The following is a 57245-nucleotide window of genomic DNA, read 5'->3' as shown; positions in this document are numbered from 1 at the left end:
GCCCTCGCCGGTGCGCATTTCCGCGATCTTGCCGCCGTGCAGGACCATGCCGCCGATCAGCTGGACGTCGAAATGGCGCATGCCGAACACGCGCACCGAGGCTTCGCGGCAGACCGCGAAGGCTTCCGGCAACAGCTTGTCCAGCGACTCACCCTTGGCGATGCGGCCCTTGAACTCGTCGGTCTTCGCCTTCAGCGCCTCGTCGGAGAGCGCCTGCATCTGCGGCTCCAGCGCGTTGATCTTCCTGACGTTGGCGCCGTACTGCTTGAGCAGGCGCTCGTTGCGGCTGCCGAAAATGCTGGTGAGCAAACTGTTGAACATGGGGTGTCCCTGGCGGGATGCGCGCCGGCGGCGCGGCATCGGGAAAGCAACGGAATACCCGGAAGCGGGCAGGACTGCCCGTTCGGGAATCGGCTAGTTTAGCTGGAGGCGGCCGGCGGCGTGCGCAAGCCCCTTGCCCGATGTCAGCCGCGGCCGGGGCCGTGGCGCGCCAGCGCGTTGTTGTGGCCCAGGAACTTGCGGGGATTGACCACCACGCCGTCCTGCCACAGTTCGAAGTGCACGTGCGCGCCGGTGGAGCGGCCGCTGGAACCGGCCTTGGCGATCTCCTGCCCCGCGCGCACCAGGTCGCCGACCTGGCGGACCAGGCGGGAATTGTGCGCATAGCGGGTGACGTAGCCGTTGCCGTGGTCGATTTCGACCGTGTTGCCGTAGCCGCTGCGGGTGCCGGCATAGCTGACCACGCCGTCAGCCACCGCCAGCACCGGGTCGCCGATGCTGGCCTGGAAGTCGATGCCCTTGTGGAACTGGCTGCCGCCGCCGAACGGGTCGGCGCGGCCGCCGAAGCCCGAAGTCACGAAGCTGCCGGCGATCGGCTCGCGCGAGGGCGTGGTGCTGCGGTCCAGCGCGCGGTTGAACAGCAGGGTTTCCAGCACCGACAGCTGGGTGCCCGCAAGCCGGTACTCCCCTTCCAGCGCCGCGAGGCGTGCGCGCAGCTCGGCCGGCGGCATGTCGCGGGTGATCCCGCCGCCGCCTTGCCCGACCGGCTTCTCGAAGTCGAATTCGCCGTCCTGCAGCTGGCCGGCGCGGGTCAGGCGGGTCCCCAGCGCGTTCAGGCGGTTCGCCTGCGCCTGCAGTTCGGCCAGCCGCGCGGCCAGCGCGTTGACATCGCGTTGCGCGTCGCGGCGTACCCTGTCCAACTCCGCCCGGCGTTCGGCATCCGCCGTCTGCAGCGCCTCCACCTGGGCCATCCCGATGGCGCTGCGCGCGGCTGCCCCGCACAGCATGCCAGCACCGAGCAACAGCGCCAGCGCCGCCCACGGCCTGCGGCGCGCCCACCGGCGCAACTGCTGGGCCTGCGCGATGGCGCGCTGGCGGGTATCGTGTAGGTTGCTGATTTCGATCATCCGTATGCCTGGTTCTCGATCCAACCCCGACGGGGGCCGTGCCGCCGCCAGCCCGCGCGCGGCGCTGGACGCGCTGCTCGCCGGTTCGGCCGGTGGCACCCTGCGCCGGGCCCAGTGGCTCGACGCGATGGACCGGTTGCTGCGGCCCCACCTGCCGGCGGGGCTGGGGGCGCATGCGCGCCTGGCCAACGTCCGCGGGGACAAGCTGGTGTTCGTCGTCGACTCGCCGGTATGGCATGCCAGGTTGCGGCTTGCCGCGCCCGCGCTGATCGACGCCGCCCGCTCCATCGGGCTCGAAGTGAACGACGTGGGTGTCAGGACGACCACCGCACCGCTGCGGCCGCTACCGCCGGCCGCCGCACGCCATGCTCCGATGTCGGCCGCCGCCCGTGCAGGACTGGAGGCGGCCTTGGCGATGCTGCGGCCGGAGGCGTCGGAACATGCCGCGGACGACCGCAAGGCAGGGACGAGGCGGGCACCGAGGCCCCCCGCCGAACCAGCCGAGGGCGCATCCTAGCCGCGCCGGCCCCCGGTTTTGTTAAGAAATCGATGTTGGAGCGGCGGATTCCGTGATCATGGTCACGGTTTCTGCCCAGGATCAGACCGCCGGCAATGCGATCCCGTAACCCAGCTGGGGAGCCTGGCCCGCCTCCGCGAAGCTGACTTCTTCCCACGCTTCGGCATCCGCCAGCAGCGCGCGCACCAGCTTGTTGTTCAGCGCATGCCCGGACTTGTAGCCCTCGTAGGCGCCGAGGATGGCGTGGCCGGCCAGGTACAGGTCGCCGATCGCGTCCAGGATCTTGTGGCGGACGAATTCGTCCGCGTAGCGCAGGCCGTCCTCGTTCAGGACGCGGAAATCGTCGAGGACGATGGCGTTGTCCATCGAGCCGCCGAGACCGAGGTTGCGGTCGCGCATGTACTCGAGGTCGCGCATGAAGCCGAAGGTACGGGCGCGGCTGACTTCCTTGATATAGGCGCTGGTGGAGAAGTCCACCTCCACCCGAGACAGCGTGTCGGGGATCGCGGGATGGTCGAACTTCACCGTGAAACCCAGACGGAAGCCGTCGTGCGGGTCGAAACGCGCGATCTTGTCGCCATCGCGCACTTCCACCGACTTGAGGATGCGGATCAGCCGCTTGGCCGCGTGCTGTTCGACGATGCCGGCCGACTCCAGCAGGAACACGAACGGTCCGGCGGAGCCGTCCATGATCGGCACTTCCGGCGCGCTCAGCTCGACATAGGCGTTGTCGATGCCCAGGCCGGCCAGCGCCGACATCAGGTGTTCGACCGTCTGCACCTTGGCGCCGTCGCGGCTCAGCCCGGTGCACAGGGTGGTTTCGGTGACCAGCGCCGCGGCGGCAGGCATCTCCACCACCGGCTCCAGGTCGATGCGGCGGAACACGATGCCGGTATCGACCGGCGCCGGCCGCAGGGTCAGGAAGACCTTCTCCCCGCCATGCAGACCCACGCCGGTGGCGCGGATCACGTTCTTGAGGGTGCGTTGGCGGAGCATCGGTTCAGATTATCACGGGACTTGCTGAATCAATCCGGAAAAAGCCACGGCCCCATCCCGACAACGACGGCAGCGCCGGTCGGGGAAAGAGGCCAGCCGGCTTGCGCCGGCCGGCCGGAAGGCGCGCCGGGCGGACGACCCGGGACGCGATTCGACAGGGGTACCACGCCCCTGCTGCCGCGGCTGCGGCGACAGGGGGCGGAAAAGGGTCGCGCCGGACAACGCAGGCCCTTTCCATCCTCCCGTCCCCACGAGGGAAACGGGAGGCGCTGCAGCGTCAGCCGGGCGTTCCGCAGCGGATCGCCGGCACGCTGGCCTCAGTCGGCCTGGCGGCGCAGGAACGCCGGGATGTCGAGGTAGTCGTCCTTCGGCAGCTCGGCGGCGACCGGGGCGGCCTCGGCGGCGTTGCGGCGCAGGCTGCCGGCGAAACCGACCGGTGCGCCCGGGGTGAAGCCGTCGGCGATCGCGTCGATCGGCAGCCCGGTGGTGCCGTCGCGCTTGACCTGGGTGCGCACCAGCTCCACCGGCGGGCGGCGCGGCGGTTCCTGCGCGGTCTCGAAGCGGACGTCGCGACGGTCGTTGCCGGGCGACTGGCGCAGGCCCACGGTGGCGCGGCTGAGGCCGGTGGCCACCACGGTGACGCGCACTTCGTCCTGCATGTCCGGATCGAGCACGGTGCCGATGACCACGGTGGCGTCCTCGGCGGCGAACTGCTCCACCGTGCGGCCGACTTCGTCGAACTCGGCCATGGTGAAGTCCGGGCCGGCGGTGATGTTGACCAGGATGCCGTTGGCGCCGGACAGGTTGACGTCGTCCAGCAGCGGGTTCTGGATGGCGGCCTCGGCCGCGGCCTGCGCGCGGTCGTCGCCGCGGGCGCTGCCGCTGCCCATCATCGCAAGGCCCATCTCGCTCATGACGGTGCGGACGTCGGCGAAGTCGACGTTGATCAGGCCCGGGCGCACGATCAGATCGGCGATGCCCTGCACCGCGCCCAGCAGCACGTCGTTGGCGGCGCGGAAGGCCTGGATCATGGTGGCGTTGCGGCCCAGCACGGTGATCAGCTTCTCGTTCGGGATGGTGATCAGCGAATCGCAGTGCTGGCTCAACTCCTCGATGCCCTTGGCGGCCACCTGCATGCGGCGACGGCCCTCGAACGGGAAGGGTTTGGTGACCACGGCTACGGTCAGGATGCCCATCTCCTTGGCCAGCTGCGCCACCACCGGCGCGGCGCCGGTGCCGGTGCCGCCGCCCATGCCGGCGGTGATGAACACCATGTCGGCGCCCTGCAGGGCCTCGATGATCGCCTCGCGGTCCTCCAGCGCGGCCTGGCGGCCGACTTCCGGATTGGCGCCGGCGCCCAGGCCCTTGGTGACGTTTCCGCCGAGGGTGAGCTGCTGCGACGCGCCGCAGTTCTTGATCGCCTGCGAGTCGGTGTTGGCGGTGATGAACTCCACGCCCTCGACGCTGCTGTTGACCATGTGCGCGACCGCGTTGCCGCCGCCGCCGCCGACGCCGAAGACCTTGATGACCGCGTTGGGTGCCACCTGCTGGATCAGTTCGAAATGTGCCATGTCCGTGTCCTGTCGTTGTGGCCGGGATCGGAGGGGTGGAACCCCGCCCTCGCCGGCTTGTTATTGGGTTGTGTCCTGCGCTTGCCGCCCTACCGCCCTACCGCCTTGCCTGCCTTTCCCTTCCTGTCCCTGCCTGTCCCTGCCTGCCCGCCTGTTGCTGCCGCTGCCGCTCAGAACGCGCCGCGGAACCACTTCACCGCCTTGCCCAGCACGCCGCCGACCTTGCTGCTGGGCAGCGTCGGCCGCTTCGGGTGTTCCATCTGCGCGCCCATCAGCAGCAGGCCCACGCCGGTGGCATGCACCGGGTTGCCCACCACCTCGCCGAGCCCGGTGACGTGCTGCGGGATGCCGATCCGCACCGGCATCTGCAGCATTTCCTCGGCCAGCTCGACCACGCCTTCCATCTTCGAGGCGCCGCCGGTCAGCACCATGCCGGCGCGGACCCGCTGCTCGAAGCCCGAGCGGCGCAGTTCCGCCTGCACCATCTCGAAGATCTCCTCGTAGCGCGCCTGCACCGCCTGCGCCAGCGCGTGCCGCGGCAGCCGCCGCGGCGGGCGGTCGCCGACGCTTTCCACCTGGATGCTCTCCTCGGCGCGCGCCAGCTGCGCCAGCGCGCAGGCGTACTTCACCTTGATGTCCTCGGCGTGCGGCGTGGGCGTGCGCAGCATGTGCGCGATGTCCTCGGTGACCTTGTCGCCGGCCACCGGCAGGTTGGCGGTGTGGCAAATCGCGCCCTGCATGAACACCGCGATGTCGGTGGTGCCGGCGCCCATGTCCACCAGCACCACGCCCAGCTCGCGCTCGTCCGGGGTCAGCACCGCGGTGCTGGACGCCAGCGAGGACAGCACCAGCTCGTCCACCTGCAGGCCGCAACGCTGCACGCACTTGCTGATGTTCTGCGCCGCCGACTGCGCACAGGTGACCAGGTGCGCATGCACCTCCAGCCGCACGCCGGTCATGCCGACCGGGTTGCGGATGCCTTCCTGCGAGTCGTCCAGCACGTATTCGCGCGGGATCGCGTGGAGGATGCGCTGGTCGGCCGGGATCGCCACCGCCTTGGCGGCTTCCAGCACACGGTCGAGGTCGCCGTAGGTGACCTCGCCATCGCGGATCGGCACGATGCCGGGGGAGTTCTTGCACTGCACGTGGTTGCCGGAGATCGATGCGTACACGCTGCTGACCTCGCAACCGGCCATCAGCTCGGCTTCCTCCACCGCGCGCTGGATCGACTGCACGGTGGAATCGATGTCCACCACGACGCCGCGGCGCAGCCCGCGCGATTCGTGCGAGCCGATGCCGATCACCTCGATGGGTTCGCCCGGGGCGTATTCGCCGACCAGCGCGGTGACCTTGGAGGTGCCGATATCGAGGCCGACGATCAGGGACTTGTCGCCTTTGCGGTTCATGTATTGCTGCCGTGGTTCGTGGAATTCGGTTCGGCCTTCGCCCAGGTCAGGGCGAAGCCGTTGGTGTAGCGGAGATCGGCGCGCACCAGCCGGCGCTGCGGGTTCTGCGCGGCCAGCTGCGGCAACATCGGCGCGAACCGCGCCAGCCGCGCGCCCGGGTCGTTGCGGCCCAGCACCACGCGGGTGCCGTCGCGCAGGGTGATCGACCAGCTGCCGCGGCGGTCCAGCGCCACGCCCAGCACGCCGCCAGCGTCGGCCAGCTGCTCGCGCGCCTGGTTGTACAGCGCCACCACCTCGGGGACCCGGCCTTCCGGGCCGTCCAGCAGCGGCAGCCCGGCCGGCGCCTGCAGCTTGCCGACCGGGAACAGGCGGCCATGCTCGGACAGCAGCTGCTGCTCGCCCCAGCGCGCGAACGGGCGATGCTCGACGATGCGCACCTCCAGCACGTCCGGCCAGTGCTTGCGCACCTCCGCGCGCTCCACCCACGGCAGCGCGTCCACGGTGCGCTGGATCGCGCCCAGGTCCACCGCGAAGAAGCCGCGCCGCGCATGCGGCAGCACCGCCGCCTGCAGCTGCGCGCGGTCGACGCGCGCCAGTGCGCCCTGCACGCGCAGGGTGCGCAGCGGCCAGTGCTCGCCGCCCATCCAGCCCTCGACCACGGCCACCACCGGCAGCGCCAGCAGCGCCAGCGCAAGCAGCCAGGCCAGCGAGCGCAGGACGGGCTTCACAGCGTCTGCTCCAGGATCCGCCAGCACAGTTCCTCGAACGACACGCCCAGCTGGCGCGCCGCCTTCGGCACCAGCGAGTGGCTGGTCATGCCCGGCGCGGTGTTCACTTCCAGCAGCAGCAGCCGGCCGCTGGCGCGGTCGCGCATCACGTCGATGCGGCCCCAGCCGCTGCAGCCGGCGGCGCGGAACGCATCCAGCGCCAGCGTGCGGATCGCGTCCTCTTCCGGCCCTTCCAGGCCGGGGCACAGGTACTGGGTGTCCTCGGCGATGTACTTGGCGTTGTAGTCGTACCACTCGCCCTTGGGCACGATCCGGATCGAGGGCAGTGCGACCTCGCCCAGCACGCCGACGGTGAGCTCGTCGCCGACCACCATCTGCTCCATCAGCATTTCGCCGCCGTAGCCGCGCGCGACCTCGACCGCGGCGTCGATGTCGGCTTCGGCCAGCACCCGCGCCACGCCCACGCTGCTGCCTTCGCTGGACGGCTTCACGAACACCGGCAAGCCCAGTTCCAGCGCGGCCGCGCGCAGGTCGGCGCCGGGCGCCAAGCGGACGAACTGCGGCGTCGGCAGGCCGGCGCTGATCCACACCTGCTTGGTGCGGATCTTGTCCATGGTCAGCGCGCTGCCCAGCACGCCGGAGCCGGTGCAGGGCACCTCGAAGCCCTGCAGCAGGCCCTGCAGCACGCCGTTCTCGCCGTCGCCGCCGTGCAGGATGTTGAACACGCGGTCGAACCTGCCGTGCACCAGCGCATCGACCAATGCCGGGATGCCGTCCACCGCGTGGGCGTCGACGCCGCGCGACTGTAGCGCTTCCAGCACGTTGCGACCGGAATCCAGCGAGACTTCGCGCTCGCTGCTGCTGCCGCCCATCAGCACGGCGACGCGGCCGAACGCGGATGGGTCGGTGCAACGCAACGGGGCGAATGCAGGGGCACTCATGCGGATTCTCCCTGCGCAGGTTGCGGCTGCAGGCCATCGCGGGCGATCTGCTGCGCGGCGGCGCCGATGTCGCCGGCGCCCATCAACAGCAGCAGGTCGCCATCGCGCAGCACGCCGGGCAGCACGCCAGCCAGTTCGGCAGCGCCGCCCACGACCACCGGCTCGACCCGGCCGCGGGTGCGGATCGAGCGCGCCAGCGCGCTGGCGTCGGCGCCGGCAATCGGCGCTTCGCCGGCCGGGTACACCTCGGTCAGCAGCAGCGCGTCCACGCCGGACAGCACCGCCGCGAACTCGTCGAACAGGTCGCGGGTGCGGGTATAGCGGTGCGGCTGGAACGCCACCACCAGCCGCTTTTCCGGCCAGCCGCCGCGGGCCGCCGCGAACACCGCGGCAAGCTCCTTCGGGTGGTGGCCGTAGTCGTCCACCAGCGCCACTTCGCCACCGCCTTCCAGCTGCAGCGTGGCCAGCTGGTTGAAGCGGCGGCCGATGCCTTGGAAGCCTTCCAGCGCCTTGGCGATCGCCGCGTTCGGCACGCCCAGCTGCCAGCCGATGGCGGCGGCGGCCAGCGCGTTCTGCACGTTGTGGCGGCCCGGCAAGGCCAGCGTGCAGGCGGTGCGGCTGCCGTCCGGCAGGCACAGGGTGAACTGCATGCGCGCGCCGTGTTGGCGCACGTCGGCGGCGCGCACGTCGGCCTCCGGCGCGAAGCCGTAGGTGACCACGTGGCGCGGCGTCCTGCGCGCCAGCTGCGCCACTTCCTCGTCGTCGATGCACAGCACCGCCAGCCCGTAGAACGGCAGCCGGTGCAGGAATTCGGAGAACGCCTGCTTGACCCGCTCGAAATCGCCGCCGTAGTTCTCCAGGTGGTCGGCGTCGATGTTGGTGATGACCGCGACCACCGGGTTCAGGCGCAGGAAGCTGCCGTCGCTCTCGTCGGCTTCGGCCACCAGCCAGTCGCCGCCGCCCAGGCCGGCGTTGGCGCCGGCGGCCAGCAGCTTGCCGCCGATCACGAAGGTCGGGTCCAGCCCGCCTTCGGCCAGCACGCTGGCGGTCAGCGAGGTGGTGGTGGTCTTGCCGTGGGTGCCGGCCACCGCCACCCCGCGCTTGAAGCGCATCAGCTCGGCCAGCATCTCCGCGCGCGGCACCACCGGGATGCGCTGCGCGCGCGCCTCCAGCAGCTCGGGGTTGTCCTCGCGGATGGCGCTGGACACCACCACGCAGTCGGCCTCGAGCACGTTGGCGGAGGCGTGGCCGCGATGGATGGCGATGCCCAGCGACGCCAGCCTCCTGGTCACCGCGTTGTCGGCGTTGTCGGAACCGCTGACCTGGTAGCCCAGCGTGCGCATCACCTCGGCGATGCCGCTCATGCCGACTCCGCCGATGCCGACGAAATGCACGCGCGGCAGCGCCTTGGCCGGGTCGTTGATCTGCCGCAGGTGCAGGCTGTGCGGGCTCATCGGGAAACCTCGTTGGAAATCGCGGCCAGCACCGCCTCGGCCACGCGCTGCGCGGCGTCGGGGCGGGCCAGACCACGCGCGGCCTGCGCCATCGCAAGGCGCTTGCCGGGATCGGCGGAAAGATCGGCCAGCGCCTGCTGCAGGCGCGCGGCCAGTTGTTCGGATTGCGGCAGCAGCAGGGCGGCGCCGCGCTCCACCAGGTACTCGGCATTGCGGGTCTGGTGGTCGTCCACCGCCTGCGGGAACGGCACCAGCACGCTGCCGACGCCGACCGCGCACAGCTCGGCCAGGGTCAGCGCACCGGCACGGCACACCACCAGGTCGGCCCAGGCGTACGCGGCCGCCATGTCGGCGATGAAGGGCTCCACGCGCGCTTCGACGTTGGCATCGGCATAGGCCTTGCGCGCGGCGTCGAGCATCTTCTCGCCGGCCTGGTGGGCGACTTCCACCGGCTGGCCCAACGCGGCCACCGCGCGCGGCACCGCCTCGTTCAGCGCACGCGCGCCCTGACTGCCGCCCAGCACCAGCAGGCGCAGCGGTCCGGCGTGGCCGAAGTCGCGCTGCTCGGGCGGCGCAACCGCGGCGATCTCCGCCCGCACCGGGTTGCCGACGTGGACTTCCTTCGCGAAGGTCTGCGGGAAGCCGACCAGCACCTGCCGGGCCACCTTCGCCAGCGCCTTGTTGGTCATGCCGGCGGCACGGTTCTGCTCGTGCACCAGCAGCGGGATGCCGGCCAGCTTTGCCGCGATCCCGCCCGGGCCGGCCGCATAGCCGCCGAAGCTGATCGCCGCATCCGGCCGGCGCGCCCGCAGCACGCCAGCGGCCGCCCGCACCGCCGCCAGGATCCGCAGCGGCGCCGCCAGCAGGGTGGCGATGCCCTTGCCGCGCACGCCCTTGACCGCGATGGTGTCGATGGCAATGCCCTGCGGCGGCACCAGCCGGGTTTCCATGCCGCCCTCGGCGCCCAACCAGCACACCTCGGCGCCGCGCTCGCGCAGCGCGCGGGCGACCGCGAGGCCGGGGAAAATGTGGCCGCCGGTACCGCCGGCCATCACCATCACGAGGGGCGACTGCGCGCTCAACGTGCCCTCCGCAATGCGGCCAGCGCGGCCGATTCGGTGGACGGCCGGCCAAGGCCGGGCTCGATCCGCTGGCGCAGGCGGCTGGTGCCGCGGTTGCCTGCATCGGCCGGCAGCGGCGGCTGCGCGGCCACCGGCGGAGTGCCTACCGCCGCACCCGCACCCACCGCACGGCGCCGCGCCACCTGGCGGGCGGCGCGCTCGTACTCCCAGGACACCCGCAGCAGCAGGCCCAGCGCGGCGCAGGTCATCAGCACCGAAGAGCCGCCGGACGACACCAGCGGCAGGGTCAGGCCCTTGGTCGGCAGCAGGCCGAGATTGACGCCGATCGAGACGAAACTCTGCAGCGCCATCCACAGCGCGATGCCGAACGCGACGTAGCCGGAGAAGTGGCGGCGCATCTCCACGCACTTCATCCCCAGCCAGAACGCGCGCCCGGCCAGCAGCGCGTACAGGCCCACCACCATGCACACGCCGACGAAGCCCAGCTCTTCGGCGATCACCGCCATGATGAAATCGGTATGGGCTTCCGGCAGGTAGGACAGCTTCTGCACCGAGGCGCCGAGACCGACGCCGAACCATTCGCCGCGGCCTACCGCCATCAGCGCGTTGGTCAGCTGGTAGCCGCTGTCGAACGGGTCGGCCCACGGATCGAGGAAGGTGGTGAGGCGGCGCATGCGGTAGGGCTCGGCGATCGCGATCACCGCCAGCACCGGCAGCCCGACCAGCACCGGCCCGAACATCCGCGGCATGTTGACGCCGCCCAGCACCAGCATGCCGGCGGTGATCGCCAGCAGCAGCGAGGACGAGCCGAAGTCCGGCTGCAGCAGCAGCAGCCCGACCAGCAGCACCGCCACCCCCAGCGGCTTGAGCATGGCCGGCCAGGTGGCCGCCACGTCCTCGCTGTAGCGCTTGAGGTAGCTGGCCAGCCAGACGATGTAGAGCAGCTTGACCGCCTCGACCGCCTGGAAATTGGACACGCCGAGGTTGAGCCAGCGCCGCGCGCCGTTCACGGTCACGCCGATGCCGGGGATGAACACCAGCCCCAGCAGGATGATGCAGGCCAGCAGCAGCCACTGCGCGTGCTTCTCGACGGTCTTCAGCTCGGTGCGCATCACCAGCACCGCCAGGCCCAGGCCGACCGCCAGGAACATCAGGTGGCGGCTGAGGAAATACCACGGCCCGGCGTCCACGCCGCCGCCGGCAATCGCCGCCGAGCCCACCATCACCACGCCCAGGCAGGCCAGCGCGATCGAGGCGCCCAGCAGCCACGGGTCGAAGCGCCCGCCGATCTCGTCGAGGCGGGTCGCCTGGCCCAGGCCGTCGGCGGCGGTCGCGGCCATCAGCGCACCTTCAACGTGGCAAGCCCGACCAGCACCAGCACCACGCTGATGATCCAGAAGCGCACGATCACCCGCGGCTCCGGCCAGCCCTTCAGTTCGAAGTGGTGGTGGATCGGCGCCATCCGGAACACGCGCTTGCCGGTGAGCTTGAAGCTGGCCACCTGGATCATCACCGACAGGGTTTCGATCACGAAGATTCCGCCCATCAGCACCAGCACCAGCTCCTGGCGCACGATCACCGCGACGGTGCCGAGCACCGCGCCCAGCGCCAACGCGCCGATGTCGCCCATGAACACCATCGCCGGGTAGGTGTTGAACCACAGGAAGCCCAGCCCCGCGCCGGCGATGGCCGCGCAGATGATGGTCAGCTCGCCCGCGCCCGGCACCTGCGGGATCTGCAGGTAGCGCGAGAACTCGGCGTGGCCGGAGACGTAGGCGAACACGCCCAGCGCGCAGGCCACCAGCACGGTGGGCATGATGGCCAGGCCATCGAGGCCGTCGGTCAGGTTGACCGCGTTGGAGAAGCCGACGATCCAGAAGTAGGCGATCGCCACGAAACCGACGCCGGCCAGCGGCAGCGCGATCGATTTGAAGAACGGCACATAGAACGTGGTGGCGGCCGGCACGTCGGCGAACGCGAACAGATAGATGCCGGCCGCTAGGCCCAGCAGCGACTGCAGCGCGTACTTGGTGCGCGAACGCATGCCGTTGGGATCGCGCTTGACGATCTTGATCCAGTCATCCATCCAGCCGATCGCGCCGAAGCCCAGCATCACCACCAGCACCACCCACACGTACTTGTTGCGCAGGTCGCCCCACAGCAGCACTGCAGCCGCCACCGTCGAGAGGATCAGCGCGCCGCCCATGGTCGGCGTGCCGGCCTTGGAGAAATGCGACTGCGGGCCGTCCTTGCGGATCGGTTGGCCGCCCTTGAGCGTGGCCAGGTAGCGGATCATCGCCGGCCCCCACCACAGCGACAGCGCCAGCGCGGTCAGCGCGGCGAGGATGGCCCGGAAGGTGATGTAGTTGAACAGGTTGAAGTGGCCCTGCAGCTGCTCCAGCCAGCGGGTGAGTTCAAGCAGCATCGGTGGTCTCCCCGTCCGGTCCGGCGTCGCGCTGCAGCAGCGCCGCCACGATCTTGTCCATTGCGCTGCCGCGCGAGCCCTTCACCAGCACGGTGGTGCCGGCACGCAGATCCGCCCACAGCGCGTCGGCCAGCGCCGCGTGCGCATCGAACTGCCGCGCGCCCTCGCCGAACGCCTGCACTGCGTGCGCACTCAGCGGCCCCAGCGCGTACAGCCGGGCGATGCCGGCGGCCCGCGCGCGCGCGCCGGCCTCGGCGTGCAGGGCAGCCTCGTCCGCGCCCAGCTCGCGCATGTCGCCCAGCACCAGCCAGGCTTCGCCGCCGGTTTCCGCCAGCGTGTCGATGGCCGCGGCCAGCGAGCCGGGGTTGGCGTTGTAGCTGTCGTCCACCAGGGTGGCGCCGCAGCGCAGGCGGTGGCTGGCCAGCCGGCCGGCCACGCCCTGCACGCCGGCCAGCCCGTCGCGGACCTGCGCCAGGGTGGCGCCGACGGCCAGCGCCATCGCCGCCGCGGCCAGCGCGTTGCGGACGTTGTGGCGACCGGCCAGCGGCAGCAGGATGTCGGTTTCGCCCTGCGGGGCGACCAGGGTGAACCGCGAGCCCTGCATGCCCGTCTCGATGCCGCGGGCGGTAACGTCGGCCCCGGCGTCGAGGCCGAAGCGGACCACCCGGCGGCCGCGCAGGCGCTCACTGAAGTACAGAGCGAATGCGTCGTCGGCGTTCACCACCGCCACCCCGCCCTCCGGCAGCGCCTGGTAGATCGCGCCCTTGGTCTGGGCGACGCCGAGCAAGCTGCCCATCCGTTCCAGGTGCGCCGCCGCCACGTTGTTCACCAGCGCCACGTCCGGGCGGGCGATGGCGGTCAGGTAGGCGATGTCGCCGGGCTTGCCGGCGCCCATCTCGTAAACGGCGAAACGCGCATCGTCCGGCGCGTCCAGCACCGCCAGCGGCAGGCCGATCTCGTTGTTGCGGTTGCCCGGATTGGCGTAGGCGCCGCCAAGCTGGCACAGGATCGAATGCAGCAGCGTCTTGACCGTGGTCTTGCCGTTGCTGCCGGTGATCGCGAGCACCCTGGTGGCGCGCTCGCGCTGCACCGCCGCGGCCAGGCTTGCCAGCGCGCGCTCGGTATCGGCCACGACGACCTGCGGCAGCGCCACCTCGACCGGACGGGCCACCAGCGCCGCCACGCAGCCGCCGTCGGCAGCGGCCTGCACGTGCGCGTGGCCATCGAAGTTCTCGCCCTTCAGCGCGACGAACAGCGCATCGCCGCCGGGCAGCGCGCGGGTGTCGGTGGCGATGGCATCGACCGTGCGGTCGCCACCGACCAGCCGGCCGCCGGTGGCTTGGGCGATCCAGGACAGCAGGCGCGGCGTCATGCGGCACCGCCTTCGGCGCGGCGGCGCAGGCAGCCGCGCGCCACCGCCGCATCCTCGAACGGATGCTTCACGCCAGCCACGTCCTGATAGGGCTCGTGGCCCTTGCCGGCGATCAGCACCACGTCGTCGCGACCGGCGCCGGAAATGGCGGCGGCAATGGCGGCGGCGCGTTCGCGCTGCACCACCGCCCGCGCCGGCTCTGCGAAGCCGGCCAGGATGTCGGCCACGATGGCGTCGCCATCCTCGTTGCGCGGGTTGTCGTCGGTGACGATGACGCGGTCGGCCAGGCGCTCGGCGATAGCGGCCATCTGCGGGCGCTTGCCGGTATCGCGCTCGCCGCCGCAGCCAAACACGCAGGTCAGCATGCCGACGGTATGCGCGCGCAGCGAAGCCAGCGCCTGCTCCAGCGCATCCGGGGTGTGTGCGTAATCCACCACCACCAGCGGCGCGCCGCCTTCGCCGCCCAGCCGGTTCATGCGGCCGTCGACCGGCAGCAACTGCGACAGCGTCTCGGCGATCAGCGCCGGCGCCATCCCCAGCGCGAACAGGGTGGTCGCCACGCCCAGCAGGTTGTCCACGTTGAAGCGGCCCAGCAGCGGCGAACGCACCGAATGCGCCTGGCCACCGGCGTGCAGCAGGAAGCGGATGCCGCTGCCGTCCAGCACCAGATCTTCCGCGCGCACGCTGGCGCCGGCGGCGCCGCGCGAGGAAAAGCCCAGCGCGCGCACCTTGCCGCCGACCGCGGCGAACAGCTCGCGGCCGAAGGCATCGTCCAGGTTGACCGCCGCGGCGCGCAGGCCCGGCCAGTCGAACAGCCGCGCCTTGGCCGCGCCGTAGCGGGCCATGTCGCCGTGGTAGTCGAGATGGTCGCGGGTGAGATTGGTGAACACCGCCACGTCGAAGTGCACGCCATCCACGCGACCCTGGTCGAGCGCGTGCGACGACACTTCCATCGCCACCGCCGATGCGCCCTCGTCGCGCAGCTCGGCCAGCAACGCGTGCATGCGCAGCACCAGCGGGGTGGTGAAGCCGGTCGGCACGATCTTCGGGTACACCCCGCTGCCCAGCGTGCCGACGGTGCCGGCAACCTGCCCGCGCAGCGTCCATGCCTGCGCCAGCAATTGCACGGTGGAGGTCTTGCCGTTGGTGCCGGTGACGCCGACGGTGGTCATCGCCGCGCTGGGGTGGCCGTGGAACGTGTCGGCCATCGTGCCCATGCGCTGGCGCAGGCCCACCACCGGGATCGCGTCGGCGGGCGCGGGCAGGTCGTCCGGCGCCGGCGGCTCATACAGCACCGCGGCGGCACCGGCCTCGCGGGCCACGTCGACGAAATTCAGCCCGTGCGCGCCGAACCCGGCGATGGCCACGAACGCATCGCCGGGCTTCACTTCGCGGCTGTCCTGGACCAGCCCGGTGATGGCGAGGTCGGCGGACAGGCCTTCCAGTTCCGGCAGCAGCTCGCCCAGCAGCATGGCGCGGGTCATTGCAGCGCCCTCGCGTTGGCGGCGCCGGATGGCGCGGCGGCAGTGGCCGTCGCGGCGAGCGCCGGCGGCGTGCGCCCTTCGGCCTTCATGCGCTTGGCCTCGGCGGCCGCCTGCACGGCCAGCCACGCGTCGAGGTTGTCGGGCGAGACGTCCATCAGGCGCAGCGCGCCTTCCATCACGTTGCGGAACACCGGGCCAGCGACCACGCCGCCGTAATAGCCCTTGCGGCTTGGATCGGGATCGTTCACCGCCACCACCATCGCGAAGCGCGGGTTGTCGACCGGCACCAGCCCGGCGAAGTAGCCGATGTAGCGGCGCGAATAGCCGCCGGCGCTGGCCTTGCGCGAGGTGCCGGTCTTTCCGGCCACGTGGTAGCCGAGGATCGCCGCCTGGGTGGCGGTGCCGCCCGGCTCGGTGACCGTCTGCATCATGTGCAGCACCTGGTCGGCGATCCGCGCATCCAGCACGCGCTTGGGCGGGTTGTGCTGGCCCTTGACGAAACTGGGCTGGTGCAGCAGCCCGCCATTGCCCAGCGCCGCGTAGGCGGTGGCGATCTGCAGCGGGGTCGCGCTCAGGCCGTAGCCGTAGCTCATGGTCTGCTTGCTGGTGCCGCTCCAGCGGTCGGGCGCGGGGAACAGTCCGGCGGCTTCGCCCGGGAAGCCGCTGCCGCTGCGTTGGCCGTAGCCGAAGCGGCGCATGAAGGCGTAGAACTGCGCGTCGCTCAGCCGCCTGGCCACCAGCGAAGCACCGACGTTGGAGCTCTTGCGGATGATGCCGGTGGTGTCCAGCACGCCGTAGTTGTGGGTGTCCGTGGTGCGGTAGCGGCCATTGGCGATCCAGCCCGGGCTGGTGTTGAACAGCGTCGCCGGCGTGATCACGCCGGCTTCGAGCCCCGCCGCCACGGTCAGCGGCTTCATCGTCGAGCCGGGCTCCAGCAGGTCGGTGACCGCGCGGTTGCGATGCGCGTCGCGCGGACTGGTGCCGACCGCGTTGGGGTTGAAGGTCGGCAGGTTGGCCATCGCCAGCACCTCGCCGGTGGCCACGTCCAGCACCACCGCCGAACCGCTGCTGGCGCCGGTTTCGGCGATTGCGTTGCGCAGCTCGCGATGGGTCAGGTACTGGATGCGGCGGTCGATGCTGAGCGCAAGGTCGTGGCCCGGCTGCGCGGCGCGCACCAGGTCCACGTTTTCGACGATCCGGCCCTTGTTGTCGCGGATCACGCGCTTGGCGCCGGGCGTGCCGCGCAGCCATTCGTCGAAGGCCAGCTCCAGGCCCTCCTGGCCGCGGTCGTCGATGTTGGTGAAACCCAGCACATGCGCCAGCGCCTCGCCCTGCGGGTAGAAGCGGCGGTATTCGCGCTGGCTGGCCACGCCCGGGATGTCCAGTGCGACGATGCCCGCGGCTTCATCCGGATTGATGCGGCGCTTCAGGTAGACGAATTCCTTGTCGGCACGGGCGCTGAGCCGGCTGACCAGCTCGTCCTGCGCCATGCCCAGCGCGCGCGCCAGCGCCGGCAGGCGCTCCGGCACCTTCAGCAGTTCCTTCGGATTGCCCCAGATCGATTCGACCGGCGAGGAGATCGCCAGCGGCTCGCCGTTGCGGTCGGTGATCATGCCGCGCGAGGTGGCGATGGGGATCTCGCGCAGGAAGCGCGCGTCGCCCTGCTGCTGGTAGAAGGCATGGTCGACCACCTGCAGGTCCAGCGCGCGCGCCAGCAGCGCCACCGACCCCAGGCCCAGGAAGCCGCAGACCAGGGCCAGCCGGCGGCGCAGGTCGAACTGCTGGCCGCGCGCGCGCGGATGCACGCCGGCGGCGCGCTCGCGGCGCGCTTCGCTCCCGAACCAGCGCAGGCGTTTGCCGAATCGGGTCATCGCCGCAGCACCACCACGTCTTCGGTGCGCGGGAACGACATCCCCAGGCGGGTGCGCGCGACCTGGTCGACGCGGTTGCTTTCCGCCCAGGTCGCCTGCTCCAGCTGCAGCCGGCCAAACTCGATGTTGAGCGCATCGCGCCCCTTCTCCAGCCGGCTCAGTTCGACGAACGCCTGCCGGTGCTCGTGGCGGTCGCGCACGATCAGCAGCGCGGTCGCGATATTGGCAACCACCAGCACGGCCAGCAGCAGGTAGCGGTTCATGCCGCCACCGCCCGGCCAGCGGCCGGCAGTTTCTCGGCCACCCGCAGCACCGCGCTGCGCGCGCGCGGGTTGGCGGCCAGTTCCGCTTCGGAGGCCTTCTGCGCGCCGCCCACCAGCCGCAGCACCGGCGTGAACGCCAGCTCGACCGGCATCCTCCGGTTGGCCGGCGGCGCCTTCGCGTGCTTGGCCATGAACTGCTTGACGATGCGGTCCTCCAGCGAGTGGAAGCTGATCACCGCCAGCCGTCCGCCCACCTTGAGCCGGGACAGCGCGGCATCGAGGCCGGCCTCGAGGTCGGCCAGCTCGCGGTTGATGTGGATGCGGATGGCCTGGAAGCTGCGCGTGGCCGGGTGGGTCTTGCTGGCGCCGCGCGGGCAGGCCTGCGCGATCAGGTCGGCCAGCTGCGCGGTGCGGACGATCGGCTGCTCCGCGCGACGGGCCACGATGAAGCGGGCGATGCGCCGGCTCTGGCGCTCCTCGCCGTACAGCCAGAGCACGTCGGCGATGTCCTTTTCGCTGGCGCGGGCCAGCCACTCGGCGGCGCTCTCGCCGGAGTCCGGATCCATCCGCATGTCCAGCGGGCCGTCCTTGCCGAAAGAGAATCCGCGCTCGGCCACGTCCAGCTGCGGCGACGACACGCCAAGATCGAGCAGCACGCCGTCGAGGCCTGCCGCGGTGGCCGGCCAGTCGGCCAGGGTGGCGAAGCTGCCGCGATGCCAGGACAGGCGCGCGTCGGCGTCGGCCATCCGCATGGCCTCCGCGATCGCGTCCGGATCCTTGTCCATCGCCAGCAAACGCCCCTTTTCGCCAAGCCGCTGCAACACCCCACGGGCATGACCGCCACGCCCGAACGTCCCGTCCAGGTAGGTTCCGTCCTCTCTCACCGCCAGACCGTCCATGACCTCGGCAAACAGCACCGGAAGGTGGGCGGACGCGATGCCCGCGCCACCGCCGCTCACAGCATCAATTCCTGGAACTCGTCGCCCAGGTCCTCGTCGCCCAGCGGCTGGCGAATCTGCGCCAGGTGGTCCGCCTCGCTCCACAGTTCGAACTTGTCGCCCATCCCCACCAGCACCGCCTTGCGCTCGATGCCGGCGGCATTGCGGTGGCTGGCCGGGATCGAGATCCGCGCATTGCCGTCGGGCTCGACGAACTCGGCCGCGCCCACCAGCTTCAGCTGCAGGATGCGGCTGGGCTTCTTGACCCGCGGCAGCGCATTGACCTGGTCGCGCACCTTTTCCCACACGGCATGCGGATAGATGTACAAACCGGTGGTTTCGAAGGCGTTGTAGGTGATGACCAGGCGATTGCCGCAGGCACGCGCGACGAGCTCCCGGTAGGCGGTCGGAATCGCCAGCCGGCCCTTGTCGTCAATGGTGATGGCGGTCTCGCCCTGGAACATGCTGCCCTTCTCGCCCCCGTCTGCCGCGGAGTTCACACCAGAAAAACCACGATTTTCCCGGTTTTCCCACGAGCCCCCACATTAGCAGGCAATTGACCCATGTCAACAACCCGACGGCGGAGATTTCTTTCGGCCGGTCAAGGACTTGCAGCAAACTTCAACAAGTTGTTCAAGCTTTATCCACAAGCTCATGTTTCATCTCATTTTTTGAGATTCCGCGACGCCTCGCACGCTTTTGCATGAACAGGGGCGACGGGCATGGCGGCATGTTGCAACGCAAAAACTGAATGGCTCGGGGGCGGGGCAGAATGCAGGCATGTGCCTGGTCGCCCTTGCCTGGAACGTGCATCCCCGCTGGCGGCTGGTGGCCGCCGGCAATCGCGATGAGCTGCATGCCCGCCCCACCGCGGCCCTGGCACGCTGGTCCGACGCGCCCATCCTGGCCGGACGCGACCTGCGCGCCGGCGGCACCTGGATGGGGCTGGGGCCCCACGGGCGAATGGCGGTGGTGACCAATGTGCGCAACGGGCGGGCGCCGCCCTACGCCGGCCCCTCCCGCGGCGCCCTGCCGCTGCGCTTCCTGGCCGGCACCGACGCCGCCCCGGCCTACGCGGCCGCACTTGCCCGCGAGCCCGGGCGTTATGCGCCGTTCAACCTGCTGGTGGCCGATGCCGAGGCCTGCGCCTATGTGGGCCATGGCCCGGCGGGCGAAGGCGGGCGCCGGCTGACGCCCGGCATCTACGGCCTGTCCAATGGCGCCCTCGACGCGCCGTGGCCCAAAACCACGCGGCTGCGTGACGTGCTGGCGCAATGGATCGCTGCCGGCGAGGCCGACCTGGAACCGCTGTGGGCGGCGCTGGCGGACGAACGGGTCGCCGACGACGCCCTGCTGCCGGACACCGGGGTGGGGCTGGCGCTGGAACGGCGGCTGTCCGCCGCTTTCATCCGCGAGCATGACTACGGTACCCGCGCCAGCACGCTGGTGCTGGTGGGACATGACGGCGGCGCCACGATCATCGAACGCCGCTTCGGGCCGGGCGGGGTGTTCGAGGGCGAGACCGCACTCGAAGCCACGCCCTGAACGACATCCGCGGGCCGCCACCGTACAATGGCCGTGGCGGAGTCGGCCAGGCAGTCGCGTCACCGGAAACGGTGCCGAGGAAAGTCCGGGCTCCACAGGGCACGGTGCCAGGTAACGCCTGGGCGGCGAGAGCCGACGGAAAGTGCAACAGAAAGATACCGCCGATGGCCCTGTCACCCCTTTGCCGCGCTGGCCGGAGCGGCCATCTCCCGGACTTGCCGGCGTCGCCGAGCAAGTCCTTCGCGGAGACGGCAAAGGGGTGGCAGGGCTCAGGCAAGGGTGAAATGGTGCGGTAAGAGCGCACCGCGAGTCTGGCAACAGACCGGCACGGCAAACCCCACCGGGAGCAAGACCAAATAGGGAGACGATGAGGCGGCCCGCCGAGTCTCCGGGTAGGTTGCTTGAGCGTAGCGGCGACGCTGCGCCTAGAGGAATGACTGCCGCGGCGCGCAAGCGTCGAACAGAACCCGGCTTATCGGCCGGCTCCGCCAGCTTCAATTGCGCGCGGCGCAATTGAAGCTCCCAAAGTTTGCTGCGCAAACGTTTGGGCCCCGGGCCTTCAACCTCCGAATCCCCGCGCCTATCGGCGCGCCCCCTTTACCAAAGGGGGCTGTTCCATCCGTGGCGATCCGGCGAAACCACCTAGTCCGATCCGTACAACGCCTTACGCGGGGCGCCGGACAGCTCCGCCGCCAGCTTCGCGGCGGTCGAAGGCGGCAGGTGGTCCTTGAGCCTGGCGTAAAGGCGGCGGCCCTCGATGATCTTGACGTCGGCATCTTCGCCGGCGCCCTGCACCAGCACCACGAACTCGCCCTTGCGCTGGTCGGCGTCGGCTTCGACCCGCGCCTGCAGCTGCGCGAGGCTGCCGTCCAGCACGGTTTCGAACAGCTTGGTCAGCTCGCGCGCCAGCACCGCGGGACGCGCATCGCCGAACGCCTGCGCCATGTCGGCCAGGGTGTCGGCGATGCGATGCGAGGACTCGTAGAAGATCAGCGTGCGCGGCTCGGCGGCCAGCGCCTGCAGGCGTTCGCGCCGGGCCGAGGCCTTGGCCGGCAGGAAGCCTTCGAAGGCGAAGCGGTCGCTGGGCAGGCCGGCCACGCTGAGCGCGGCGACCAGCGCCGACGGGCCCGGCAGCGGGCTGACCTTGACCCCGGCCGCGCGCGCGGCGCGCACCAGCCGGAAGCCGGGATCGGACACCAGCGGAGTGCCGGCGTCGCTGACCAGCGCCAGCGATTCGCCGGCCTGCAGGCGCGCGACGATCTTCTGCGCGATCGCCTCCTCGTTGTGTTCGTGCAGCGCGACCAGCGGCGTGGCAATGCCGAAGTGCGCCAGCAGCTGGCCGCTGCGGCGGGTGTCCTCGGCGCAGATCGCCGCGACCTGGCGTAGGGCCTGCTGCGCGCGCGGCGAAAGGTCGCCAAGATTGCCGATGGGCGTGGCGACGACAAAAAGCGTTCCGGAATCCTGCATGCCTGTCTTCAACGTGTGCGCGGGTAGAATCCTAGCCGGTTCCCGAACGAGCGCCCACGCCCGTGGCCCAGATGCGACTTCTCCTCATCGTCCTGCTGCTGGCGCTGGCCGGCTGCGCGAACGTGGCGCCCAAGGCGCCGCCCCCGCCGCCGTATGCCGCCGCCACGCTCGAGGCGCAGGTGCTGGCGGCCAGCCACGCCGCGCTGACCGGGCAGGCGCGCCGCGCCAACGCCGACGCCATCGACCGGCTGCTGGCCAGCCTGGACGACGCCACCCTGGCGCGCGACGCCGCCCGCCTGCCCGCCGGCGACCCGCTCTACAACTTCGCCGGCCGCACCCTGCTGCGGCGCGGCCTGCCGCCGCCGCGCGGGTTCGACCGCGGTGACGCCAGCTTCGGCGCCGCCACCCGACCGCCCGCAGCGACCGACGGCTATCGGCCGCCGCTGCGGGTGGGCGTGCTGCTGCCGCTGTCCGGCAGCCAGGCCGCGGCCGCCGCAGCAGTGCGTGACGGCTACCTGGCCGGCTACTACGGCGAGACCCGCCGCCGCCCGCTGCTGCGCTTCTACGACACCGCGGGCGGCGTCAACGCAGCGCTGGCCCGCGCTGCGGCCGAAGGCAACGATTTCGTGGTCGGCCCGCTGGGCCGCGACGAAGTCGACGCGGTGTTTGCCGGCGAACCGCCAGTGGCGCTGCTGGCGCTCAACCGCGGCGACCGCGCACCGGTGCCCGGCAGCGCGGCGTTCTCGCTGTCGCCGGAAGACGAAGGCATCAGCCTGGCGCAGCATCTGATCGAGGAGCGCGGCAGCAAGCGCGTGCTGCTGATTGCCGGCAGCGACGACACCCAGCGGCGCACCGCCGAAGCAGCGCGCAAGCAGCTGGAAAGCCGCGGCGTGCGCGTGGTCGCCCGCCTGGGCGTCAGCGAGCAGATGGACGGCGCGCTGCGCCAGCTGGCCCAGGCCGAGGCACCCGACGCGGTGCTGCTGGTGCTGAAGGGCCCGCAGGCGCGGATCGTGGCGCCGCAACTTGCGCTGGCAGGCATGGCCGGGCTGCCGCGGGTGGCCAGCTCGCAGATCGTGTCCGGCACCGGCAAGGCCGCCGAGGACGCGGCGCTGGACGGCATCGTGTTTCCAACCGAACCGTGGCTGGTGCAGCGCGTGGCCGGCCTGCCTTCGCAGGCCAGCGCCGCCGACCGCGTGAATACCGCCAAAGGGCCGGCGGCGCGGCTGTTCGCCTTCGGCCTGGATGCGTGGCGGCTGACCGGCTACCTGGAGCATCTGGCGCTGACCAACAGCGGCATCGTCGGCGCCACCGGGCGCCTGCGTCTGGATGGTTTCGGCAACGTGCTGCGCCGTCCTGGCTGGACGCGCTTCGTCGGCGGCCAGCCGGTGCCGCTGGGCGATGGCGCGCGCTGAGCCGGATCTGCGCGCCCGCGGCGACGCGGTGGAAGCCGCGGCGCTGCGGTTTCTCGAAGCAAACGGCCTGCGCCTGCTGGCACGCAACGCAAGTGCGCGCGGTGGCGAGCTGGATCTGGTGATGGCCGACGGCGCTACCGTGGTGTTCGTGGAGGTGCGCTACCGCGCCGATGCCGCGTTCGGCGGCGGCGCGGCATCGGTCGACGCCCGCAAGCGCCGCAAGCTGGTGCGCGCGGCGCAGGTCTGGCTACTGCGGCACCCGCGCCATGCCAACGCGCCCTGCCGCTTCGACGTGATGGCCGCCAGCGGCGACCCGGCCACGCCGGCATTCGACTGGCTGCGCGACGCCTTCCGCGCCGACGATTGCTGAAGCGCATGGCCCTGCCCGACGCCCTCATCGCCGAACTGTCCGCGCTGCTGGGGGACGGCTGGCGCATGGACGATGCCACGCGCGCAGCCAATGGCGGCGACGATTCGCGCCGCCACGCCCTGCCCGACGCGGTGGCGCAGCCGCGCACCTGCGAGCAGGTTGTCGCGCTGGTGCGCGCCTGCCGCGCACACGGCATGCCGCTCGTCGCCCGCGGCGCCGGCACCGGCACCACCGGCGCGGCGGTGCCGACGCAGGGCGGCATCGCGGTCTCGTTCGCGCGGATGAACCGCATCCTCGATATCCGTGCTGCCGACCGCTGCGCGGTGGTGGAGCCCGGCGTCCTCAACGGCACGCTGCAGCAGGCACTGCAGCCGCACGGCCTGTTCTGGCCGCCGGACCCGTCCAGCGCCGAGCTGTGCAGCATCGGCGGCAATCTGGCCACCAATGCCGGCGGCCCGCGCGCGGTGAAATACGGTGCCACCCGCGACAACGTGCTGGGGCTGGCGGCGGTCACCGGCGCCGGCGAGCTCATCCGGGTCGGCGGCGCCTACACCAAGGCGTCCGCAGGCTACGACCTCACCCGCCTGCTGGTGGGCAGCGAGGGCACGCTGGCGCTGATCGTGGAAGCCACCCTGAAACTCGCACCGCGCCCGCAGGCGCAGGCCGGGCTGCGCGCGTTCTACCGCGACGCCGCCAGCGCGGCCGCCGCGGTGTCGCGGCTGATGGCGCAGCCGGTGGTGCCGGCGATGCTGGAGTTCATGGATCGCCGCAGCCTCGAACTGCTGCGCCGCAACGGCAGCGACGTGCCGGAAGCCGGCGCGATGCTGCTCATCGAAGCGGACGGCAGTTTCGACGCCTTGCCCGACATCCTCGCCGCACTCGGCGGCGCCGCCGACGGCGACGGCTTGATCGACATGGACGTGGCGCAGGACGGCCTCGCCCGCGACAAGCTGTGGGCGGCGCGGCGCGCGCTGTCACCGGCGCTGCGCAGCATCGCCCCGGGCAAGATCAACGAGGACGTGGTGGTGCCTGTCTCGCGCATCCCCGACCTGGTGGCGGGCGTCGAGGCCTTGGCCGACGAATACGCGCTGACCATCGTCTGCTTCGGCCACGCCGGCAACGGCAACCTGCACGTCAACATCCTCTACCACCCCGACGATGCCGACGAATCCGCGCGCGCGCAGGCGGCGCTGCCGCGCGTGTTCGAACTGGCGCTGGCCCTGGGCGGTGCGCTGTCCGGCGAACACGGCATCGGCCTGTCCAAGCGTGACTTCATGGCGGGCGCGTACGACCCCGCCACGCTGGAAACCATGCGCGCGGTGAAGCGCGCATTCGATCCGGACGGCATCCTCAATCCGGGCAAGCTGTTGCCCTAGCAGCGGCGATTCCCCGGGCGCCGCGCGCGCGAAGCCGGGTGCTCAGGCGAAGTGCTGCCACCCTGTCGCCGGCGCCGACCAGGCGACGCCGCCGAGGGTTGGCCGCACGCCGCTGCCGGCGCTGATGGTGCCGATGCGGGTGGCCGCAGTGCCGGCTTCCGCCAGCGCCATGCCCAGCGCATCGGAGGCAGCTGCGGGCGCCGTGAAACACAGCTCGTAATCGTCGCCGCCCGCAGCCTGCAGCACGCGGAGGGCGTCCGGTCCGAATGCCGCGCGCAGCGCGGCGCTGGCCGGCAGCGCATCGATGTCGATCTCCGCGCCGACGCCGCTGGCGCGGCAGATGTGGGCGAGATCCGCGAGCAGGCCATCGCTGACGTCGATGCAGCTGCTGGCGATCCCGCGCAGCGCGCGGCCCAGCGCCACCCGCGGGGTGGGCCGGTCCAGCCGCGCCTGCAGGGCCGGCGACATCGGCACGCCGGCCTGCCACTGCCGCAGCGCGCCAGCGGCATCGCCCAGGGTGCCGCTGACCCAGATGTCATCGCCCACCCGGGCGCCGTCCCGGCGCAGCGCCTGTCCGGGCTCGACCAGGCCGTGCGCGGTGATCGCGATCGACAGCGGACCGCGGGTGGTGTCGCCGCCGACCAGCGCAAAACCATGCTGCGCAGCGAGGGCGAAGAAGCCATCGAAGAAGCCGTCGACGAAGGCCACATCGCCCTGCGGCAGCGACAGCGACAGCGTGCCCCAGGCCGGCTGCGCGCCCATCGCGGCCAGGTCGGAGAGGTTCACCGCCAGCGCCTTCCAGCCGAGGTCGGCGGGCGCGGTGTCCGGGGGGAAATGCACGCCCACGTTGAGCGCGTCCATGGTCACCGCCAGCTGCATGCCGGGCGGCGGCGCCAGCAGCGCGCAGTCGTCGCCGATGCCCAGCGCCACGTCGCCGCGCGCGGCGGCGCGCTGGCGGATGCGGGCGATCAGGTCGAACTCACCTTGCGACATGTCTTTTGCTCGTCATTCCCGCGAAAACGGGAATGACGGCTTGCTTACTTCTCGGCTTCCACGCCGCGCAGCACCGCCGCGGCCTTGTCCAGCACGCCGTTGACGTAGGTGTGGCCGTGCTCGGAACCAAAGCGCTTGGTGGAATCGATGGCTTCGTTGATGACCACGCGGTAGGGCACGTCGGGCCGGTGGGTCAGTTCGTATGCGGCAATCCGCAGCGCGGCGCGCTCGATCTGGTCCACCTCTTCGATGCCGCGGTCCAGGTGTCCTGCCAGTGCCGCATCCAGCTGGTCGGAGTGCCGCAGCACGCCGCGCACCAGGTCCTCGAAGTATTCGAGGTCGGCGATCTCGTGGGCCTGCTCGTGGGCGAACTGGGCGATCAGCGCGCGCTCGTCGGCATGGTTGATCTGCCAGGCGTAGATCGCCTGCAGCGCGCGCCGGCGCGAGCGCGAACGAGCCACGGGATCGATGCCGTCGGGACGACGATGATGCTTGTTCATGCTTGCTCCTGCAGCTTGCGGCGCAGGTCGGCCATCTCGATCGCCACCAGCGCCGCCTCTTCGCCCTTGTTGCCATGGCTGCCGCCGGCACGCGCCAGCGCATCCTCGAATTTCTCCACCGCCAGCACGCCGTTCATGACCGGCACGCCAGTGTCCAGCGCCACCCGCATCAGACCGTCGGAAGTACCATCGGCCACCTGCTCGTAATGGCGGGTGTCGCCGCGCACCACGCAGCCCAGCGCGACGATGGCGGCATGGCCGCCACCGTGCGCCAGCTGGCGCGCGATCACCGGCAACTCCCACGCGCCGGGCACGCGCACCACATCGATGGCGGCCTCGGCCACGCCGTTGGCGAGGAGGGTTGCGCGCGCCGACTCCACCAGCGCATCGACGATGCGCGGGTTCCAGCGGCTGGCGAGGATCGCGAAGCGCGCGTCGGGGTGGACGCGCAGGTCGCCTTCGTGGTGCGGCATGGGCTTGGGCGGATGCGTGGGCCGGGCAGTTTACCGCGCCGGCAGCACCACGTACTCCACCACCTCCAGCCCGAAGCCGGCCAGCCCGACCTGCCGGCGCGGGGTGCCGAGCACGCGCAGGTGGCGCACGCCCAGCGCAGCCAGGATCTGCGAGCCGGCACCGTTGCGGCGCCACTGCGCCAGCGCGCCGGCCTTGCTGGCGGGCGGCGCCGGCTGCTCGCGGATGCGCGCCAGGGTGGCCTCGGCATCGGGCGCATCACCCAGCAGGACCAGCACGCCGCGGCCGTCAGCGGCGATCATCGCCAGCACGTCGCCCACCAGCGGGCCGAAATCGTCGCGCCGCCAGTGCAGCGCATCGGCCAGCGGGTTCTGTTGCTGCACGCGCACCAGCACCGGCTCGCCCCCCGCCACCTCGCCGCGCACCAGCGCGTAATGCAGGCCACGGGTCAGGCGGTCGCGCCAGGTGTGCAGCTGGAAGCGACCGTGGTCGGTATCGATCTCGCGGCTGTCGATGCACTCTACCGTGTGCTCGGTGTCCAGCCGGTAGCGGATCAGGTCCTCGATCGAACCGATCTTCAGCCCGTGCTCGCGCGCGAAGACTTCCAGCTCGGGCCGCCGGGCCATGCTGCCGTCCGGGTTGAGGATCTCCACCAGCACCCCGGCGGGCTCGAATCCGGCCAGCAGGGCCAGGTCGGCGGCCGCTTCCGTATGGCCGGCGCGGTTGAGCACGCCGCCGGGCTGCGCCATCAGCGGGAAGATGTGGCCGGGCTGGCTGAGGTCGGCCGGCTTGGCATCCGGCCGCACGGCGGTGCGCACGGTATGCGCGCGGTCGTAGGCGCTGATGCCGGTGGTGACGCCCTCGGCCGCCTCGATGCTGACGGTGAAGTTGGTGTGGTGCGGCGAGGTGTTGTCGCGCACCATCGGGTTCAGCCCCAGCTGCGCGCAGCGCTCGCGGGTCAGCGACAGGCAGACCAGGCCGCGCGCGTGGGTCACCATGAAATTGATGTCCGACGGCTTGACCAGCTCGGCGGCCATGATCAGGTCGCCTTCGTTCTCGCGGTCCTCGTCATCGACCACCACCACCATGCGCCCGGCACGCAGTTCGTCCAGCAGTTCCGGGATACTTGCAAAGCTCATGTCCAGTCCTTCGTCGCCTGCAGGCGCTCGGCGTAGCGCGCCAGCAGGTCCACTTCGATGTTGACCGCGTCGCCCACCTGCAGCGCGCGGAAGGCGGTGTGTTCCACCGTGTGCGGGATCAGCGCCACCTCGAACCCGGCGTCGTCGGCGGCATTCACGGTCAGGCTGACGCCGTCCACGCAGACTGAGCCCTTGTGGGCGATGTAGCGCAGCAGCGGCCGCGGCGCGGAAAACCGCCAGCGCACCGCGCGTGCATCGTCCCAGCGCCGCTCGGCGCTGGCCAGCCCGTCCACATGGCCGCTGACCAGGTGGCCGCCGAGGCGATCGGTGGGCAGCATGGCGCGTTCCAGGTTCACCGGCGCGCCGATCGCGAGCCGGCCCAGCGTGGTGAGCGCAAGGGTTTCGTTGGAGGCATCCACCGCGAAGCGGGTGGCGCCGAATTCGACCACGGTCAGGCAGCAGCCGTTGACCGCGATGCTCTCGCCCAGCTGCACGCCGTCGAACGGCAGCGTGCCGGTGTCGATCGCGAGTCGCGCATCGCCGCCGCGGGTTTCACGGGCGGCCAGCGCACCAACGCCTTCGATGAGTCCTGTGAACATGTCTCTGGTTTCCCGCATGGCACGGGAAACGCCCGCATGGCGCGCGCAGACGCACGGCAGGGCCGTGCGGGTGCGTCTTCTTTCATCCGGACTGTGACCGTCGGCCCCGGCATTCGACCGGGTCTGCTGACCTGCCCGCCACGCCGGCCGGGAAGCGCTCGCGGGCTCGCACGGTCTGCCTTCTGGAAGCACGCCGCGCCTACCGCCGGTGGGGAATCTCACCCCGCCCTGAAGACGTTTCGTTGTGGGTTGTCGCCGGCATGCCGGCCCGCGCAGTGTACCACCGCCCCCTGCCAGCTCAGGCTGCGGGCGGCTCCGGCCGCAGCAGCAGGCGGAAGTCCTCCCCCACCACGGTGCTCTCGATGCGCCGCATCCTCAGCCGCTGCGCCATCGCGTCGATGTGCAGGCCGTCGAAGAGCGGGCGCGCACGCGGGCCCAGCAGCACCGGTGCCACGTACAGCAGCAGTTCGTCGACCAGCCCGGCATCGAGGAAGGCGCCGGCCAAGGTGGCGCCGGCCTCCAGCTGCACCTCGTTGATGCCGCGCGCGGCCAGCAGCCGCAGCACCGCAGCCAGATCGAAGCGGGTGCCTTGCACCGGCACGGCCACGTGGTCGATGTCCAGGCCGCGCGGCAGCCTGGCATCGGGGGCGTGGACATACAACGTGGGGGCATTGCCTTCGCGCACGCGGCCGCGCGCCACGGTGGCCAGGCCCGGATCCAGCACCACCCGCAACGGCGGCAGGAAGTCGCTTCCGTCCTCCAGCCGCACGGTGAGCCGCGGGTCGTCGGCCAGCACGGTGCCGGCGCCGGTCAGCAGCGCGCCGCTGCGCGCGCGCCAGCGCTGCACGTCATGGCGCGAGGCTTCGCCGCTGATCCACTTGGAATCGCCGGACGCCATCGCGGTGCGGCCGTCCAGGCTCATCGCCAACTTGACCCGCAGCCACGGCCGGCCGCGCTCGACCCGGGCCAAGAAGCCGCGGTTGAGTTCGCGCGCCTGCGCTTCCATCAACCCGTGTTCGACCGCGATCCCGGCGACCTTCAGCCTGTCGAAACCGGCACCGTCCACCGACGGGAACGGATCGCGCATGGCCGCGACCACCCGCGCCACGCCGGCCGCCACCAGCGCGTCCGCGCAGGGTGGCGTGCTGCCGTGGTGCGCGCAGGGCTCCAGGCTGACGTAGGCGGTCGCGCCGCGCGCGCGGTCGCCGGCGGCCTGCAGCGCGAACACCTCCGCATGCGGCCCGCCCTTGCGCTGGTGCCAGCCCTCGCCCACCACCTCGCCGTCGCGGGCGATCACGCAGCCCACCATGGGGTTGGGGCGGGCCGTGTACGCGCCGCGCTCGGCCAGCCGCAGCGCGCGCGCCATCAGCGCGTGGTCGGTGGCCGAAAAAGATAATGGGGTCGGAGTCACTTTTCCTTGTCCTTGCCCGCTCTGGCAGGAAAGCGGGGGGAAAGCGACTCCGACCCCCTCTTCTCCGCCAGCAGCGGCAGCTGGCCCTCGCCCGGCAGATCGCGCTCCAACCGGTCGAGCTCCTCGCGGAAATCGGCCACGTCCTCGAAGCTGCGGTACACCGAGGCGAAGCGTACGTAGCCGACGTGGTCGAGCTTGCGCAGTTCCGCCATCACGAACTCACCGACCCGGCGCGCCGGGATCTCGCGCTCGGCCGCCATGCGCAGCTGGTGCACCACCGCCCGCACCGCGGCTTCGATCTGTTCCTCGGACACCGGCCGCTTCTGCAGCGCGCGGTCGAAGCCGACGCGCAGCTTGCGCGCGTCGAACGCCTCGCGCCGGCCGTCGGACTTGACGATGGCCGGCAGCTTCAGCTCGATGGTCTCGAGGGTGGAAAAACGCTCGCCGCAGGCTTCGCAGACGCGCCGGCGGCGGATGGTGGCGCCGTCCTCGGACACCCGCGAGTCGATCACGCGGGTATCGCCGTGCTGGCAGAAGGGGCAATGCATACGTCAGGCACAAGAGTGAAGGAGCGCGGAGCGCGAAGAAACGAAGGCAGCGCTGCACGGATGCCGGCGGCGGTCTCTACTCACTCCTCATTCCTCTCCGCTCACTTCCCGCTCTCAGCCGTACACCGGGAACTGCTTGCACTGCTTCTCGACGTTCGCGCGCACGCCGGCGATCACATTCTCGTCGTTCGGGTTGTCCAGCACGTCGCAGATCCACTCCGCCAGCGCCACGCAGTCGGGCTCCTTGTAGCCGCGGGTGGTGACCGCCGGCGTGCCGATGCGCAGGCCGGAGGTGACGAAAGGCTTGCGCGGGTCGTTCGGCACCGAGTTCTTGTTGACGGTGATGTGCGCCTTGCCCAGCGCTTCCTCGGCCTGCTTGCCGGACACGTCCTTGCCGATCATGTCGACCAGCATCAGGTGGTTCTGGGTACCGCCGGAGACGATCTTGTAGCCGCGGGCAATGATCACCTTGGCCATCGCCTGCGCGTTCTTCACCACCTGCTGCTGGTAGTCCTTGAACGCCGGCTCCAGCGCCTCCTTGAACGCCACCGCCTTGGCCGCGATCACGTGCATCAGCGGGCCGCCCTGGATGCCGGGGAACACGATCGACTGCAGCTTCTTCTCGATCTCTTCCGCCGCATCGCCCATCGCCGCGCGGCTGGCGATGATGATGCCGCCGCGCGGGCCGCGCAGGGTCTTGTGGGTGGTGGAGGTGACCACGTGCGCGTGCGCCAGCGGGCTCGGGTACACGCCGGCGGCGACCAGGCCGGCCACGTGCGCCATGTCCACGAACAGGTAGGCGCCGACCTTGTCGGCGATGGCGCGGAAGCGCGCCCAGTCCACCACCTGCGAATAGGCGGAGAAACCGGCCACGACCATCTTCGGCTTGTGCTCCAGCGCCAGCCGCTCGACTTCGTCGTAATCGATCAGGCCCTCGTCGTTGACGCCGTACTGCACCGCGTTGAACAGCTTGCCGGAGGCGTTGACCTTGGCGCCGTGGGTCAGGTGGCCGCCGTGCGCCAGCGACATGCCGAGGATGGTGTCGCCCGGCTGCAGCAGCGCGAAATACACCGCCTGGTTGGCCTGGCTGCCGCTGTGCGGCTGCACGTTGGCGTAGTCGGCGCCGTAGAGCTGCTTCAGGCGGTCGATCGCCAGCTGTTCGGCGATGTCCACGTACTCGCAGCCGCCGTAGTAGCGCTTGCCCGGGTAGCCCTCGGCGTACTTGTTGGTCATCTGGCTGCCCTGCGCTTCCATCACCCTGGGGCTTGCGTAGTTCTCGGAGGCGATCAGCTCGACGTGGTCCTCCTGGCGCCTGTCCTCGGCGGCGATGGCCTTGGCCAGTTCGGGGTCGAAAGCGGCAAGCGTGTCAGCGCGGGAGAACATGGGGGGGGCTCCGGGGGGACGTGGGGAATCAGCCGATTGTAGCCCGCAGGAACGCATCGAGCAGGGCACCCCGGTAGCGCCCGCGCGGCAGCAGCAGCGACAGCCGGCGCCGCAGGAAGGACTGCAGGAACGGAGCCCGCAGTGCGCGCAGGCGGCCGGCGGCCAGCGCGTCCTGCATGCCGCCGGCGGACTGGCGATGCTGCTGGCGCTGGCGGCGGTCGGCCTGTCCGCCGACCTGCATCGCATGCGCACCACCGGCCCGAGGCCGAACCTGCTGGGCCTGGGCGTCTGGCTGGCGGTGGCGCTGGGCAGCCTGGCGGTGCAGGCCGCCGGCTGGCAGTAGCCGCCGCGCCAGGCGCCGGAAACAGCGCGGCCCGCCGGGACAGGGCGGGCCGCGAACGGGCCGGGACGCGCGCCGGCGCTCAGTGGTCCAGGATGATGTCGGCGATGATCCCGGTGGCCAGCGCGACCAGCAGGTAATCGCCGCTGTCGCTGCGCCGCCAGTAATGCCCGCGCGGCGGGGTGCGCAGGCCGTAGCCACGCCAGTCGTTCACGACATAGGTGGGCGCATAGCCGGCGCCGTAGTAGCGGCCCCCGCGCACCCAGCGCGGATGCGGCGCGGTGCGGTAGACCACCCGCGGCTGCACGTACACCACCCGCGGCGCGCGACGGTCGTAGCGGCGGTCGTAACGGTCGTAGCGAGAGGCATGCCGGTCGTAGCGGGCGTCGTAGCGGTCGTGGCGATGACGGCGGCGGTCATCGTCATCATCGTGGTCGCGGTCGTGGTGGCCGTAGCCGCCGCGGCGGTCGTGGCGATCGTGGTCGCCGGCCATGGCCGGTGCAGCCGCCATGCCGAACAGCAGCAGGGAAGAAGCGGCGATCTTCAGCAGGTGCCTCATGGCGGAGTCTCCGGTCGTGTGGACGATGGCTGCACTATCCATCGGATGATCTGAACGAAGGGTTGCTGGCGCGGGCGCCAACCCGCCGCGGCGCCCGCCATTCAAGGGCCAGCAAGCCCGCGCAGCCGGTATAATTCGGGCATCCCACCCAATTCTGCCGCCCGCGCGCCCCTCGCGCGGGCGCGATGGCGCTCACGGAGCCTTCCTGCATGTCCTCGCAATACATCTACACCATGAACCGCGTGTCCAAGGTGGTCCCGCCCAAGCGGCAGATCATCAAGGACATTTCGCTGAGCTTCTTCCCCGGCGCCAAGATCGGCCTGCTGGGCCTGAACGGCGCGGGCAAGTCCACCGTGCTGCGGATCATGGCCGGCGTGGACAAGGATTTCGAGGGCGAGGCGCGCCCGCAGCCCGGCATCAAGGTCGGCTACCTGGCGCAGGAGCCGGAGCTGAACCCCGAGCACACCGTTCGCCAGGCGGTCGAAGAAGGCGTGGGCGAGGTGCTGCAGGCGCAGGCCCGGCTGGACGAGGTCTATGCCGCCTACGCCGAGGAAGGCGCCGATTTCGACGCGCTGGCCAAGGAACAGGAGCGCCTGGAGGCGATCCTGGTGGCGGGCGACGCGCACACCCTGGAGAACCAGCTGGAAGTGGCCGCCGACGCGCTGCGCCTGCCGCCGTGGGACGCCGTCATCGGCAAGCTGTCCGGCGGCGAGAAGCGCCGCGTGGCGCTGTGCCGCCTGCTGCTGCAGAAGCCCGACATGCTGCTGCTCGACGAACCCACCAACCACCTCGACGCCGAATCGGTCGAATGGCTGGAGCAGTTCCTCGCCCGCTACACCGGCACCGTGGTGGCGGTCACCCACGACCGCTACTTCCTCGACAACGCCGCCGAGTGGATCCTCGAGCTGGACCGCGGCCGCGGCATCCCGTGGAAGGGCAACTACACCGACTGGCTGGTGCAGAAGGACGAGCGCCTGAAGCAGGAAGAGAACCAGGAGAAGTCGCGCCAGAAGGCCATCCAGAAGGAACTGGAGTGGGCGCGCAGCAACGCCAAGGGCGGCCGCTCGAAGGGCAAGGCGCGCCTGGCCCGGATCGAGGAACTGCAGTCGGTCGATTACCAGAAGCGCCAGGAGACCAACGAGATCTTCATCCCGCCGGGCGAGCGCCTGGGCCAGAAGGTCATCGAGTTCAAGAACGTGTCGAAGAAGTTCGGCGACCGCCTGCTGATCGACAACCTCAGCTTCCAGGTGCCGCCGGGCGCCATCGTCGGCATCATCGGCCCCAACGGCGCCGGCAAGTCGACGCTGTTCAAGATGATCACCGGGCAGGAGAAGCCGGATTCGGGCCAGATCGACATCGGTCCGACCGTGCAGCTTGCCTACGTGGACCAGAGCCGCGGCGCGCTGGAAGGCAACCACACGGTGTTCCAGGAGGTCTCCGGCGGCCTCGACATCCTCAACATCAACGGCACCGAGATCCAGTCGCGCGCCTATATCGGCCGCTTCAACTTCAAGGGCCAGGACCAGCAGAAGCTGGTGGGCTCGCTGTCCGGCGGCGAGCGCGGCCGCCTGCACATGGCCAAGACCCTCCTGCAGGGCGGCAACGTGCTGCTGCTCGACGAACCATCCAACGACCTCGACATCGAGACCCTGCGCGCGCTGGAAGACGCGCTGCTGGAGTTCCCGGGCAACACCTTCGTGATCAGCCACGACCGCTGGTTCCTGGACCGCATCGCCACCCACATCCTCGCCTTCGAGGGCGACTCGCACGTGGAGTTCTTCCAGGGCAACTACCGCGAGTACGAGGAAGACAAGAAGCGCCGCATGGGCGACGATGCGGGCCCGAAGCGGCTGCGGTTCAAGGCGCTGAAGTAACAGTCTGGACGCCCACGGCAACGTGGGCGTCCTTGCATGCAGCAGGAGGACACCATGGGCTTCATCGACAAACTGCGCGCCCGCTGGCGCGACGCCGACACCCTGCTCTGCGTCGGCCTCGACCCCGATCCGGCGAAGTTCCCGGACCGCTTCGTGGACGATGGCGATGCGCTGTTCAATTTCTGCCGCGACATCGCCGACGCCACCGCCGAATTCGCCTGCGCCTTCAAGCCGCAGATCGCCTACTTCGCCGCCCATAACGACGGCGAGGCGCAGCTGCAGCGGCTGATCGCGCATATCAACGGCGCACATCCGGACGTGCCGGTGATCCTGGACGCCAAGCGCGGCGACATCGGCAGTACCGCGCAGCAGTACGCCTGCGAGGCGTTCGAGCGCTTTGGCGCCGACGCGGTGACGCTGAACCCGTACATGGGACGCGACTCCGCCGATCCCTTCCTGCAGTACAACGACCGCGGCTGCGTGTTCCTCTGCCACACCTCCAACCCCGGCGCGCGCGACTTCCAGGAGCTGCTGGTGGACGGCGCGCCGCTGTACCAGCACATCGCGCGCACCATCGCCGGCGAGTGGAACGGCGACGGCAACTGCGCGCTGGTGGTGGGCGCCACCTTCCCGGAAGAACTGAAGGTGATCCGCGGCATCGTCGGCGACATGCCGCTGCTGATCCCCGGCGTGGGCGCGCAGGGCGGCGACGTCGAGGCGGTGGTGCGCAACGGCCGCAGCGCCGACGGCAGCGGGCTGATGATCAACTCCTCGCGCGGCATCCTCTACGCCTCGCGCGGCGAGGGCTATGCGGAAGCGGCGGCCGGCGCGGCAAGGTCGCTGCGCGATCAGATCAACCGCTACCGCTCGCCATAAACGCTCCCCGCAGGCGCACTGAAAAGGCGCGATGCGTTTGACCCGATTCCGCGAAAGCGGTCGCGCCCCTGCGGTGCGCTGCTGCGGAAAGAACGACGGGCATCGCCGGTCTATCGGCGCAGCGCAGCCCGCAGCGCCGCCAGCGGAAAGCGCCCCCAGATCATCGCGAACACCGCCATCCGGGTGATGCGGCCGCGGCGCGCGGCTTCGAACCTGCCGAAGTACCGCCACAGGCCGCGGTGCTTGTGCCACTCCACGAACAGCGGCCGCGCGCGCGACGACACCCCGCGCACGTGCAGCACTTCCGCTTCGTTGGCGACGGCGACCATCGCGCCGGCCTGGCGCACCCGCCTGCAAAGATCGAGGTCTTCGGCATGCAGCCGGTAGCCTTCGTCGAAGCCGCCAATGCGCGCGAACAGCGAACGGGGCAGCACCATCAGCGCGCCCGATACCGCGTCCACCAGCTGCAGCGGCGTGGCCGGATCGCGCGGGATGGACAGTTCGCGCGCGCGGCGGGAACGCAGCATCGCCGCGAAGTCCGGGTCGCGCCGGCGCGCGGCGGCGTCCAGCGCGCCGTCCTCGCCGCGCATCACGCCGCCCACCAGCGCGTCGCCCTGGCTGGCGGCGGCCTCTCGCAGCCGCGCCAGCGTGTCCACTTCGATGAAGCAATCCGGGTTCACGAATGCCAGCCACGGCGCGGTGCTGGCCGCCGCGCCCTGGTTGCAGGCCACCGCGAAGCCGGGGTTGTCGGGATTGGCGATGAAGCGCAGCCGCGCATCGGCCAGCGCGTGGCGCTGCACGATGTCGATGCCGGCATCGCGCGAGGCGTTGTCGACCACGCGGATCTCCTCCACGCCCTGCGCCGCGCGCAGCCGCGCCAGGCATTCGTCCAGGGTCTCCTCGCTGTTGTAGGCGACCACCACCACGGCGATGCCGCCGTCGCTCACGTGGCGCCCGCGAACAAATCGGCCTGCGGCGGCAGGCGCGCCAGCTGCGCCAGCTCCTCGCCCAGCCGGGTCCGCAACGCGCGCTGCGGGTCGTCCATCAGGCAGTGGGCGATGCGCGCGTGCCAGGCCGGCCAGCGCGCGCACAGGGCGTCCATGTCGCCCTCGCGCGGCGCACCTTCGGCAGCGCGCACCACGAAGGCGGTTTCGCACAGCACGTTGCGCCCGCCCAGCCCGGCCATGCGCAGGCTCAGGTCGATCAGCGCGGCGTACCAGGAGCGATAGCTGGCGGCATCCAGCCCGCCGGCCTGCACGCGGGCGCGACCGCGCAGGAGCACCGCATGGCCCACCGCCGCCGGCAGTTCCGGATGCTCCGGCGGCAGCTGCGCACAGGCCTGGGCCAACAGCGACGGCGGGTGCTCCAGCGCGGCGATCTCGCCGATCCGCGGCCAGGCTGCGGCCTCGCCGGCATTGCTCCACGGCGTGGCGCTGGCGATCGCCGGATCGCGCGCCAGGCATTCCGCCAGCCGCGCCAGCCAACCCGGCGCCGGCGCCGCGTCGCTGGCCAGCACGGCCACGTCGGCGTCGGCGCAGGCGCGCAACGCCTCGTCCATATGCGCGGCTTCGCCCAGCGGCGCGGCGCGGCGCGTGTGCGCCGCCTGCAGGCGGGTACGCGCCAGCCAGCCTTCGATGATGGCCATGCCGCGCGGCCCGGCCTGCGCGTTGTCCGCCAGCCAGACCCGCGTGCCGGCGGGAGTGCCGGCATCGAGCGCAGCCAGGCAGGCGTCGAGCGCGTCCTCGTCGGTGCCCACCGGCACCAGCACGATTGGCAGGGGGCTGCCGGCCCGGTTCACGGCCCGGACTTGCAAGCCGGCTCCACTCGCCGTTCGGGGATCACGCCTGCATCGACCACATCGTCCCGCACGACTGCATCCTTGTCCACGCCCCGAAAAGACTGCAAATGTAGCTCACCCCATCCACACCCGCGCGTTGCGGAACATCCGCTGCCACGGGGAATCCTCCGGCCAGTCGGCGGGCGCCCAGCTGAAGTTGGCGCTGCGCAGGGTGCGCTCGGGGTGCGGCATCAGCAGGGTGGCGCGGCCGTCGCGGCTGGCCACGCCGGCGATGCCGTCGGGCGAGCCGTTGGGGTTGGCCGGGTAGCGGTCGGCGATGCGGCCGCCCTCGACGTAGCGCGCGGCCACGTCCACCGCCGCCTGGTCGATCGCGTCGGCGAACACCGCGCGGCCTTCGCCGTGCGCCACCGCCACCGGGATGCGCGAGCCGGCCATGCCGCGCAGGAAGATCGACGGCGACTCGCCCACTTCCAGCAGCGCCAGCCGCGCTTCGTACTGCTCGCTGGCGTTGCGCTGGAAGGTCGGCCAGTGCTCCGCGCCGGGGATGATGTCGCGCAGCTGCGCCATCATCTGGCAGCCGTTGCAGATCCCCAGCGAGAAACTGTTTTCGCGGGCGAAGAACGCGGCGAACATCTCGCGCAGCGCGGCGCGCTCCAGGATCGACGTCGCCCAGCCGCGGCCCGCGCCCAGCACGTCGCCGTAGCTGAAGCCGCCGCAGGCGGCCAGGCCGTGGAAGTCCTTGAGGTCGAAGCGGCCGGCGATCAGGTCGCTCATGTGCACGTCGAACGCATCGAAGCCCGCGCGGTCGAAGCCCCAGGCCATCTCGATCTGGCTGTTGACGCCCTGCTCGCGCAGGATCGCCACCTTCGGCCGCGCGCCGGTGGACACGAACGGCGCCGCCACGTCCTCGGATGCATCGAACGTCAGCTGCGGCTGCAAGCCGGGAGCATCGAAGCGACGCACCGATTCGCGCTCGCTGTCGGCACCGTCGGGGTTGTCGCGCAGCCGCTGCATCGCGTGGGTGACCGACCACCAGGCGTCGAACAGCTCGTCCCAGCGCCACTTCGCCAGCTCTTCGTCGCCGTCGGCGATACGCACCACCGGCGCGGTGGTGGGCACCGCGATGCGCTGCGCGCATTCGATCAGGCCGTGGCGGGCCACCAGGTCGGCGAACGCGGCGCGCTCTTCCACCGGCACCTGCACCACCGCGCCCAGCTCCTCGTTGAACAGCACCCGCAGCGGGTCGCCGGTGCGGCCGTCGCCCCAGCCGTCGAGGCGGATGTCGAGGCCCAGGTGCGAGGTGAACGCCATCTCGCACAGCGCGGCGAACACACCGCCGTCGGAGCGGTCGTGGTAGGCCAGCAGCAGGCCGTCCTCGCGCGCGTCGCGGACCAGTTCGAACAGCGCGCGCAGGCGCTGCGGGTCGTCCAGGTCCGGCGCTTCGCCGCCGAACGCCGGCAGCGCGGCACCGCCATTGGCGTCCGGGTGGCACTGCGCCAGCACCGAACCGCCCATGCGCTGGCGGCCGCCGCCCAGGCCGATCAGCCACAGCTCGGACTCGACGTCGCGGCGCAGCAGCGGTGTGAGCTGGGCGCGCACGTCGAGCACCGGCGCGAACGCCGAGACCACCAGCGACACCGGCGAAACCGACTTCTGCGCGGCGCCGTCGCTCGACCACTGCGCCTGCATCGACAGCGAATCCTTGCCGACCGGGATGCCGAGTTCCAGCTCCGGGCACAGCTCCATGCCCACCGCCTTGACCGCGTCGAACAGGCGCGCGTCCTCGCCGGGGTGGCCGGCGGCGGCCATCCAGTTGGCGGACAGCTTGATCCGGTTGAGCGATTCCACCGGCGCGGCGATCAGGTTGGTGATCGCCTCGCCCACTGCCATCCGCGCGGAGGCGGCGGCGTCCAGCAGGGCCAGCGGCGTGCGTTCGCCCACGCTCATCGCCTCGCCGGTAAACCCGTCGAAGCCCGACAGCGTGATCGCGCAGTCGGCCACCGGCATCTGCCACGGGCCGACCATCTGGTCGCGCGCGGTCAGGCCGCCGACGGTGCGGTCGCCGATCGTGATGAGGAAGGACTTGGCGGCCACCGCCGGGTGCGCCAGCACGCGCAGGCCGGCCTCGCGCAGGTCCAGCGCGTCGGTTTCCGCCTGCGGCCAGCGCGGCGGCGCCGGGTGCCCGGTGTCGCGGTGCATCTTCGGCGGCTTGCCGAACAGCACGTCCATCGGCAGGTCGATGGCCGGCGGCTGGCCGTCGTAGCCCACCCGCAGGTGTTCCTCGGCGGTGGCGGTGCCGACCACCGCGAACGGGCAGCGCTCGCGCGCGCACAGCGCCGCGAACTCGGCCACGCGCGACTGCGCCACGCCCAGCACGTAGCGCTCCTGCGATTCGTTGCACCACAGCTGCATCGGCGACAGCGAGGGGTCGTCCTTCGGCACCTTGCCGAGGTCGATGACGCCGCCCACGCCGGAGTCGTGCAGCAGCTCGGGAATGGCGTTGGACAGGCCGCCCGCGCCGACGTCGTGGATGCACAGGATCGGGTTGTCCGCGCCCAGCGCCACGCAGCGGTCGATGACCTCCTGCGCGCGCCGCTCCATTTCCGGGTTGTCGCGCTGCACCGAGGCGAAGTCGAGGTCTTCGGCGGATTCGCCGGAGGCCACCGAGCTGGCGGCGCCGCCGCCGAGGCCGATCAGCATCGCCGGCCCGCCCAGCACGATCACCGCGTCGCCCGGCGACAGCCGCAGCTTCTCCACCTGGCCGCGATCCATCGCGCCGAGGCCACCGGCCAGCATGATCGGCTTGTCGTAGGCGCGGGTGAGCCCGTCGGCCTCGTGCAGCTCGAAGCTGCGGAAATAGCCGGTCAGGTTGGGCCGGCCGAACTCGTTGTTGAACGCCGCCGCGCCCAGCGGGCCGTCCAGCATGATCTCGAAGGCCGAGGCCATGCGCGGGTTGAGCGGGCGTTCGCCCTCCCACGGCTGCGGCAGCGTCGGGATGCGCAGGTGCGACACCGAGAACCCGGCCAGGCCCGCCTTCGGGCGGCCGCCGCGGCCGGTGGCGCCCTCGTCGCGGATCTCGCCGCCGGCGCCGGTGGAGGCGCCGGGGAACGGCGCGATCGCGGTCGGGTGGTTGTGGGTTTCGACCTTGATGCAGAACGCCGAGTCCACGGCCGGCTCGCTGCGGTACTGCTGCGTCGCCGGATCCGGGCGCCAGCGCGATGCCGCATAGCCTTCCACCACCGCCGCGTTGTCGCTGTAGGCCGACAGCACGTGCTCCGGCGTGCGCGCCTGCGTGTTCTTGATCATCTTGAACAGCGAGAGCGGCTGCGGCTGCCCGTCGATGGTCCAGCTGGCGTTGAAGATCTTGTGCCGGCAGTGCTCGGAGTTCGCCTGCGCGAACATCATCAGCTCGACGTCGTGCGGGTCGCGCCCCAGCTCGCCGTAGCGGGCGCGCAGGTACTCGATCTCATCGTCGGCCAGCGCCAGGCCCAGGCGCGCGTTGGCGGCCTCCAGCTGCGCCAGCGGAATGACCTCGACGCCGCCGGCGGGCTGCGAGTCGAACAGCGCCGCCGCGGCGTCGCGTGCGGCCAGCAGCGACTGGGTCATCGGGTCGTGCAGCAGCTTGGCCAGCGCCGCGGCCGTGGCGGCATCGGCCGGCCAACCCAGCAGGTCGATGCGCAGGCCGCGCTCGACGCGCTTCACCGGCAGGCCGGCGCCGCGCAGCAGCTCGGTGGCCTTGCTGGCCCAGGGCGACAGCGTGCCCAGCCGCGGCACCACGTAGCGGCTGACCGCGCCGGGCTCGGCGGCGGCGAAGCCCTCGCCAGCCTGCAGGATGCGGCGCAGCGCGGTGGCGTCCGGCGTGGCGCCGGGCTCGGGATCGATCCAGTAGCCGTGACAGGCGCCGGCGATGCGCAGGCCGGGCACGAGGGTCTGGAGACGGGCTTGCAGGCGGTCGCGGCGGAATGGCGACAGGGCGGGCGCGCCCTCGAGGACGATCATGTCCGACACGTGTTGGGGACGGCCCGCTATTGTAGCCGAGCCGCACGGGCCCGGCCGGGGCCGGGCTCAGCCAGCCTTCTTGTCCTTCGCCAGCGCGTCCAGCCGCTCCAGCAGCGCATCCGGTGGCAGGTAGCCGCCGAGCTGGTGGCCGTCCAGGGTCAGGATCATCGGCGTGCCTTCCAGGCCCATCCGCAGGCCGGCGTTGTACTGCATGTCCACTGGCGAGCGCGGGCAGGCGGCCTGCGGCACCGCGCGGTCGCTCTTGGCGTCGGTCAGCGCCTTGCGACGGTCGGGGGCGCACCACACCGCCACCATCTTGCGGTAGTCGGGGCTGCCGATGCCGGCACGCGGGAACGCCAGGTATTCCACCCGGATGCCGCGCTTGGTGTATTCGGCGATGTCGGTGTGGAACTTGCGGCAATAGCCGCATTCCACGTCGGTCAGCACCACCACGGTGTGCTTTGCCTGGCCACTCGGCGCGAACACGATGCGATCCGCTTCGGGCAGCGTGGCCAGCACCTGGCGGCGCACCTTGGCCATCGCCTCGTCGCCCAGGTCCTTGCGCTGCGCGATGTCCAGCAGGTCGCCCTGGAACAGATACCTGCCGTCGTCGCTGACCCAGATCACCTGGCCGCCGGCGATGACTTCGCGGAAGCCGGGAATCGCCGCCTTGTCGATCGACTCGACCTGGATGCGCGGGTTCAGCGCACGCAGCGCCTCGCGCACCCGGGCCTCCGGGGTGCCGGCGGCGAAGCTGGGCTCCTTCACGGTCGCCACCGGCTTGGCGGCGACGGGCGCGGCGGGATCGGTGGACTGCGCGCAGGCGGACAGGCTGAGGCAGAACAGGGCGGCAAAGACGAAACGCTTCATTGGAACTCCGATAGGGGCGCTGCGTCCGACCCGGGGCAGCCGCCTTTGGTGGCCCATTCTCGCATGCCGTACCGGCCGGAGCCGGCAGTGCGGATGCGCTCAGGCCCGGGGATGGTGTTTTGCGTGCAGGTTGCGCAGCCGGTCGCGGGCCACCAGGGTGTAGATCTGGGTGGTGGTCAGCGAGCTGTGGCCCAGCAGCATCTGCAGCGCACGCAGGTCGGCGCCGTGGTTGAGCAGGTGGGTGGCGAAGCTGTGGCGCAACCCGTGCGGGCTGATCTTCGAAGGATCGATGCCGGCCACGGCCGCACAGCGCTTCACCAGCGCCCAGAACGCCTGGCGGGTGGGCGCCTCGCCATCCGCACCGATGAACAGCGCCTGCACCGCCGCGGGCTGGCGCACGCCGGCCAGCAGCGGGGGGCGCGCGTCGCGCAGGTAGCGCTCCAGCCAGTGGCGCGATTCCTCGCCCAGCGGCACCAGCCGTTCGCGGCCACCCTTGCCGGTTACCCGCAGCACTCCCTGACGCAGGTTGAGCGCGGTGGCCGGCAGGCCGACCAGCTCGCTCACCCGCAGCCCGGCGGCGTACATCAGCTCCAGCATCGCGCGGTCGCGCAGGCCCATCGGCGATGTCACGTCGGGCGCGTCCAGCAGCGCCGCCACCTGCGCTTCGGACAGCGCCTTGGGCAGCAGCCTTGGCAGGGTGGGCGGCTGCAGCAGCGCGCAGGGATCGTCCCTGCGCGCGCCGTTGCGCAGGGCGTGTGCGAAGTAGGCGCGCAGGCAGGACAGCAGCCGCGCGGTGCTGCGCGGCGTGTAGCCGGCCTCGGCGCGCATCGCCAGGTAGCCGAACAGGTCCACGCGCCGCGCCTGCGCCAGCGGCGGCCGCCCCGCCGCGCGCAGCCAGCGCGCCAGCCCCTGCAGGTCGGCGCGATAGGCCGACAGGGTGGCGCGGGACAGCCCGTGCTCGGCCCAGGCCGCATCGAGGAAACGCTCGATGCCGGCCGCGTCCTCGTCCGCCAGCGGCGGCAGGCTGCGGGTCAACTGGCGGCGGTCGGCGGCGCTGGGCATGGGCGCAAGGGTAGAGCCCCGCCGCACTTCCGGCACCCCCTAGACCGCAGGCACGCTCCACCCCGGCTGTATCCTGTCGGGATGCCAGAGCGCGAACCTTCCACCCAACGCCCCCCCGCCCTGATCGGGTGGCGCCTGCTGGCGCTGCTGTACGACCTTTTCCCGATGCTGGCGCTGTGGATGCTGCTGTCCACCGCCTTCACCGTCGGCTACACCTACCTCGGCCAACACCCTGCCCGGGAGAACATCGCGCCGTTCAGCGCCCTGCAGTGGCTGCTGTGGCTGTGCTGCTGGCTGGCCACCGGCGTCTACGCCACGACGAGCTGGCGGCGCGGCGGCCAGACCCTGGGCATGCGGCCCTGGCGCCTGCAGGTGGTCGCGGCCGGCGGCGGCCCACCGACCGGGGCCGCACTCTGGCAGCGTTATGCGATGGCCACGCTATCCCTGCTGGCAGCGGGCCTGGGCTTCTGGTGGGCCTGGATCGACCGCGACCGGCTCACCTGGCACGACAGGTTCAGCGGAACGCGACTGGCGCGCCTGCGCAAGCAGCCCCCGCGATGACGGGACGGCGCAGGCCCTGCCGCGCCAGGCAGTCCTGCAGACGCCGGGATGCAGGCGCAGCGCCTGCGGCGATGTGCGTGGGCGCCCGTTTGGGTGATGGGCTGCCGGCCGGCTAACTGCTGCGACGGCGGAACAGCAGCCAGGACACCACCAGCATCAGCACCGGCGGCATCGCATAGGCGATGCGGTAGTCGAAGCGGAAGATGCCGGCCAGCTCGCCGAAGATCAGCTGCAGCACCCAGAAACCGAGCGCGAACACGATGCCGATGAACACCCGCTTGCCGTAGCCGCCGCTGCGCAGCGAGCCGAATGCGAACGGAATCGCCGCCAGGCACAGCGCCAGCACATTGAGCGGATAGAACCAGCGGCCCCAGTAGACCTCTTCGAACTTTCCCGACTCCAGCCCGTTGCGCTGGCGGTATTCGATGCTCTGCGCCAGCTCGCGGCTACCCATGTTGCGCGGCTTGGTCACGCTGGAGGCCAACGCGGTCTCGTCGAGCTGCGACTTCCAGTGCTCCTGCGCGGTGCGGTTGCGGCTCACCGACTTGGCGTGGAAGGTGGTGCGTTCGACGCCGCGCAGCTGCCAGCCGCCGGGGCGATGCTCGGCCACATCGACGTTGGCGATCGACTGCAGGCGGCCGTCGCCATCGAACTGGAACAGGCGCACGCCGCGCAGCTCCAGCCAGCTGTCGCCGCCGCGCTGCTTCTGCTCGCCGCTGCGCGCATTGAGGAACATGTCGCCTTCGCGCGCCCACAGACCGCTGTACTTGGACACCACCAGATCGGTGTTGCGCACCGATTTCAGCGCCTGCGCGCGCTCCTCGCCCCACGGCGCCAGGGTCTCGCCGTTCACCACCATCAGCAGGGTCAGCAGCGCCAGCGAGGCCGCCACCGACACGCTCAGGCGCCGCCGCGACAGGCCCAGCGCGCGCAGCGCCGTCAACTCGGACGAGGCCGCCAGCTGGCCCAGGCCGAGCAGCGCACCGATCACCGCCGCGGTCGGGAACAGATTGTAGGCGCGCCACGGGATACTCAGCCCGGTGACCGCGATCGCGTGGTTGGCGGTGAAGGCGCCCTTGCCGATGTCGCCGACGCCGTCGGCGAACGCCAGCACCACGTCCAGCCCGAGCAGTACGCCCCAGGCCAGCAAGACGCTGCCGATCACCGCCCGCGCGATATAGCTGTCGTGCAGCCGCGGCCAGTGTTTCATCGCCGCCTCCAGGGCCGCGCCACGCGGCCGTCGCGCGCATACAGCCACGCGCCCAGCGCCAGCATCGGCAGCAGCAGCCACCACAGCCCGGCGGCCACCGGCAGCCGGCCTGTGGCCAGCCATTCGGTGCCCAGGATCATCAGGAACACTCCCACCAGATAGGCCAGGAAGGCCAGCAGCAGCGCACCGTGGCGCGACTGCCGCGGCGAGCTGCGCGCCAGCGGCAGCGCCATCAGCGCGAACGCCAGCGCCAGCAGCGGCGGCGCGATCCGCCAGTGCAGCTCGGCCCGCGCCGGCGCAGCGGGGTCCGCCAGCAGCTCGCCCAGGGTCTTGAAGGCGGGATCGTCCATGCGGCGCTGGTCGTCCGGCGCCGGCAGCTGCATCTCGTTGCGGGCGTAGTGCATCAGCCGGTAGTCGAGGTCCTGGCCAGCGAGCGGACCTTCCACCCGGAACCCGTCCAGCAGCGCCAGCACCCGCGCACCCTGGTCGCGGTACAGCTCGCCGCTGCGGGCGGTCGCCACGTCCATGCGGTCGCCGCGCTCGCGGAAGATGAACACCCGCGCCAGCTTGGTACCGTCGCTCGACATCTCGCCGGCGTAGGCCACCCCGCCGCTGGCCATCGGGGTGAAGCGGCCCGGCTCCAGCCCGGCCACCAGCAGGTTCTTGTTGGCTTCGATCACCATGCCGCGCGCCAGCCGGTTCGCCCACGGCCCCAGCCACAGCGAACAGGCGGCGATCGCCAGCAGCACCGGCAGCGCCACCAGCAGCAGCGGCCGCAGCAACCGGGCCGGCCCCACGCCGGCGGCGGTCAGCACCTGCATTTCCGAATCGCGGTAGAGCCGGCCCACCGCCAGCAGCAGCCCCAGCAGCAGCGCCAGCGGGAGGATCAGCGGCAGGTAGCCGAGCAGGCGCAGGCCCAGCTGCGACAGCAGCAGCGGCGGCGGCACCTTGCCGGCGGCCATTTCGCCGATCAGGTCGGCAAACACCCCGCCCAGGCTGACCATGCCCAGTACGACCAGCGCGGCGAGCACGGCACGGGCGAATTCGGCGCTGAGGTAGCGATCCAGCTTCGGCATCAGGCCGGCCTGCTCCAGAACATGCTTTAGAATTGGGGTCCGCCACGCGCGGCGACTCGCCCGCGCCCGGCGCGGCCGCGCATTGTAAGCGACCCAGCCCGCCTGCCCGCCGGCCACAACCGGCAGGCCGCCTTCTTTTTCGTGATACAGCCCGGATACCTTGTTCGATGACTCTCGAATTCAGCCTGAACCAGACCGCACCCGCCTCCGCCACCGTCGACTGCATCGTGGTCGGCGCCTTCGCCGACGGCAGCCTGACGCCCGCCGCGCAGGCGCTGGATGCCGCCAGCAGCGGCCGCATCCGCGCCCTGCTGGAACGCGGCGACGTGTCGGGCAAGACCGGCAAGAGCGCCCTGCTGCACGACCTGGCGGGCGTGGCCGCGCCGCGCGTGCTGGTGGTCGGGCTGGGCGAGGCCGGCAAGTTCGGCGTGCCGCAGTACCTCAAGGCGGTGGGCGATGCCGCCCGCGCGCTGAAGACCGGCCCGGTGGCCACGGCGCTGTTCACCCTGACCGAAGTGGCGGTGAAGGACCGCGATGCCGCCTGGAACGTCCGCCAGGCGGTGATCGCCACCGACCACGCCTGCTACCGCTACCTCGCCACCCTGGGCGAGAAGAACAAGAAGCGCGAGGACAAGGGGCTGCAGCACCTGCACGTCGCCGGCACCGACACCGCCGCGCTGGCGCAGGGCGTCGCCATCGCCGCCGGCGTGCGCTTCACCCGCGAACTGGGCAACCTGCCGCCCAACATCTGCAACCCGGCCTACATCGCGCAACAGGCGCAGGAGCTGGCGGCGCGCAGCGAAGGCGTCGAGTGCGAGGTGCTGGACGACGCGGCGATGGAAGCGCTGGGCATGGGCTCGCTGCTGGCGGTGGCGCGCGGCAGCGCGCAGCGCCCGCGGCTGGTGGTGCTGAAGTATTCCAACGGCGGCGACGCCAAGCCCTACGTGCTGGTCGGCAAGGGCATCACCTTCGACACCGGCGGCGTCAACCTGAAGACGCAGGGCGGCATCGAGGAGATGAAGTACGACATGTGCGGCGCCGGCACGGTGCTGGGCACGTTCGTGGCCGCAGTCGGCATGCGCCTGCCGGTGAACCTGGTGTGCATCGCCGCGGCGGTGGAAAACGCCATCGACGGCAACAGCTACCGGCCGTCCGACGTCATCACCAGCATGTCCGGCAAGACCATCGAAGTGGGCAACACCGACGCCGAAGGCCGCCTGATCCTGTGCGACGCGCTGACCTATGCGCAGCGCTTCCAGCCGGCCGCGCTGGTCGACGTGGCCACGCTGACCGGCGCCTGCATGGTGGCGCTGGGCAAATACGCCACCGGCGTGATGACCAAATCCAGCCACGACCTCGCCCGCGAGATTCTTGACGCCGGCGAAACCGTGTTCGACCGCGGCTGGCAGCTGCCGCTGTGGGACGAGTACCAACCGATGCTGGATTCGGCGTTCGCCGACATCTACAACATCGGCGGCCGCTGGGCCGGCGCCATCACCGCCGGCTGCTTCCTGTCGCGCTTCACCGACGGCCAGCGCTGGGTGCACCTGGACATCGCAGGCAGCGCCTCCGACGACGGCAAGATGGGCATGGCCACCGGCCGGCCGGTCGGCATGCTGTCGCAGTGGCTGCTGGACCGCGCCGGATGATGCCCCTGTAGGAGCGCACCGCAGGGGCGCGATGCCTCGCGCAGGGAAAGGGGTCGGATTGCAGTTTCGCGACGATGCCCATTTGATTCCAATCCGGCGCGAAATTCACTCCAACCCCTTTTCCCCTGCCCCCCTTCCCCCGTGCGCTCCTACGGAAAGCCGCCATGCCCCGCGCCGACTTCTACCTGATCGACAAGCCGCGCTTCCGCGAACAGCCGCTGCTGCTGGTCTGCGAGCTGGCCAAGCGCGCCTTCGCCGCCGACCTGCCGACGCTGGTGCTGGCCCGCGACATGGCGCAGGCGGAAGCGCTGGACGACCTGCTGTGGTCGTTCGACCCCGACGAGTACCTGCCGCACCAGATCGCCGGCATGGACGAGGACGAGGACGAAGCCCCGATCCTGATCGCCACGCCGGACGCGGACGTGCCCTCACGCCCGCTGCTGATCAACCTGCGCGACGCCGCGCCGGCCGGCGGCTTCGAGCGCGTGCTGGAAGTGGTGCCTGCCGACCCGGCCGCCCGCGGCCCGCTGCGCGAGCGCTGGAAGCACTACCAGGCGCAGGGCTTCGCCGTGAAGAAATACGATATGTGACCCGCACCGTCATTCCCGCGAAGGCGGGAATCCAGTTTTCGCTCTTTCCAGGAGCTGGATTACCGCCTTCGCGGGAATGGCGAGCCAACGCCGCATCTTAAAGACACTGGATGTCCGCCCTCGCGGACACGACGAGCAAATCCATGACCACCCTCGCCTCCGGCTTCGACCCCCAATCCTTCGAAACCCGCCTGTACCAGCAGTGGGAAGGCAGCGGCGCGTTCGCGCCGACCGGCGACGGCCCGGCCTACACCATCCTGCTGCCGCCGCCGAACGTCACCGGCACCCTGCACATGGGCCATGCATTCCAGCACACGCTGATGGACGCGCTGGTGCGCTACCACCGCATGCGCGGCTTCCGCACCCTGTGGCAGATGGGCACCGACCACGCCGGCATCGCCACCGAGATGGTGGTCAGCCGCAACCTCGCCATCGAGGGCAAGGGCGAGACCCGCGACTCGCTCGGCCGCGAGCGGTTCATCGAAAAAGTTTGGGAGTGGAAGCAGCACTCCGGCGACACCATCGAGCGGCAGATGCGCCGCCTCGGTGCGTCCGGCGACTGGTCGCGCAGCGTGTTCACCATGGACCCGATGCCGTCGCAGGCGGTCACCGAAGCCTTCGTGCGCCTGCACGAGCAGGGCCTGATCTACCGCGGCCAGCGGCTGGTCAACTGGGACCCGGTGCTGAAGACCGCGATCTCCGACCTGGAGGTGGTGAGCGAGGAGGAGAACGGCCACCTGTGGTCGATCCGCTACCCGCTGGCCGACGGCGCCAGCTACGAGCACGTGGAAGTCGATGCCGACGGCAACGAGCTCCTGCGCGAGACCCGCGACTACGTGGTGGTGGCCACCACCCGTCCGGAAACCATGCTCGGCGACACCGCCGCGATGGTGCACCCGGAAGACCCGCGCTACCTGGCGCTGCACGGCAAGTCCGTGCAGCTGCCGCTGACCGGCCGCCGCATCCCGGTGATCACCGACGACTACGTCGACCGCGCCTTCGGCACTGGCGTGGTCAAGGTCACGCCGGCGCATGACTTCAACGACTACGCGGTGGGACAGCGGCATCAGCTGCCGCTGATCAACATCTTCACCGACGACGCCAAGGTGGTGTCCGACCGCGACGACATCGCCGACAAGTACCGCGGACTGGACCGCTTCGACGCGCGCAAGGCCATCGTCGCCGACCTCGAGGCCGCCGGCCTGCTGGTCGAGGTCAAGCCGCACAAGCTGCAGGTGCCGCGCGGCGACCGCAGCGGCCAGGTGATCGAGCCCTATCTGACCGACCAGTGGTTCGTGCGGATGGACACGTTGGGCAAGCGCGGGCTGGAACTCGCGGAGAGCGGCGCGGTGAAGTTCGTGCCGCCGAACTGGATCAACACCTACCGCCACTGGATGGAGAACCTGCAGGACTGGTGCATCAGCCGCCAGCTGTGGTGGGGCCACCGCATCCCGGCGTGGTTCGACGCGGCCGGCAAGGTCTTTGTTGGCCGCAGCGAGGCCGAAGTGCGCGCGGCGCACGGCCTGGGCGATGCGCCGCTGCGGCAGGACCCGGACGTGCTGGAAACCTGGTTTTCCTCGGCAATGTTCCCGTTCAGCACGCAGGGCTGGCCGGACCCGGCGGCAATGGCCGAGCGCGGCTTTGACCGGCACATGCCGTCGAACGTGCTGGTCACCGGCTTCGACATCATCTTCTTCTGGGTCGCCCGGATGGTGATGATGACCGACCACTTCACCGGCCAGGTGCCGTTCCACGACGTCTACATCACCGGCCTGGTGCGCGACAAGAACGGCCAGAAGATGTCGAAGTCGAAGGGCAACGTGCTTGATCCCATCGACATCATCGACGGCATCAGCGCCGACGACCTGGTCGCCAAGCGCACCTTCGGGCTGATGCAGCCGAAGATGGCGGAGAAGATCGAGAAGGACACCCGCAAGGAGTTCCCGAACGGCATCAACCCGCACGGCGCCGACGCGCTGCGCTTCACCATGGCCGCGCTGGCCGGCCCCGGGCGCGACATCAAGTTCGACCTGGCCCGCGCCGAGGGCTACAGGAACTTCTGCAACAAGCTGTGGAACGCAACGCGCTTCGCGCTGATGAACGTCGGCGATGCGAGCTTCAGCGGCAGGCCGCAGCCGCGGACCGACGCCGAACGCTGGATCCTGTCGCAGCTGGACCGGGTCAGCGCGGAAGCCGCCGAACACTTCGCCAGCTACCGCTTCGACCTGCTGGCGCAGTGCCTGTACGAGTTCACCTGGAACCAGGTCTGCGACTGGTTCGTCGAGTTGGCGAAGCCTGCACTCAATGGCGCTGCACAGGGAAGTGCGAGTGTCGCTGAAGGCAGGATGCCGGAAGCGACCGATGACGCCGCCACCGCGGACAGCACCCGCCACACCCTGCTGCATGTGCTGGACGCACTGCTGCGCCTGCTGCACCCGCTGATCCCGTTCGTCACCGAGGAACTGTGGCAGGCGGTGGCGCCGAAGCTCGGCAAGTCCGGCAGTCTCATGCTGCAGCCGTACCCGCAGGCAGGCGACCTCGACACCGGCGCCTTCGCGCAGGCCGACGCCGACATCGAATGGCTGAAGGCGATGGCCAGCGCGGTGCGCCGCATCCGCAGCGAACTGGGCGTGTCGCCGGCCAAGCAGCTCACCCTGCTGGCGCGCGGCGGCACCACCGAGGATGCGTCCCGCCTGCAGCGCTTCGACGCCTCGCTGCGCTTCCTGTGCAGGCTGGAGCGGATCGAATTGATCGCCGGCGAGCCGCCGGCTGCCGCGCCGGCCGTGGTTGGCGAGCTGCAGCTGTTCGTGCCGCTGGAGGGGCTGGTGGACCTCGATGCCGAGCGCGCGCGCCTCGATAAGGAAATCGCCAAGGTGGCCGCGGAGAAAGACAAGAGCGAGGCCAAACTGGCCAGGTTCGGCGCCGGTGTGCCGGCCGCGGTGGTCGAACAGGAGCAGGCGCGGCTGGCCGACTGGACCGGCCGGCTTGACGCCCTCTCCACCCAGCGGAGTAGGCTGGGCTAGGACCCGCGCCCACCCGGACGCGGCCTCGAGTGCGGGACGACACACACTCCAGCCAGGGCATCCCGCAGATGGCCAGCCAGATTCCAGCCAACGATGCGCCCGTCGCCGCGGATCCATACCGGCAGCTGCTGGACGAGGTGGGCGCGTTCGTCTACACCACCGATCTGCAAGGACGCTACACCTACGCCAACCAGCTGGTGCTGGACCTGCTCGGCGGGCATCCGCTGGAGGCGGTGCTGGGCCGCTCGTTCACCGATTTCGTCGACATCGGCGAAGCCGGCAGTTCCCTGCGCCAGACCGACCGGCGCGTGCTGGAGCTGGGCGAAACCATCGCCCGCGAGGAAACCAACCACATCCACGCCACCGGCGAGACCCGCAGCTACTGGTCGATCAAGAAACCGCTGCGCGACGCCGCCGGCGCCATCGTCGGGATGATCGGGATCTCCCACGACATCACCGAAAAGAAACGGCTGGAAGACCGCGTACGCCGGCAGAAGGAACTGCTGGACACGGTGCTCGACAACATCGACGGGCTGGTCTACGTGAAAGGCGCCGACCGCCGCTTCCGCTATGCCAACCGGCACCTGGCCGATGTGTTCGGCCGGCCGGTGGACCAGATCATCGGCAGGCTGGACAGCGAGCTGATGCCGCGCGAGGCCGCCGATGCGTTCTGGGAAAAAGACCTGCACATGCTGGCCACCGGCGAGCGCTACGCCGGCGAGGAATCCCTCGTCGACTCCGCGGGGCGCCTGCGCCACTACTGGAGCGTGGTGGTGCCGTGGCCGGACTTCAACGGCAGTCCCGCGCTGATCGGCCTGGTCACCGACATCACCGAACTGCACGCGCTGAAGGAGGAGCTGCAGCGCCAGGTGCGCACCGACAGCCTGACCGGGCTGGCCAACCGGCGCAGCTTCCAGGAGCGCGCGGAAAGCGAGTTCGCGCGCAGCCGCCGCCACGGCACGCCGCTGAGCCTGGTCGCCATCGACATCGACCACTTCAAGCGGGTCAACGACGGCTATGGCCACGCCGTCGGCGACCACGTGCTGCGGGACTTCGCCAGCTGCTGCCAGCAGGCCCTGCGCGAGGAGGACCTGTGCGCGCGCACCGGCGGCGAGGAGTTCTGCATCCTGCTGCCCGACACCGACGCCGATGCCGCCCGCGCGATTGCCGAACGCATCCGGCTGATGACCGCCAGCTGCCGGCCCTGCCCGGAGCATCCCGCGCTCGCGATCACCGCCAGCTTCGGCATCGCCTGCGTCGAACCGTCGGATCCCAGCTTCGACACCGTGTTCTCGCGCGCCGACCGTGCGCTGTACGCGGCCAAGCAGCAGGGCCGCGACCGCAGCTGCGTGCTGCATGCCCAGCCGGCAGACGCGGACGCGCTGCGCCGCGAACCGGCAGCGCAGGCGCGCCACGACTGATCCCGCCCTGTCGCCACCACTACCCGCATCCGGTCGGGGCCGCGTCGCAGAATGCGTCACGGGGCTGGAGGACGACCCTCGCAGGAGGCGCAGCAGCCTGCATCTGGTGGCCGCAGGCACAAAAAACCCCGCAAGTCCGCGGGGTTGGCTGCGACGCGTGGTTGGTGGCTATGGGTGGAATCGAACCACCGGATTATGAGCCCGTGACAGCTGAAATACGCCAAAAGCCACCAATCTACCTAAGCCGGTAAACCTAGCGCGCCATCCTGGCACTTAGATCTAGAAAAAATCCCTTAGAACAAGCCTATTTATCGAATTTCAGTTGTTTTACATACAACTCTGGCAAAACTGGATGAAATGCGATTGAGGGTGACTGAGCTAGATTGAATTTGTAAATCGACTGTCACGTCCACTTGCGGCGCTTGTGACCCTAGCACTACCTTCGGGCACATGGACGGAAGCATACCGAACAAGGACATCTTCTTCGCACTAGATCGGGCGACCATTCCGGAGGCGTGGCGGCCCGATCTTAGCCGTACTCTTCTCGAGATCGGGGCGGCCATCAGGCCTCTTGATCGACCTATCCTCGCGCCCCTGATTGCCAAGCTCGCCCTGCACGCCCAGGAACTCAAGGCGCATGCGTCGATGAACGCGCCGGTCGAGTCTCCGAATCAGATCCACAGGCATCACCCGGGCAGCGCGACGTTGTTCAGGTATCTACATGGCCGATCTGCAGGCCTGGAACAACTGACCAGCATCGGCCTTTGTGCCCTCCTGGAGGCAAGCGAACCGGACAGGGGTCCCCCTATGCGGTTGCTGTCGACCATACGCGGCGCCCTAGACACACCCAATTCACCCTTGTCAGGCGCGCTGGGCGCCGTCTCCTCAATCCCCGAACTTGTCCGGCTCGTTGAGACCGACGAGGCCATCAGAAAGGCGCTTCCCCCTCACTTCATTCAGCAGTGGGACTCCTGGCTGCGTCCTACCTTGGCCCGGTGGATGCTGGCGGACCCCGACCGCGTGCGACGGGCGCTGGAGCCTCAAGCCCTTGCCACCCAGCTGGAAGATCCGACGCTGCTTGTCTCGATTGAGACGGGCGACCTTGAGGGCGGCACCGCCTTGTCGTGCCTTGGCGTTCCCGCGACAGTACCTGAGGCGGCAGTGACGACCACGAGTCGAGCGGGCCGTGCCGCTTCCGACCGTTTGGAACGAGAAAGTGCTGGCGATCTGATGGCTCCCCCCGAGCTGCGGCTTCCCAGGCCTGTGGATGAGCGGCTATGTCATGAGGCAATCCGTCGCGCGGAAAAGGGGCCTGGTGAGGATCTGGCCGGCCGCGAGCCCTTTGCCGCCCTGACGCTGCTCCTGGCCGGCGCCGTCCGGGAGATCGACCTGCGCGACATCATCTGGGGTGGAGAGGACGCCGCGCGCCAATACGCGATCGACCCCCACGAGCCGGTGCTCTACAGGCGCCTCAAACGCCCCGCCAATGCCGTCATCCCCCCGAAAGGCATAGGTGAATGGTTGCAACCGTGCACCGAAGTGATGGCGTGGCCATTGCCCCACTCGTTGCATGCCACGCTACTCGCGCTCGCGGATGGGGAAGCCGTTAGTGGCCAACCGGTCCTACCTTTGCTCGCCGCATCACCGGCACCGCCCTATCGGATGCGGGACGTGATCGCCCAAGTACTCCCTGAGGCCAACGTGGGGGCATTGGCACCGCGTCTTGCGCTGGCCTCTGAAATTGCCGCGGTATTGGGCACCGAAATGGCCCAGCTCGCGATGGCGGACACCTTCGGCATGTCGTCGATCCCTGCCTACTACTCGGCCATGCCTGAAACTGAGCTGGCGACCTACATTGCCGGGATCCAGTCCCGCCGTTTTGGTGAGCTCATCACCGTGATCCCTGGACGGGACGCCTACATGGGATCACGGCTGGTCCTGACCGATTCCGCCGCCAAGGTGTGGCCCAAGAACCTCCGGGAGGCGATGAAGCAGGCGTCACACCAGCCTTGTGCCTGGCTGGCGGAATGGATCGCCCACCGAGATCACCTGGTCGCTGCGCTTTGCGCCATCACGGGACACCGTCCCGAAGATGCATTGGGACGGATTTTCTTGTGGGACGTCATCCCTGAGTACGGGTTGATCATCCTGCAGGACAAGCAGGTGGATGCGCTGCGTGCCACCCGCATCGCGGCCACTGGCCGTCTGTGGTTGTCGGATTTTCGCCGTTACCTCGATCGCCTGATCGAAATCGCGGCACAGCATGGAGGCGAACCCGCAGGCGAGCTGGCCACCGCGATTCTTCGAGGTGAACAAGCCTTGTTTAGCGTGCCAGCACCAGATGGCACGGTCGCTCCTATGACAGCCACCCGCCTCCGCGAGGGCATGCCTCCCGAACTGCAGTCCGTCGACAACTTCTTCCGCCATCGGTTGAACCAACACCTACTGGCGATTCGGGTCGATCCGGAACTACGGCATGGCCAGCTTGGCTGGGTGGTGTCCGCAGCGCACCTCCATGCGGATCTCTCGCCGCGCGCACCGGTCGATCTGGGGCGCGAGCTTGAATCGGCCATTGACGAGCTGCTGGTCAAGGACGGCTGGTACCTACCCTCGGCGCGGAAGACACGCTGGACATGGGATGGCATTCCCATGCCGCAACCCAAGGATTGGGACGCCGTATTCTCATCGCACAAGCGCCAGCACGAGGAAGCACTGAAACGGCTCCGACTGCAGCTCCGCGATCGCTGGAAAGAATGCGAGAGTTCGGTCCTGGCTCGGTTGGCGGAGGCCTTTCAGGAGTTCAGCCCGCTCCTACGCGTCGATGTCGAGAACAAGCGCCTCGACAAGATCGACGGTATCGAAGGCCCCGTCGAGCTCGGGCCCGATCACCACGCACTGATCTGCGATCGGGTGCGGCTGGGAGATCTTGATCCTTCCAGTGGACTGGAAGCGGCCACAGCCAGGATCCTGCTTTACCGTCTTGTGCGTCGCGCTCGGGAGCGCGGGGTCGTCCAAGGCCCTATTCCCGGGCGTCCCTACCTGAGTGTGACAGCCGACCCTTCGCCCTTCGTACCCGGTTTGGGTCTGGCGGTTCGGCACGCGCACGCGCTACGACAGGGGCTCGAGGCCAGGGCCAGCATGGGCTACGTGCGGGACCAAGGGCAATTGACCGTCTGGTCCGTCTTGGCGTTTTCGATGTACAGGCGGTTGTCTTGGGCACAGGCGGCGACGCATGCCGCTCGCACGGCCATGCGTGCCGAGGCGCGTGGACACGTTATTCGCGTCAATGCGCGAGTGGATGGCGCTGATTTCCACATGGTGTTCAGCGGCGTGCCGGCGACCTTGATCTCAAAAAGAAAACGCCACGCACCCACCTCCCCAGCACCTTCCCTAGAAGCTTTGGAAGACTGGGCCATCTCGCACCTCTCCCACGACATTGCTTGGGGTGGACGATCCGTTGCCGCCACCAGAATGGAAGGCGCCCTCATGGCGGCTGCCTGCATCGAACTGTCCGGGATCGAGCGTCTGCTTCTGCAAGCGGGAACGCAAACAGCAGCCGAAACCCCCGTTCGCAACATCGCCCGCGATGACAACTGGCCTGTCCACACGGCCAACAACACCCAAAAGGAAAAGGACGCCAGCGGCACGGAACCGCCCTTGGAGGATCAAGCGGCAGCCAAGCTTTCCAGGCCGAATCAAAGGCAAAACTATGACCGCTTCATTGGCCTGCTGAACAAGCGCAAGCTCGGACGCCTCAAGGCAACCAAAGCCAGCAAGCCAGAACAGGCGTCCGATGGCACCCATGGTTGGCGTCGCCGGCTTCGGGTGGAGCTTGAAAAGCTCCATGGTGAGGTCAGCCAGGATCTCAACCTCGTGCTGTTAATCCGCTATGTACTGGATCACCTTCGCTACGGCAGTGAGGACGGTAATCGCCTATCTCAGCACTCGTTGCGTCGCGAGGTCTCCCAGATCGGTTGGACGCTGCTCGACCTTCTTGGGGATCGCGAACTCGTCAGCTTATCTGCGGAGGAGCTTCACCGCCTCTACAGGGAAGTTCTGCTTTCCAAGACCAGCAAGGGCAGGCCGTACGCGTTCGAGGAATTGCTGCGCCTTCATCGTTACCTGATGCGGGTACATGCACGACCCGTCGTGGACATGACTGAACTGGCTGTCATTGCCGGATCGCGGGCACTGGGCATCCACCCGGCGTTGTTGACGCTTGCCGAGCGTCAGTCGGTCTTGGAGGAGCTGCAGGCCGACCACGCGCGCGAAGCGCAACGAATTGATGCAGGCCCTGACTTCCTGCGGATTGCGCAGTTGCGGGTCATCTTGTTCTTGATCCTGGAGGCATCGGGCATTCGACCGGGTTCAGCGTACGGACTTACTTTGGGCGACGTCCTGCTTTTCGGAGACGCAGGGGATTATGTCCATATCCGCTTGGGGGACTACGCTGAGTCCAAGACCGCCACCTCGCGGGGCTTTGTCTCCCTCACCAGCGAACTCTGGACGAAGCACCGACATCAAATCCAGCAGTGGATCGATGAGCAGCGAATCCTCGATCCAAGCGGGTGGCGAGATCTGCCCCTGTTCGCAATGAAGGCGGGCGGAAAGACGGGGTTCTACCCCGTTTCCACGGACGGTTGGGTTAAGAGTCTAAAGGCCTGGTCCT

48 protein-coding genes, 1 other RNA gene, 1 pseudogene and 1 riboswitch (1 of these 51 running past the window's edge) are annotated in these 57245 nt (G+C 70.3%); of the genes and pseudogenes, 15 read left to right on the top strand and 35 right to left on the bottom strand.

Annotated features, from left to right (window positions below; all coding sequences use genetic code 11):
• Positions 1–321, bottom strand: the start of a protein-coding gene (gene secA, locus SPK54_RS08240; RefSeq protein ID WP_330947440.1) for a preprotein translocase subunit SecA. It extends 2397 nt beyond the left edge of the window; the window shows 321 of its 2718 coding nt (coding positions 1–321); it begins with the start codon at positions 319–321; its stop codon lies off the left edge, out of view.
• Positions 322–464: 143 nt separating this feature from the next.
• Positions 465–1406: a peptidoglycan DD-metalloendopeptidase family protein gene (locus tag SPK54_RS08235; protein ID WP_330947439.1), complete on the bottom strand. Its 942-nt coding sequence runs from the start codon at positions 1404–1406 to the stop codon at positions 465–467.
• Positions 1407–1410: 4 nt separating this feature from the next.
• On the opposite strand from SPK54_RS08235, the gene SPK54_RS08230 reads away from it, so the two are divergent.
• Entirely contained in the window at positions 1411–1923 is a 513-nt protein-coding gene (locus tag SPK54_RS08230) for a DciA family protein (protein ID WP_330947478.1), read from the top strand.
• Between the two features lie 81 nt (positions 1924–2004).
• On the opposite strand, the gene lpxC is transcribed toward SPK54_RS08230, so the two are convergent.
• From lpxC to mraZ, 15 genes and pseudogenes are all read right to left on the bottom strand, one after another.
• On the bottom strand, positions 2005–2919 hold the full coding sequence (gene lpxC, locus SPK54_RS08225) for a UDP-3-O-acyl-N-acetylglucosamine deacetylase (RefSeq protein ID WP_330947438.1): 915 nt from the start codon (positions 2917–2919) through the stop codon (positions 2005–2007).
• A gap of 317 nt (positions 2920–3236) precedes the next feature.
• Complete coding sequence (gene ftsZ / locus SPK54_RS08220; RefSeq protein ID WP_330947437.1) at positions 3237–4490, bottom strand: cell division protein FtsZ; 1254 nt, start codon at positions 4488–4490, stop codon at positions 3237–3239.
• Between the two features lie 170 nt (positions 4491–4660).
• Positions 4661–5896, bottom strand: coding sequence for a cell division protein FtsA (gene ftsA, locus SPK54_RS08215; protein WP_330947436.1), 1236 nt, complete (start codon positions 5894–5896; stop codon positions 4661–4663).
• A complete protein-coding gene (locus SPK54_RS08210; protein ID WP_330947435.1) occupies positions 5893–6624 on the bottom strand; it encodes a cell division protein FtsQ/DivIB in 732 nt (243 codons plus the stop codon). The genes ftsA and SPK54_RS08210 overlap by 4 nt, the downstream gene beginning before the upstream one ends.
• Positions 6621–7565, bottom strand: a complete 945-nt coding sequence (locus tag SPK54_RS08205; RefSeq protein WP_330947434.1) for a D-alanine--D-alanine ligase — start codon at positions 7563–7565, stop codon at positions 6621–6623. The genes SPK54_RS08210 and SPK54_RS08205 overlap by 4 nt, the downstream gene beginning before the upstream one ends.
• Entirely contained in the window at positions 7562–9019 is a 1458-nt protein-coding gene (gene murC / locus SPK54_RS08200) for a UDP-N-acetylmuramate--L-alanine ligase (RefSeq protein WP_330947433.1), read from the bottom strand. The genes SPK54_RS08205 and murC overlap by 4 nt, the downstream gene beginning before the upstream one ends.
• Complete coding sequence (gene murG / locus SPK54_RS08195) at positions 9016–10077, bottom strand: undecaprenyldiphospho-muramoylpentapeptide beta-N-acetylglucosaminyltransferase (protein WP_330947477.1); 1062 nt, start codon at positions 10075–10077, stop codon at positions 9016–9018. Before murG ends, murC begins: the two co-directional genes overlap by 4 nt.
• Before the next feature lie 20 nt (positions 10078–10097).
• Positions 10098–11441 carry a putative lipid II flippase FtsW gene (ftsW, locus tag SPK54_RS08190; protein WP_330947432.1) on the bottom strand — a complete coding sequence of 448 codons (1344 nt, stop codon included), beginning with the start codon at positions 11439–11441 and terminating at the stop codon, positions 10098–10100.
• Positions 11441–12526: a phospho-N-acetylmuramoyl-pentapeptide-transferase gene (gene mraY, locus SPK54_RS08185; protein WP_330947431.1), complete on the bottom strand. Its 1086-nt coding sequence runs from the start codon at positions 12524–12526 to the stop codon at positions 11441–11443. The genes ftsW and mraY overlap by 1 nt, the downstream gene beginning before the upstream one ends.
• Positions 12516–13898 (bottom strand): UDP-N-acetylmuramoyl-tripeptide--D-alanyl-D-alanine ligase, encoded by a 1383-nt coding sequence (gene murF, locus SPK54_RS08180; RefSeq protein WP_330947430.1) that lies wholly within the window; start codon positions 13896–13898, stop codon positions 12516–12518. The genes mraY and murF overlap by 11 nt, the downstream gene beginning before the upstream one ends.
• Positions 13895–15382, bottom strand: a complete 1488-nt coding sequence (locus SPK54_RS08175; protein ID WP_330947429.1) for a UDP-N-acetylmuramoyl-L-alanyl-D-glutamate--2,6-diaminopimelate ligase — start codon at positions 15380–15382, stop codon at positions 13895–13897. The genes murF and SPK54_RS08175 overlap by 4 nt, the downstream gene beginning before the upstream one ends.
• Positions 15379–17253: a penicillin-binding transpeptidase domain-containing protein gene (locus tag SPK54_RS08170; protein WP_330947428.1), complete on the bottom strand. Its 1875-nt coding sequence runs from the start codon at positions 17251–17253 to the stop codon at positions 15379–15381. Before SPK54_RS08170 ends, SPK54_RS08175 begins: the two co-directional genes overlap by 4 nt.
• Positions 17250–17516 carry a cell division protein FtsL gene (gene ftsL, locus SPK54_RS08165; protein ID WP_330947427.1) on the bottom strand — a complete coding sequence of 89 codons (267 nt, stop codon included), beginning with the start codon at positions 17514–17516 and terminating at the stop codon, positions 17250–17252. Before ftsL ends, SPK54_RS08170 begins: the two co-directional genes overlap by 4 nt.
• A gap of 26 nt (positions 17517–17542) precedes the next feature.
• Positions 17543–18484: pseudogene (rsmH, locus tag SPK54_RS08160) on the bottom strand (16S rRNA (cytosine(1402)-N(4))-methyltransferase RsmH); the annotation flags it as partial.
• Positions 18472–18918 carry a division/cell wall cluster transcriptional repressor MraZ gene (gene mraZ, locus SPK54_RS08155; protein WP_330947476.1) on the bottom strand — a complete coding sequence of 149 codons (447 nt, stop codon included), beginning with the start codon at positions 18916–18918 and terminating at the stop codon, positions 18472–18474. The gene mraZ and the pseudogene rsmH, both read right to left, overlap by 13 nt.
• Positions 18919–19234: 316 nt before the next feature.
• Between mraZ and SPK54_RS08150 the strand changes: the two genes are divergently transcribed.
• Both SPK54_RS08150 and rnpB read left to right on the top strand, forming a co-directional pair.
• Positions 19235–19999 (top strand): NRDE family protein, encoded by a 765-nt coding sequence (locus SPK54_RS08150; RefSeq protein ID WP_330947426.1) that lies wholly within the window; start codon positions 19235–19237, stop codon positions 19997–19999.
• Between the two features lie 38 nt (positions 20000–20037).
• Positions 20038–20490, top strand: an RNA gene (gene rnpB, locus SPK54_RS08145) — RNase P RNA component class A.
• Positions 20491–20641: 151 nt separating this feature from the next.
• On the opposite strand, the gene rsmI is transcribed toward rnpB, so the two are convergent.
• Positions 20642–21466, bottom strand: coding sequence for a 16S rRNA (cytidine(1402)-2'-O)-methyltransferase (gene rsmI / locus SPK54_RS08140; RefSeq protein ID WP_330947425.1), 825 nt, complete (start codon positions 21464–21466; stop codon positions 20642–20644).
• Positions 21467–21537: 71 nt separating this feature from the next.
• Here rsmI and SPK54_RS08135 point away from each other — a divergent pair, with 71 nt between their 5' ends.
• Genes SPK54_RS08135 through SPK54_RS08125 form a run of 3 tightly spaced genes read left to right on the top strand, consistent with a single transcriptional unit; the run spans position 21538 to position 24624 of the window.
• Positions 21538–22878: a penicillin-binding protein activator gene (locus SPK54_RS08135; protein WP_330947424.1), complete on the top strand. Its 1341-nt coding sequence runs from the start codon at positions 21538–21540 to the stop codon at positions 22876–22878.
• On the top strand, positions 22865–23248 hold the full coding sequence (locus SPK54_RS08130; protein WP_330947423.1) for a YraN family protein: 384 nt from the start codon (positions 22865–22867) through the stop codon (positions 23246–23248). Before SPK54_RS08135 ends, SPK54_RS08130 begins: the two co-directional genes overlap by 14 nt.
• Positions 23249–23253: 5 nt before the next feature.
• Complete coding sequence (locus SPK54_RS08125; protein WP_330947422.1) at positions 23254–24624, top strand: FAD-linked oxidase C-terminal domain-containing protein; 1371 nt, start codon at positions 23254–23256, stop codon at positions 24622–24624.
• Positions 24625–24666: 42 nt separating this feature from the next.
• Here SPK54_RS08125 and thiL read toward each other — a convergent pair whose 3' ends face one another.
• The 9 genes from thiL to SPK54_RS08080 form a co-directional block, all read right to left on the bottom strand.
• Entirely contained in the window at positions 24667–25617 is a 951-nt protein-coding gene (gene thiL / locus SPK54_RS08120) for a thiamine-phosphate kinase (RefSeq protein WP_330947421.1), read from the bottom strand.
• A gap of 44 nt (positions 25618–25661) precedes the next feature.
• Positions 25662–26117 carry a transcription antitermination factor NusB gene (nusB, locus tag SPK54_RS08115; protein ID WP_330947420.1) on the bottom strand — a complete coding sequence of 152 codons (456 nt, stop codon included), beginning with the start codon at positions 26115–26117 and terminating at the stop codon, positions 25662–25664.
• Positions 26114–26590 carry a 6,7-dimethyl-8-ribityllumazine synthase gene (ribH, locus tag SPK54_RS08110; protein ID WP_330947419.1) on the bottom strand — a complete coding sequence of 159 codons (477 nt, stop codon included), beginning with the start codon at positions 26588–26590 and terminating at the stop codon, positions 26114–26116. The genes nusB and ribH overlap by 4 nt, the downstream gene beginning before the upstream one ends.
• A 30-nt stretch (positions 26591–26620) precedes the next feature.
• Positions 26621–27727: a 3,4-dihydroxy-2-butanone-4-phosphate synthase gene (ribB, locus tag SPK54_RS08105; RefSeq protein ID WP_330947418.1), complete on the bottom strand. Its 1107-nt coding sequence runs from the start codon at positions 27725–27727 to the stop codon at positions 26621–26623.
• Positions 27724–28326, bottom strand: coding sequence for a riboflavin synthase (locus SPK54_RS08100; protein WP_330947417.1), 603 nt, complete (start codon positions 28324–28326; stop codon positions 27724–27726). The genes ribB and SPK54_RS08100 overlap by 4 nt, the downstream gene beginning before the upstream one ends.
• A gap of 70 nt (positions 28327–28396) precedes the next feature.
• Positions 28397–28566, bottom strand: a riboswitch (FMN riboswitch).
• Positions 28567–28624: 58 nt separating this feature from the next.
• Complete coding sequence (ribD, locus tag SPK54_RS08095; protein ID WP_330947416.1) at positions 28625–29737, bottom strand: bifunctional diaminohydroxyphosphoribosylaminopyrimidine deaminase/5-amino-6-(5-phosphoribosylamino)uracil reductase RibD; 1113 nt, start codon at positions 29735–29737, stop codon at positions 28625–28627.
• A complete protein-coding gene (gene nrdR, locus SPK54_RS08090) occupies positions 29734–30285 on the bottom strand; it encodes a transcriptional regulator NrdR (protein WP_330947415.1) in 552 nt (183 codons plus the stop codon). Before nrdR ends, ribD begins: the two co-directional genes overlap by 4 nt.
• 114 nt (positions 30286–30399) lie before the next feature.
• A complete protein-coding gene (glyA, locus tag SPK54_RS08085) occupies positions 30400–31668 on the bottom strand; it encodes a serine hydroxymethyltransferase (protein WP_330947414.1) in 1269 nt (422 codons plus the stop codon).
• A gap of 28 nt (positions 31669–31696) precedes the next feature.
• The gene (locus SPK54_RS08080) at positions 31697–31846 is read right to left on the bottom strand and encodes a hypothetical protein (RefSeq protein WP_330947413.1); all 150 of its coding nucleotides are present in this window, start codon (positions 31844–31846) and stop codon (positions 31697–31699) included.
• Between the two features lie 18 nt (positions 31847–31864).
• On the opposite strand from SPK54_RS08080, the gene SPK54_RS08075 reads away from it, so the two are divergent.
• Positions 31865–32011, top strand: coding sequence for a hypothetical protein (locus SPK54_RS08075; RefSeq protein WP_330947412.1), 147 nt, complete (start codon positions 31865–31867; stop codon positions 32009–32011).
• A gap of 79 nt (positions 32012–32090) precedes the next feature.
• Here SPK54_RS08075 and SPK54_RS08070 read toward each other — a convergent pair whose 3' ends face one another.
• Positions 32091–32567: an RcnB family protein gene (locus SPK54_RS08070; protein ID WP_330947411.1), complete on the bottom strand. Its 477-nt coding sequence runs from the start codon at positions 32565–32567 to the stop codon at positions 32091–32093.
• Between the two features lie 209 nt (positions 32568–32776).
• On the opposite strand from SPK54_RS08070, the gene ettA reads away from it, so the two are divergent.
• Together ettA and pyrF are read left to right on the top strand one after the other, a co-directional pair.
• Positions 32777–34441 (top strand): energy-dependent translational throttle protein EttA, encoded by a 1665-nt coding sequence (gene ettA / locus SPK54_RS08065; RefSeq protein WP_330947410.1) that lies wholly within the window; start codon positions 32777–32779, stop codon positions 34439–34441.
• A 54-nt stretch (positions 34442–34495) separates the two neighbouring features.
• On the top strand, positions 34496–35317 hold the full coding sequence (gene pyrF, locus SPK54_RS08060) for an orotidine-5'-phosphate decarboxylase (protein ID WP_330947409.1): 822 nt from the start codon (positions 34496–34498) through the stop codon (positions 35315–35317).
• A 110-nt stretch (positions 35318–35427) separates the two neighbouring features.
• On the opposite strand, the gene SPK54_RS08055 is transcribed toward pyrF, so the two are convergent.
• From SPK54_RS08055 to xerD, 5 genes are all read right to left on the bottom strand, one after another.
• On the bottom strand, positions 35428–36264 hold the full coding sequence (locus SPK54_RS08055) for a glycosyltransferase family 2 protein (protein WP_330947408.1): 837 nt from the start codon (positions 36262–36264) through the stop codon (positions 35428–35430).
• Positions 36261–37130, bottom strand: coding sequence for a glycosyltransferase (locus SPK54_RS08050; protein ID WP_330947407.1), 870 nt, complete (start codon positions 37128–37130; stop codon positions 36261–36263). The genes SPK54_RS08055 and SPK54_RS08050 overlap by 4 nt, the downstream gene beginning before the upstream one ends.
• 99 nt (positions 37131–37229) lie before the next feature.
• Entirely contained in the window at positions 37230–41114 is a 3885-nt protein-coding gene (gene purL, locus SPK54_RS08045) for a phosphoribosylformylglycinamidine synthase (protein WP_330947406.1), read from the bottom strand.
• Between the two features lie 66 nt (positions 41115–41180).
• The gene (locus SPK54_RS08040) at positions 41181–41984 is read right to left on the bottom strand and encodes a DsbC family protein (RefSeq protein ID WP_330947405.1); all 804 of its coding nucleotides are present in this window, start codon (positions 41982–41984) and stop codon (positions 41181–41183) included.
• A gap of 99 nt (positions 41985–42083) precedes the next feature.
• Positions 42084–43046 carry a site-specific tyrosine recombinase XerD gene (gene xerD, locus SPK54_RS08035; protein WP_330947404.1) on the bottom strand — a complete coding sequence of 321 codons (963 nt, stop codon included), beginning with the start codon at positions 43044–43046 and terminating at the stop codon, positions 42084–42086.
• Positions 43047–43127: 81 nt separating this feature from the next.
• Here xerD and SPK54_RS08030 point away from each other — a divergent pair, with 81 nt between their 5' ends.
• Entirely contained in the window at positions 43128–43607 is a 480-nt protein-coding gene (locus SPK54_RS08030; RefSeq protein ID WP_330947403.1) for an RDD family protein, read from the top strand.
• Between the two features lie 112 nt (positions 43608–43719).
• Here SPK54_RS08030 and lptG read toward each other — a convergent pair whose 3' ends face one another.
• The gene (gene lptG / locus SPK54_RS08025) at positions 43720–44817 is read right to left on the bottom strand and encodes an LPS export ABC transporter permease LptG (RefSeq protein WP_330947402.1); all 1098 of its coding nucleotides are present in this window, start codon (positions 44815–44817) and stop codon (positions 43720–43722) included.
• Entirely contained in the window at positions 44814–45893 is a 1080-nt protein-coding gene (gene lptF, locus SPK54_RS08020) for an LPS export ABC transporter permease LptF (RefSeq protein WP_330947401.1), read from the bottom strand. Before lptF ends, lptG begins: the two co-directional genes overlap by 4 nt.
• A 167-nt stretch (positions 45894–46060) precedes the next feature.
• On the opposite strand from lptF, the gene SPK54_RS08015 reads away from it, so the two are divergent.
• The 5 genes from SPK54_RS08015 to SPK54_RS07995 form a co-directional block, all read left to right on the top strand.
• The gene (locus SPK54_RS08015) at positions 46061–47542 is read left to right on the top strand and encodes a leucyl aminopeptidase (RefSeq protein ID WP_330947400.1); all 1482 of its coding nucleotides are present in this window, start codon (positions 46061–46063) and stop codon (positions 47540–47542) included.
• A gap of 164 nt (positions 47543–47706) precedes the next feature.
• The gene (locus SPK54_RS08010; RefSeq protein WP_330947399.1) at positions 47707–48132 is read left to right on the top strand and encodes a DNA polymerase III subunit chi; all 426 of its coding nucleotides are present in this window, start codon (positions 47707–47709) and stop codon (positions 48130–48132) included.
• 143 nt (positions 48133–48275) lie between these two features.
• On the top strand, positions 48276–51155 hold the full coding sequence (locus SPK54_RS08005) for a valine--tRNA ligase (RefSeq protein WP_330947398.1): 2880 nt from the start codon (positions 48276–48278) through the stop codon (positions 51153–51155).
• 68 nt (positions 51156–51223) lie between these two features.
• Positions 51224–52576 carry a diguanylate cyclase gene (locus SPK54_RS08000; protein WP_330947397.1) on the top strand — a complete coding sequence of 451 codons (1353 nt, stop codon included), beginning with the start codon at positions 51224–51226 and terminating at the stop codon, positions 52574–52576.
• A gap of 450 nt (positions 52577–53026) precedes the next feature.
• The coding region (locus SPK54_RS07995; protein WP_330947396.1) for a hypothetical protein at positions 53027–57245 on the top strand (4219 nt) is incomplete at its 3' end.

Source organism: Thermomonas sp. LB-4 (genome assembly GCF_036409385.1).
Classification (GTDB): Bacteria; Pseudomonadota; Gammaproteobacteria; order Xanthomonadales; family Xanthomonadaceae; genus Thermomonas.
The sequence above is the reverse complement of the archived record's forward strand: the minus strand, read 5'-3'. Positions and strand labels throughout refer to the sequence as shown.

Coding starts and splice junctions, on each gene's coding strand:
- nrdR (WP_330947415.1), bottom strand. CDS start 30,285: ATGCATTGCCCCTTCTGCCAGCACGGCGATACCCGCGTGATCGACTCG.
- SPK54_RS08135 (WP_330947424.1), top strand. CDS start 21,538: ATGCGACTTCTCCTCATCGTCCTGCTGCTGGCGCTGGCCGGCTGCGCG.
- SPK54_RS08000 (WP_330947397.1), top strand. CDS start 51,224: ATGGCCAGCCAGATTCCAGCCAACGATGCGCCCGTCGCCGCGGATCCA.
- ettA (WP_330947410.1), top strand. CDS start 32,777: ATGTCCTCGCAATACATCTACACCATGAACCGCGTGTCCAAGGTGGTC.
- ftsW (WP_330947432.1), bottom strand. CDS start 11,441: ATGGCCGCGACCGCCGCCGACGGCCTGGGCCAGGCGACCCGCCTCGAC.
- rsmI (WP_330947425.1), bottom strand. CDS start 21,466: ATGCAGGATTCCGGAACGCTTTTTGTCGTCGCCACGCCCATCGGCAAT.
- SPK54_RS08040 (WP_330947405.1), bottom strand. CDS start 41,984: ATGAAGCGTTTCGTCTTTGCCGCCCTGTTCTGCCTCAGCCTGTCCGCC.
- murC (WP_330947433.1), bottom strand. CDS start 9,019: ATGAGCCCGCACAGCCTGCACCTGCGGCAGATCAACGACCCGGCCAAG.
- xerD (WP_330947404.1), bottom strand. CDS start 43,046: ATGCCCAGCGCCGCCGACCGCCGCCAGTTGACCCGCAGCCTGCCGCCG.
- purL (WP_330947406.1), bottom strand. CDS start 41,114: ATGATCGTCCTCGAGGGCGCGCCCGCCCTGTCGCCATTCCGCCGCGAC.
- ftsZ (WP_330947437.1), bottom strand. CDS start 4,490: ATGGCACATTTCGAACTGATCCAGCAGGTGGCACCCAACGCGGTCATC.
- murF (WP_330947430.1), bottom strand. CDS start 13,898: ATGACGCCGCGCCTGCTGTCCTGGATCGCCCAAGCCACCGGCGGCCGG.
- lptF (WP_330947401.1), bottom strand. CDS start 45,893: ATGCCGAAGCTGGATCGCTACCTCAGCGCCGAATTCGCCCGTGCCGTG.
- SPK54_RS08205 (WP_330947434.1), bottom strand. CDS start 7,565: ATGAGTGCCCCTGCATTCGCCCCGTTGCGTTGCACCGACCCATCCGCG.
- SPK54_RS08005 (WP_330947398.1), top strand. CDS start 48,276: ATGACCACCCTCGCCTCCGGCTTCGACCCCCAATCCTTCGAAACCCGC.
- glyA (WP_330947414.1), bottom strand. CDS start 31,668: ATGTTCTCCCGCGCTGACACGCTTGCCGCTTTCGACCCCGAACTGGCC.
- nusB (WP_330947420.1), bottom strand. CDS start 26,117: ATGAACAAGCATCATCGTCGTCCCGACGGCATCGATCCCGTGGCTCGT.
- SPK54_RS08015 (WP_330947400.1), top strand. CDS start 46,061: ATGACTCTCGAATTCAGCCTGAACCAGACCGCACCCGCCTCCGCCACC.
- ftsL (WP_330947427.1), bottom strand. CDS start 17,516: ATGAACCGCTACCTGCTGCTGGCCGTGCTGGTGGTTGCCAATATCGCG.
- murG (WP_330947477.1), bottom strand. CDS start 10,077: ATGGTGATGGCCGGCGGTACCGGCGGCCACATTTTCCCCGGCCTCGCG.
- SPK54_RS08070 (WP_330947411.1), bottom strand. CDS start 32,567: ATGAGGCACCTGCTGAAGATCGCCGCTTCTTCCCTGCTGCTGTTCGGC.
- SPK54_RS08100 (WP_330947417.1), bottom strand. CDS start 28,326: ATGTTCACAGGACTCATCGAAGGCGTTGGTGCGCTGGCCGCCCGTGAA.
- thiL (WP_330947421.1), bottom strand. CDS start 25,617: ATGTCGCAAGGTGAGTTCGACCTGATCGCCCGCATCCGCCAGCGCGCC.
- ribH (WP_330947419.1), bottom strand. CDS start 26,590: ATGCCGCACCACGAAGGCGACCTGCGCGTCCACCCCGACGCGCGCTTC.
- SPK54_RS08075 (WP_330947412.1), top strand. CDS start 31,865: ATGCTGCTGGCGCTGGCGGCGGTCGGCCTGTCCGCCGACCTGCATCGC.
- lpxC (WP_330947438.1), bottom strand. CDS start 2,919: ATGCTCCGCCAACGCACCCTCAAGAACGTGATCCGCGCCACCGGCGTG.
- lptG (WP_330947402.1), bottom strand. CDS start 44,817: ATGAAACACTGGCCGCGGCTGCACGACAGCTATATCGCGCGGGCGGTG.
- SPK54_RS08230 (WP_330947478.1), top strand. CDS start 1,411: ATGCCTGGTTCTCGATCCAACCCCGACGGGGGCCGTGCCGCCGCCAGC.
- SPK54_RS08080 (WP_330947413.1), bottom strand. CDS start 31,846: ATGCAGGACGCGCTGGCCGCCGGCCGCCTGCGCGCACTGCGGGCTCCG.
- SPK54_RS08130 (WP_330947423.1), top strand. CDS start 22,865: ATGGCGCGCGCTGAGCCGGATCTGCGCGCCCGCGGCGACGCGGTGGAA.
- pyrF (WP_330947409.1), top strand. CDS start 34,496: ATGGGCTTCATCGACAAACTGCGCGCCCGCTGGCGCGACGCCGACACC.
- SPK54_RS08125 (WP_330947422.1), top strand. CDS start 23,254: ATGGCCCTGCCCGACGCCCTCATCGCCGAACTGTCCGCGCTGCTGGGG.
- mraY (WP_330947431.1), bottom strand. CDS start 12,526: ATGCTGCTTGAACTCACCCGCTGGCTGGAGCAGCTGCAGGGCCACTTC.
- ribB (WP_330947418.1), bottom strand. CDS start 27,727: ATGAGCTTTGCAAGTATCCCGGAACTGCTGGACGAACTGCGTGCCGGG.
- mraZ (WP_330947476.1), bottom strand. CDS start 18,918: ATGTTCCAGGGCGAGACCGCCATCACCATTGACGACAAGGGCCGGCTG.
- SPK54_RS08170 (WP_330947428.1), bottom strand. CDS start 17,253: ATGACCCGATTCGGCAAACGCCTGCGCTGGTTCGGGAGCGAAGCGCGC.
- SPK54_RS08150 (WP_330947426.1), top strand. CDS start 19,235: ATGTGCCTGGTCGCCCTTGCCTGGAACGTGCATCCCCGCTGGCGGCTG.
- SPK54_RS08175 (WP_330947429.1), bottom strand. CDS start 15,382: ATGACCCGCGCCATGCTGCTGGGCGAGCTGCTGCCGGAACTGGAAGGC.
- ftsA (WP_330947436.1), bottom strand. CDS start 5,896: ATGAACCGCAAAGGCGACAAGTCCCTGATCGTCGGCCTCGATATCGGC.
- SPK54_RS08235 (WP_330947439.1), bottom strand. CDS start 1,406: ATGATCGAAATCAGCAACCTACACGATACCCGCCAGCGCGCCATCGCG.
- SPK54_RS08030 (WP_330947403.1), top strand. CDS start 43,128: ATGCCAGAGCGCGAACCTTCCACCCAACGCCCCCCCGCCCTGATCGGG.
- SPK54_RS08010 (WP_330947399.1), top strand. CDS start 47,707: ATGCCCCGCGCCGACTTCTACCTGATCGACAAGCCGCGCTTCCGCGAA.